The sequence below is a fragment of the Flavobacterium sp. 40-81 genome, assembly GCF_001898245.1.
In the GTDB taxonomy this organism is placed as follows: domain Bacteria; phylum Bacteroidota; class Bacteroidia; order Flavobacteriales; family Flavobacteriaceae; genus Flavobacterium; species Flavobacterium inviolabile.
In genome coordinates, this window is the sequence record NZ_MKTM01000032.1 from 1 (window position 1) to 50,870 (window position 50,870).

Annotated in this window: 49 protein-coding genes, 5 tRNA genes and 1 riboswitch; of the genes, 29 read left to right on the plus strand and 25 right to left on the minus strand. The window is 40.0% G+C overall.

Annotated elements, in window-relative coordinates:
• Positions 1-101 precede the first annotated feature (101 nt).
• From BGO42_RS12895 to BGO42_RS12910, 4 genes are read right to left on the minus strand one after another with little or no spacing between them, the layout of a single operon-like run.
• On the minus strand, positions 102-881 hold the full coding sequence (locus tag BGO42_RS12895) for a dienelactone hydrolase family protein (RefSeq protein ID WP_273247013.1): 780 nt from the start codon (positions 879-881) through the stop codon (positions 102-104).
• A gap of 44 nt (positions 882-925) precedes the next feature.
• Positions 926-1,711 (minus strand): ABC transporter ATP-binding protein, encoded by a 786-nt coding sequence (locus BGO42_RS12900; RefSeq protein WP_273247014.1) that lies wholly within the window; start codon positions 1,709-1,711, stop codon positions 926-928.
• A 17-nt stretch (positions 1,712-1,728) separates the two neighbouring features.
• Positions 1,729-2,760, minus strand: coding sequence for an iron chelate uptake ABC transporter family permease subunit (locus BGO42_RS12905; RefSeq protein WP_177733119.1), 1,032 nt, complete (start codon positions 2,758-2,760; stop codon positions 1,729-1,731).
• Position 2,761: 1 nt separating this feature from the next.
• Positions 2,762-3,907 (minus strand): ABC transporter substrate-binding protein, encoded by a 1,146-nt coding sequence (locus BGO42_RS12910; protein WP_353681433.1) that lies wholly within the window; start codon positions 3,905-3,907, stop codon positions 2,762-2,764.
• 103 nt (positions 3,908-4,010) lie between these two features.
• A riboswitch (cobalamin riboswitch) is annotated at positions 4,011-4,249 on the plus strand.
• Positions 4,250-4,281: 32 nt separating this feature from the next.
• On the opposite strand from BGO42_RS12910, the gene BGO42_RS12915 reads away from it, so the two are divergent.
• From BGO42_RS12915 to BGO42_RS12955, 9 genes are all read left to right on the plus strand, one after another.
• Positions 4,282-6,108: a TonB-dependent receptor plug domain-containing protein gene (locus BGO42_RS12915; RefSeq protein ID WP_273247016.1), complete on the plus strand. Its 1,827-nt coding sequence runs from the start codon at positions 4,282-4,284 to the stop codon at positions 6,106-6,108.
• A 5-nt stretch (positions 6,109-6,113) separates the two neighbouring features.
• Positions 6,114-7,196: a YncE family protein gene (locus BGO42_RS12920; protein ID WP_177733123.1), complete on the plus strand. Its 1,083-nt coding sequence runs from the start codon at positions 6,114-6,116 to the stop codon at positions 7,194-7,196.
• 12 nt (positions 7,197-7,208) lie between these two features.
• Positions 7,209-8,261 (plus strand): YncE family protein, encoded by a 1,053-nt coding sequence (locus tag BGO42_RS12925; RefSeq protein ID WP_177733125.1) that lies wholly within the window; start codon positions 7,209-7,211, stop codon positions 8,259-8,261.
• A 67-nt stretch (positions 8,262-8,328) separates the two neighbouring features.
• Complete coding sequence (locus BGO42_RS12930; protein ID WP_273247017.1) at positions 8,329-9,729, plus strand: RCC1 domain-containing protein; 1,401 nt, start codon at positions 8,329-8,331, stop codon at positions 9,727-9,729.
• 11 nt (positions 9,730-9,740) lie between these two features.
• The gene (locus BGO42_RS12935; RefSeq protein ID WP_273247018.1) at positions 9,741-10,706 is read left to right on the plus strand and encodes a T9SS type A sorting domain-containing protein; all 966 of its coding nucleotides are present in this window, start codon (positions 9,741-9,743) and stop codon (positions 10,704-10,706) included.
• A 150-nt stretch (positions 10,707-10,856) separates the two neighbouring features.
• Complete coding sequence (locus tag BGO42_RS12940; protein WP_177733131.1) at positions 10,857-11,372, plus strand: GFO_1088 family ECF-type sigma factor; 516 nt, start codon at positions 10,857-10,859, stop codon at positions 11,370-11,372.
• Positions 11,353-11,796 carry a PG0215 family putative anti-sigma factor gene (locus BGO42_RS12945; RefSeq protein ID WP_273247019.1) on the plus strand — a complete coding sequence of 148 codons (444 nt, stop codon included), beginning with the start codon at positions 11,353-11,355 and terminating at the stop codon, positions 11,794-11,796. Before BGO42_RS12940 ends, BGO42_RS12945 begins: the two co-directional genes overlap by 20 nt.
• 31 nt (positions 11,797-11,827) lie before the next feature.
• Positions 11,828-12,367: a GFO_1090 family protein gene (locus tag BGO42_RS12950; RefSeq protein WP_273247020.1), complete on the plus strand. Its 540-nt coding sequence runs from the start codon at positions 11,828-11,830 to the stop codon at positions 12,365-12,367.
• Positions 12,368-12,436: 69 nt separating this feature from the next.
• Complete coding sequence (locus BGO42_RS12955) at positions 12,437-12,982, plus strand: GFO_1091 family lipoprotein (RefSeq protein WP_177733137.1); 546 nt, start codon at positions 12,437-12,439, stop codon at positions 12,980-12,982.
• A 23-nt stretch (positions 12,983-13,005) separates the two neighbouring features.
• Here the strand turns inward: BGO42_RS12955 and BGO42_RS12960 are convergent, their stop codons facing one another.
• The 5 genes from BGO42_RS12960 to BGO42_RS12980 form a co-directional block, all read right to left on the minus strand.
• Complete coding sequence (locus BGO42_RS12960; RefSeq protein WP_273247021.1) at positions 13,006-14,166, minus strand: PepSY-associated TM helix domain-containing protein; 1,161 nt, start codon at positions 14,164-14,166, stop codon at positions 13,006-13,008.
• A gap of 56 nt (positions 14,167-14,222) precedes the next feature.
• Positions 14,223-14,954: a DUF4198 domain-containing protein gene (locus BGO42_RS12965; RefSeq protein WP_177733139.1), complete on the minus strand. Its 732-nt coding sequence runs from the start codon at positions 14,952-14,954 to the stop codon at positions 14,223-14,225.
• 72 nt (positions 14,955-15,026) lie between these two features.
• On the minus strand, positions 15,027-17,402 hold the full coding sequence (locus tag BGO42_RS12970) for a TonB-dependent receptor (RefSeq protein ID WP_273247022.1): 2,376 nt from the start codon (positions 17,400-17,402) through the stop codon (positions 15,027-15,029).
• A 362-nt stretch (positions 17,403-17,764) separates the two neighbouring features.
• Positions 17,765-18,664 (minus strand): MerR family transcriptional regulator, encoded by a 900-nt coding sequence (locus BGO42_RS12975; protein ID WP_177733143.1) that lies wholly within the window; start codon positions 18,662-18,664, stop codon positions 17,765-17,767.
• Between the two features lie 179 nt (positions 18,665-18,843).
• Complete coding sequence (locus BGO42_RS12980; protein ID WP_273247023.1) at positions 18,844-19,917, minus strand: serine hydrolase domain-containing protein; 1,074 nt, start codon at positions 19,915-19,917, stop codon at positions 18,844-18,846.
• Positions 19,918-20,368: 451 nt separating this feature from the next.
• On the opposite strand from BGO42_RS12980, the gene BGO42_RS12985 reads away from it, so the two are divergent.
• The 4 genes from BGO42_RS12985 (at position 20,369) to BGO42_RS13000 (ending at position 23,500) form a co-directional block, all read left to right on the plus strand.
• Positions 20,369-21,184 carry an oxidoreductase gene (locus BGO42_RS12985; RefSeq protein WP_273247024.1) on the plus strand — a complete coding sequence of 272 codons (816 nt, stop codon included), beginning with the start codon at positions 20,369-20,371 and terminating at the stop codon, positions 21,182-21,184.
• 40 nt (positions 21,185-21,224) lie between these two features.
• The gene (locus BGO42_RS12990; protein ID WP_273247025.1) at positions 21,225-21,662 is read left to right on the plus strand and encodes a DUF2147 domain-containing protein; all 438 of its coding nucleotides are present in this window, start codon (positions 21,225-21,227) and stop codon (positions 21,660-21,662) included.
• 134 nt (positions 21,663-21,796) lie between these two features.
• Positions 21,797-22,459, plus strand: coding sequence for an NAD(P)H-binding protein (locus BGO42_RS12995; protein ID WP_273247026.1), 663 nt, complete (start codon positions 21,797-21,799; stop codon positions 22,457-22,459).
• Positions 22,460-22,588: 129 nt separating this feature from the next.
• The gene (locus BGO42_RS13000) at positions 22,589-23,500 is read left to right on the plus strand and encodes a helix-turn-helix domain-containing protein (RefSeq protein ID WP_273247027.1); all 912 of its coding nucleotides are present in this window, start codon (positions 22,589-22,591) and stop codon (positions 23,498-23,500) included.
• Between the two features lie 55 nt (positions 23,501-23,555).
• Here the strand turns inward: BGO42_RS13000 and BGO42_RS13005 are convergent, their stop codons facing one another.
• Complete coding sequence (locus tag BGO42_RS13005; protein ID WP_273247028.1) at positions 23,556-24,845, minus strand: PAS domain-containing protein; 1,290 nt, start codon at positions 24,843-24,845, stop codon at positions 23,556-23,558.
• Positions 24,846-25,515: 670 nt separating this feature from the next.
• On the opposite strand from BGO42_RS13005, the gene BGO42_RS13010 reads away from it, so the two are divergent.
• Both BGO42_RS13010 and BGO42_RS13015 read left to right on the plus strand, forming a co-directional pair.
• Positions 25,516-27,396 (plus strand): PAS domain S-box protein, encoded by a 1,881-nt coding sequence (locus BGO42_RS13010; RefSeq protein WP_273247029.1) that lies wholly within the window; start codon positions 25,516-25,518, stop codon positions 27,394-27,396.
• Between the two features lie 23 nt (positions 27,397-27,419).
• Positions 27,420-27,851, plus strand: a complete 432-nt coding sequence (locus BGO42_RS13015) for a response regulator (RefSeq protein ID WP_177733160.1) — start codon at positions 27,420-27,422, stop codon at positions 27,849-27,851.
• 119 nt (positions 27,852-27,970) lie between these two features.
• Here the strand turns inward: BGO42_RS13015 and BGO42_RS13020 are convergent.
• From BGO42_RS13020 to BGO42_RS13040, 5 genes are all read right to left on the minus strand, one after another.
• A tRNA-Lys gene (locus BGO42_RS13020) sits at positions 27,971-28,043 on the minus strand.
• 33 nt (positions 28,044-28,076) lie between these two features.
• Positions 28,077-28,149 (minus strand) — tRNA-Lys (locus BGO42_RS13025).
• Positions 28,150-28,249: 100 nt separating this feature from the next.
• Positions 28,250-28,331, minus strand: a tRNA-Leu gene (locus tag BGO42_RS13030).
• Positions 28,332-28,368: 37 nt separating this feature from the next.
• Positions 28,369-28,441, minus strand: a tRNA-Lys gene (locus BGO42_RS13035).
• Between the two features lie 33 nt (positions 28,442-28,474).
• A tRNA-Lys gene (locus BGO42_RS13040) sits at positions 28,475-28,547 on the minus strand.
• Between the two features lie 128 nt (positions 28,548-28,675).
• On the opposite strand from BGO42_RS13040, the gene BGO42_RS13045 reads away from it, so the two are divergent.
• Positions 28,676-29,194: a shikimate kinase gene (locus BGO42_RS13045; RefSeq protein ID WP_273247030.1), complete on the plus strand. Its 519-nt coding sequence runs from the start codon at positions 28,676-28,678 to the stop codon at positions 29,192-29,194.
• On the opposite strand, the gene BGO42_RS13050 is transcribed toward BGO42_RS13045, so the two are convergent.
• The 3 genes from BGO42_RS13050 to BGO42_RS13060 are packed head-to-tail and all read right to left on the minus strand — an operon-like array spanning position 29,186 to position 30,657.
• Positions 29,186-29,680, minus strand: coding sequence for a phosphoribosyltransferase family protein (locus BGO42_RS13050; protein WP_177733164.1), 495 nt, complete (start codon positions 29,678-29,680; stop codon positions 29,186-29,188). The genes BGO42_RS13045 and BGO42_RS13050 overlap by 9 nt on opposite strands.
• 16 nt (positions 29,681-29,696) lie before the next feature.
• Positions 29,697-30,284 (minus strand): methyltransferase domain-containing protein, encoded by a 588-nt coding sequence (locus BGO42_RS13055; protein ID WP_273247031.1) that lies wholly within the window; start codon positions 30,282-30,284, stop codon positions 29,697-29,699.
• Positions 30,265-30,657, minus strand: coding sequence for an RNA-binding S4 domain-containing protein (locus BGO42_RS13060; protein WP_273247040.1), 393 nt, complete (start codon positions 30,655-30,657; stop codon positions 30,265-30,267). Before BGO42_RS13060 ends, BGO42_RS13055 begins: the two co-directional genes overlap by 20 nt.
• An 80-nt stretch (positions 30,658-30,737) precedes the next feature.
• Here BGO42_RS13060 and BGO42_RS13065 point away from each other — a divergent pair, with 80 nt between their 5' ends.
• Positions 30,738-31,661, plus strand: a complete 924-nt coding sequence (locus BGO42_RS13065; protein ID WP_177733167.1) for an FKBP-type peptidyl-prolyl cis-trans isomerase — start codon at positions 30,738-30,740, stop codon at positions 31,659-31,661.
• A 120-nt stretch (positions 31,662-31,781) separates the two neighbouring features.
• Here BGO42_RS13065 and BGO42_RS13070 read toward each other — a convergent pair whose 3' ends face one another.
• Together BGO42_RS13070 and BGO42_RS13075 are read right to left on the minus strand one after the other, a co-directional pair.
• Positions 31,782-32,735 (minus strand): transketolase family protein, encoded by a 954-nt coding sequence (locus tag BGO42_RS13070; RefSeq protein WP_177733169.1) that lies wholly within the window; start codon positions 32,733-32,735, stop codon positions 31,782-31,784.
• 42 nt (positions 32,736-32,777) lie between these two features.
• Positions 32,778-33,626 carry a transketolase gene (locus tag BGO42_RS13075; RefSeq protein WP_273247032.1) on the minus strand — a complete coding sequence of 283 codons (849 nt, stop codon included), beginning with the start codon at positions 33,624-33,626 and terminating at the stop codon, positions 32,778-32,780.
• 177 nt (positions 33,627-33,803) lie between these two features.
• Between BGO42_RS13075 and BGO42_RS13080 the strand changes: the two genes are divergently transcribed.
• The 12 genes from BGO42_RS13080 to BGO42_RS13135 all read left to right on the plus strand — a co-directional run bounded on the left by BGO42_RS13080 (position 33,804) and on the right by BGO42_RS13135 (position 46,012).
• Entirely contained in the window at positions 33,804-35,006 is a 1,203-nt protein-coding gene (locus BGO42_RS13080; protein WP_273247033.1) for an MFS transporter, read from the plus strand.
• Between the two features lie 139 nt (positions 35,007-35,145).
• Complete coding sequence (gene tgt, locus BGO42_RS13085) at positions 35,146-36,276, plus strand: tRNA guanosine(34) transglycosylase Tgt (protein ID WP_177733175.1); 1,131 nt, start codon at positions 35,146-35,148, stop codon at positions 36,274-36,276.
• Between the two features lie 33 nt (positions 36,277-36,309).
• On the plus strand, positions 36,310-37,386 hold the full coding sequence (locus BGO42_RS13090; protein WP_177733177.1) for an LptF/LptG family permease: 1,077 nt from the start codon (positions 36,310-36,312) through the stop codon (positions 37,384-37,386).
• The gene (locus tag BGO42_RS13095; protein ID WP_273247034.1) at positions 37,373-38,260 is read left to right on the plus strand and encodes a DMT family transporter; all 888 of its coding nucleotides are present in this window, start codon (positions 37,373-37,375) and stop codon (positions 38,258-38,260) included. Before BGO42_RS13090 ends, BGO42_RS13095 begins: the two co-directional genes overlap by 14 nt.
• A 72-nt stretch (positions 38,261-38,332) precedes the next feature.
• Complete coding sequence (locus BGO42_RS13100; RefSeq protein WP_177733181.1) at positions 38,333-39,286, plus strand: acetyl-CoA carboxylase carboxyltransferase subunit alpha; 954 nt, start codon at positions 38,333-38,335, stop codon at positions 39,284-39,286.
• 143 nt (positions 39,287-39,429) lie between these two features.
• On the plus strand, positions 39,430-40,977 hold the full coding sequence (gene dnaB / locus BGO42_RS13105) for a replicative DNA helicase (protein ID WP_177733183.1): 1,548 nt from the start codon (positions 39,430-39,432) through the stop codon (positions 40,975-40,977).
• Between the two features lie 86 nt (positions 40,978-41,063).
• On the plus strand, positions 41,064-42,329 hold the full coding sequence (locus BGO42_RS13110) for an asparagine synthetase B (protein WP_273247035.1): 1,266 nt from the start codon (positions 41,064-41,066) through the stop codon (positions 42,327-42,329).
• Between the two features lie 228 nt (positions 42,330-42,557).
• Positions 42,558-42,890 carry a hypothetical protein gene (locus tag BGO42_RS13115; protein ID WP_177733187.1) on the plus strand — a complete coding sequence of 111 codons (333 nt, stop codon included), beginning with the start codon at positions 42,558-42,560 and terminating at the stop codon, positions 42,888-42,890.
• 12 nt (positions 42,891-42,902) lie between these two features.
• Positions 42,903-43,538: a hypothetical protein gene (locus BGO42_RS13120; protein ID WP_273247036.1), complete on the plus strand. Its 636-nt coding sequence runs from the start codon at positions 42,903-42,905 to the stop codon at positions 43,536-43,538.
• Positions 43,531-44,328 carry a sensor histidine kinase gene (locus BGO42_RS13125; protein WP_177733191.1) on the plus strand — a complete coding sequence of 266 codons (798 nt, stop codon included), beginning with the start codon at positions 43,531-43,533 and terminating at the stop codon, positions 44,326-44,328. The genes BGO42_RS13120 and BGO42_RS13125 overlap by 8 nt, the downstream gene beginning before the upstream one ends.
• An 11-nt stretch (positions 44,329-44,339) precedes the next feature.
• Positions 44,340-45,023, plus strand: a complete 684-nt coding sequence (locus tag BGO42_RS13130) for a response regulator (RefSeq protein ID WP_177733193.1) — start codon at positions 44,340-44,342, stop codon at positions 45,021-45,023.
• A 77-nt stretch (positions 45,024-45,100) separates the two neighbouring features.
• Positions 45,101-46,012 carry a glutaminase gene (locus BGO42_RS13135; RefSeq protein ID WP_177733195.1) on the plus strand — a complete coding sequence of 304 codons (912 nt, stop codon included), beginning with the start codon at positions 45,101-45,103 and terminating at the stop codon, positions 46,010-46,012.
• Between the two features lie 11 nt (positions 46,013-46,023).
• Here the strand turns inward: BGO42_RS13135 and rlmF are convergent, their stop codons facing one another.
• The 5 genes from rlmF to thrS form a co-directional block, all read right to left on the minus strand.
• On the minus strand, positions 46,024-46,977 hold the full coding sequence (rlmF, locus tag BGO42_RS13140; RefSeq protein ID WP_273247037.1) for a 23S rRNA (adenine(1618)-N(6))-methyltransferase RlmF: 954 nt from the start codon (positions 46,975-46,977) through the stop codon (positions 46,024-46,026).
• A 149-nt stretch (positions 46,978-47,126) separates the two neighbouring features.
• Positions 47,127-47,471, minus strand: a complete 345-nt coding sequence (gene rplT, locus BGO42_RS13145; RefSeq protein ID WP_177733200.1) for a 50S ribosomal protein L20 — start codon at positions 47,469-47,471, stop codon at positions 47,127-47,129.
• 103 nt (positions 47,472-47,574) lie between these two features.
• A complete protein-coding gene (gene rpmI, locus BGO42_RS13150; protein WP_177733202.1) occupies positions 47,575-47,772 on the minus strand; it encodes a 50S ribosomal protein L35 in 198 nt (65 codons plus the stop codon).
• 165 nt (positions 47,773-47,937) lie between these two features.
• Positions 47,938-48,489, minus strand: coding sequence for a translation initiation factor IF-3 (infC, locus tag BGO42_RS13155; protein ID WP_177736271.1), 552 nt, complete (start codon positions 48,487-48,489; stop codon positions 47,938-47,940).
• Positions 48,490-48,518: 29 nt separating this feature from the next.
• A complete protein-coding gene (gene thrS / locus BGO42_RS13160) occupies positions 48,519-50,465 on the minus strand; it encodes a threonine--tRNA ligase (protein WP_273247038.1) in 1,947 nt (648 codons plus the stop codon).
• Positions 50,466-50,870: the final 405 nt, after the last annotated feature.

The window sequence follows — 50,870 nt, forward strand, 5'->3', positions numbered from 1 at the left end:
TTGAGTTTAATGATGAAAACACCTAATTTTATACATGAAAAAACCAGCCAGGTAAGCCTGACTGGTTAATATATTTTTATTCTAAAATCTGTCAACCTATTTTAGGACGACTCAAAGATCTCATCAAAAAAGTCCAGCATGGCTTTCCAGGAGCGTTGTGCCGCTTTTTCATTGTAGGCAACACCTTTGCTGTTATCGGTTCCGGCATCTTTATGGGTAAAGCCGTGAACGGAATTGGCATAATACACCATTTGCCAGTCGGCTTTGGCATCGCGCATTTCCTTTTGAAAAGCTTTGATCTCGTTCTCGGAAACATACGGATCGTCAGCACCGTGAAGTACCAGTACTTTAGGTGTAATCGGTTCAGTTTTTCGGGAAGCATCTTTGCCAAGACCGCCGTGAAAAGAAACAACGCCCTTTACCGGAAAATTGGCCCGTGCAGCTTCAAGTACTCCCGTACCGCCGAAGCAATAGCCGATTATCGCAATTTCATTCGGATTTGCTCCTTGTTTTACCAGTTGTTCCAAAGCCAGACGAATGCGCTTTTGGTATTCGGAATAATTATTTTTGTAAAATCCGGCACGTTCACCTGCCTGTTTTGCATTTTCAGGTTTATTCCCCACGCCGTAAATATCGGCAACAAAAGCATAATAACCCTGTTGTTCCAGTGTAACGGCACTTTCTTTGGCGTTGTTGTCTATGCCCATCCAGGCCGGTAAAATCAAGACACCGGCTTTGTTGGCTTTTGTCTTTTTAGGAGTGGCAGACAGCCCCTGTAGTTTTTGATTCCCATCTGAATAATCGACGGTTTTTAGCTGTGCTTGTGTTGCAATGGTTGTTAAGATAAGCACAACAGAAGCGGTTGAGGTTTTCCAGTTCATAGCATGTTTTTTAAACAAGCTTAAAATTACGAAACCTTTGGAATTTAACGGATAATAAATTTCCCTTTTTCTTTGTCAAAAAAGATATTTTCATCTTTAAACAAGGTGTCGAACAAACCGTTTGCAATGTGGTTGCAGGGTTGGTCCTGGATGATGTGTTCCGGTGTCATAATAATCATTTCATCACTCAGCTGTATGGCAAGATCGATATCATGTGTTGAAAAAAGAATACATTTCCCGGTTTCATGCGTGAGTTTTCGCAGCAGTTTGAATAAAGCCACTTTGTGCAGCAAATCCAGATGGGTTGTGGGTTCATCCAGAATGATCAGCGGCGTATCCTGGGCAAGAGCGCGGGCAACCAAAACTTTCTGCAATTGGCCGTCGCTGATTTCATAATGCCTTTTATTGGCCAGAGCGGTAATTTGCGTCAGCTCCAGAGCGGTATCCACTTTTGCAATATCTTCGTCAGACAATGTTCCGATCCAGTTGGTATAGGGCTGGCGGCCTAAAGCGACCAATTCGAAAACGGTAAGATTGCTTGGCGGCAGTTTTTCGGTAAGAACAATGCTCAGGTTTTGGGCAAGCTCCGTAGGCTGATAGGCCGTAACTTTTTTATTGTTCAGTAAAACCGCACCTTTCAGCGGTGCCTGTATGCCGGTAATGGTTCGTAACAGTGTCGATTTTCCAATACCGTTAGCACCGATAAGCGTGACTAATTTGCCGGCCTGCAAGTTCAGGTTTAAGCTTTCGGCAATGACCGTTACCGAAGTTTTGGTCTTATAACCAATACTCAGATCGGTAGTAACTAATATGTCGTTCGTTATACTCATGGCTATCTTTTACACCGTTAATTCATCATTTTTCGTTTCCGAAGCAGCAGCCATATTACTATCGGAGCTCCGATAATAGAAGTAATTGCATTTATCGGTAAGGTCATGTCGCTTCCCGGCAGCTGCGAAATACAATCGCACAACAGCATGATGGAAGCCCCTAAAAGCAGTGTTGCCCAAAACAAAACAGCATGATTACTGGTTTGGAACAACAGTTTTGCGATGTGCGGAACGGTCAGGCCGATAAAGGCAATTGGTCCGGCAAAGGCTGTAATACTTCCGGAGAGTAAACTGGTGGCAAGGATAATGATAAGCCGGGCTTTTTTAAAATTCAATCCCAGGCTCCGGGCATAATTTTCTCCCAGTAATAAGGCATTTAAAGCTTTAATGCTGCCAAGGCTGAGCAGTAAACCTATAAGAACCGTTATTAAAAGGATGATAATGGAAGTCCATGACAGGTTTCCTAAGCTTCCCAAAGACCAGAAAGTGAATTTCTGTAACTGTTCGGCCGTACTGAAATAGGTTAGTACACCCACAATGGCACCGGTAAAGCTGCTAAACATCAAACCAACGATTAAAATCCCCATGGTATCGCGCAAATAGCGGGATACTAAGAGTACAGCCAGAAGCACCGCCAGGCTGCCTAAAGTGGAAGCAAATACGATACTATAAGGCGATACGGCAATTTCCCTTAAAAAAGGCGGTAAAAAAGCAGCGCCTAATATCACCAGGGCTACACCCAGGCTGGCACCCGAACTGACGCCTAAAACATCCGGTCCGGCTAACGGGTTGCGGAACAAAGTTTGCATGAGCAAACCGCTGGCAGACAGTCCCATTCCGGCGAGTATAGCCGTAATGGCTTTGGGTAGCCGGTAACTGCTAATAATATAATCCCATGAGGTTTTGCTAACGGGATTCCCGGTAAGGCTATTGACAATTTCTTTTAAAGGAATCGCAATGGAACCGGTACTGATATTGATAAAAAACAGCAACACCAGGCTTATGCCCAGCAGGATAAAAAGAATACTGTTTCGGTTATTTGTTGTCAACTTATTCTAATTTTTGAAAAAAGTGTAATTGATAATCCGGTAAAGCTTCAGGATGGAGTATGCGGATCATGTCTTTAAGAACCAGATCCGGTCGGGTTGGTGCCAGTTCAAAATAAATAATACCGCCTTTTTTACCTTTCTTTACCGCAAATGAATATACGTTTTTATTCTTTACGGCATCAAATTGTCCGTAATGCGGATTTAACGCCAGCATTTCCTGTATGGAAGTAAACTGTCCGGGACCGATCCAGAAATCGGCTTTTTGGGCTTTATCGAAAACGGCTTCAAACGAAAGGGATATGCTGCCGGTTCCTTTGCTGTCTTTCCATAAATAATCGGCATTGGCGTCTTTTAAAAAGAGTGCAGCCCAACTGTCGCCTTGCGGCAGATACCAGGTGTCCTGATACATGGCACCGCTAAAAACGGTTGGCTTTTTTGTGGTGTTTTGGGCTATCGCCAGTGTTTTGGTATAATTCTGTTCAATGGAACTGAAAAGAGCATCGGCTTCTTTCTTTTTGCCGAATAAAGCCCCGAAAAATTTAATCCATTCGGCTTTTCCAAGCGGTGTCTGTTCTGTCCAGTCGCCGTTATACATTATTTTTAAACCTGCTTTTTCAAGAGTAGCGTAGGTTTTATTGTTGTTGTCAATGCTGAAACCTACGATCACTTCCGGAGCCAGATCGATCAGTACTTCGGTGTTGAGGTTTTCGTTTTTGCCAACTTCTTTTACTTTTTTAGCCTCTATCAGCGCTCTGGTTTTTTCGGAAGAGATATAATCGGTATTCGGGAAGCCTACTAATTTGCTTTCCACACCAAGCAATTCCAGTGAAGGAACGTGAGTGGTGGAAGTTACCACAACCGATTGAACGGGAACAGAAATGGTAGTATATTTTTGCAGGCTATCCGGAACCTTACCGTTTTTTTCCTGTAGAATATAGGTAAAACCTTCTTTGGCTTCCGGCCACGGATTCGTCACTTTTACAACACTGTAACCGTCGTAGTTGTAAATGGAAAGTCCTTTGGCATGTTTGATGGTATTCTCACCTGGGGTAGTATTTACGGCAGTTTTTTCCGTTTCTTTTTTACAGCTCACGGTTGTAAATACCATAGCCGAAAGCAGTAATAAAAGTGCTATTTTTCTCATCATTTGATAGTTGCGGTTTCTGCAAAATTAAATTTATTTTCATTGTATTTTTGTCATATATGTAAAAAAAATCGAATTCGGATTAGATAATTTCAATCTTACGAGTATCTTTGCGTTGTATTGTGGTTATACTTAAGTAGTTTACTGAGTATATTAAAAGGGAATCAAGTGCCCACGGGGAAATTTTCCGGTGTTTTAATCTTGAGCTGTACCCGCAACTGTGAGCTTTGTTTCTTTAATATAGAAATGCCTGTTATTATGCTTCAACCACTGCAATTGTAACGATTGCGGGAAGGTGAATAACAGGACGCAAGCCAGGAGACCTGCCATAGTAATTAATCATTAAAAGCTTTCGGGAAAAAAGGCTTATTAAGACTATGAAATTAAAATTACTTTTTGCTTTTCTTTTTTTGGGCCAGAGTTTGTTCGCCCAAAACGATACTATTAAATTAAATGAAGTAGTAGTATCCGATGTTCAACTGCGTGACAATACGGTTTCCCAAACGGTATTGCAGCTGAATGACTCCATTATTCACCAAAATCAGCCCGCACTGACGTCATTGTTAAATTACAATTCGGTGATCTATTTTAAGGAAAACGGATACGGTATGGTTTCTTCCGCTTCTTTCAGAGGTACTACAGCACAGCAAACCGCTGTTTTGTGGAACGGGATCAACATCAATTCACAATTGCTCGGGCAAACGGATTTCAATACGGTTACGACCCGTGATTTCAACTCCATTTCGGTAAAATCGGGTGGGGGAAGTGTGATTTACGGCAGCGGAGCGATTGGCGGAACCGTCCACCTGAACAATGAGTTTCAGTTTAAAGACCAGTTCAGAAATGAATTGTACCTGGGTTACGGAAGTTTTAATACGATCAACACACAATACCGCCTGAATGCCGGTTCTGAAAAATGGAATACCCAGATCAGTTTTAGCCGTAACAGTTCGGATAACGATTATCCGTTTGTAGGTACTGATGAAAAAAACACCAACGGGCAGTATTTCAATACCACCGTTAATGCGAATATCGGCTATAAAATAAATGCAAAGAACGTTCTTAAACTATACAGCCAGTTTTATGAAGACGAGCGTCATTTTGCGTTGACATCGGCGAATGCCATCAAAACAAAGTACCGCAACTACAATACCCGTAATTTATTGGTCTGGACCAATTATTCCGGGGCTTTTACCTCAAATGTTAAAGCGGCAATTTTAAAAGAGCGTTACCAGTATTATGACAATATTGAAAATGATAATTTTTCTTTTGGTGAGGTCAAGACATTTATCGGAAAGTATGATGTAGTGTATTCGATTTCCAAAAACATGAAACTGAATGCGATTTTCGATTATACGATAAACGAGGGTGAAGGCGAAGGAATCGGCGAAGCCACCCGGAAAATAGGTTCGGGAGTTTTGTTGTTCAAACACCAGGTATCCGATTCGTTCACGTATGAAATAAGCGGAAGAAAAGAAATCACGGATGCTTATCAGAGCCCGTTTTTATTCTCTGCCGGTGCCACTTATGCCGTCACAAAATGGTACAAGCTAAAATTAAACGGTTCCCACAATTTCCGGATACCTACTTTTAACGATTTGTACTGGAAACCGGGAGGAAACCTGAACCTGCGTCCGGAAAGTGCTTATCAGGCCGATTTTGGTCAGGAGTTTACCTTTAACGGTTTAAAACTAACGGCAACGGCTTATTATATGAAAATTAAGGACATGCTGCGCTGGCTGCCGACAAGTGAAGGATATTGGGCTCCGGTGAATACCGACAAAGTGCAATCCTACGGAGCGGAAGTTTTGCTGGATTATACCAAAAAAATGGGCGCTCATGAACTGGGATTAAAAGGTACCTATGCCTATACCGTTTCGGAAGACGAAACAACCAGAAAACAACTGATTTACGTACCGTATCACAAACTAACCGGTGCGGTTTCCTATAGCTATAAAAACATGGCAGCCTATTATCAGACGCTGTACAACGGTGAGGTGTTTACCTTATCGGACAATGATCCTAAATATATGGTAAAGGATTACCTGGTTTCCAATTTCGGAATCGATTACAGTATCGGTAAAAAAAGCCAATACCGTTTGGGAGCCCAGGTTCGTAACCTGACCAATGAAAAATATGAAAGCGTAGTCAGCCGATTAATGCCTGGCAGAAATTATAACATTACCCTAACTTTAATTTTTTAATAAAAATGAAAATCAACAAACTACTTGGACTAAGTCTTCTATCGGCAGTCTTTTTTGCCTCTTGTACAGATGAAGAGATTATTTATAAAGAAAATCCGGCACCGGTTTCTAAAGGAGCGTATGAGAACGGGATTTTAGTAATGAACGAAGGGAACTTCGGACAGCCGAATGCAGAGGTTTCTTTTATTTCCGCACAATACCCAACGTTATTCCAAAACAATATCTTCAATGTGGTGAACCCTACAAAAGTATTGGGGAATACTGGTCAGAGCATCGGATTCAATGGTGATAACGCCTATATCGTTTTAAACGGAGACAATAAAATTGAAGTAGTAAACCGTTATACTTTTGTAAGTGTAGCGACGATTCAGACCGGACTTCAGAATCCTCGTTATATTTCATTTGCTAACGGAAAAGGATATGTAACCAACTGGGGTGATGCTGGTGTGGCTACAGACGATTATGTAGCGGTACTTAACCTGACAACAAACCAGATTACCGGTAATATTGCTGTAGTGGAAGGACCGGAGCAAATTATTACGTACAACAATAATTTATATGTAGCACACAAAGGTGGTTACGGATTTAACGATAAAATATCGGTAATTAACAGTACTTCAAACACGGTACAAACAACAATCACTGTTGGCGATGTACCTTCTGTAATTGAAGTAAGCCAGGATAACCTGTATGTTTTATGTTCCGGAAAGCCAAGCTGGGCTGGAGCTGAAACCGGAGGAAAACTGGTAAAAGTGAACTTGGCAAACAATACCGTTGCACAAACACTTGATTTCGGCGCTACAGAACATCCTGGATTTATGGATATCGAAAACGGGACTATTTATTATATGAAAGGTAAAGGAGTGTATCAAAAAGATGTGGCCACAGCAACGTTGCCAACAACACCAACTTTTACTTCGACTGCTACAACCGTTTATGGTTTTGCAGCACATAACAATAAAATTTATGTAGGGGATGCCCTTAACTATGTTGATAATGGTAAAGTTTTCGTAACCACGATGACCGGAGCTGCATTAAACACTTATACAGTTGGTGTAATGCCAAACGGGTTTTATTTTAATAACTAAAAAAGAACAACCATGAAAACTAACATGATGAAATGGAGTAAGCTTTTTGCTTTAGCGGTTTTATATTTTTCTTTTGCTGCCTGTAATCAGAGCGATGATTCGGTAGTATATGAAAATCCGTTACAGGCTTATGATAATGGTGTTTTTATGCTGAATGAAGGAAATTTTGGAACGCCAAATGCTTCCGTATCGTTCATTTCAAATGACCTTTTGACCTTTCAGGACAATATCTTTTTTGTGGTTAACCCGACAAAAGTGCTTGGAGATGTAGCACAAAGCATGGGATTCTATAATGAGAAAGCCTATATTGTTGTGAATACTTCAAACAAAATAGAAATAGTAAACAGACACTCGTTTGCAACATTGGGAACAATTACAGACGGTTTGGCACTGCCTCGCTATGTGGTGGCACTAAACGGAAAAATATATGTAACCAATTCTTCAAACAATACGGTGACGGTTTATGATGCCGATACATTTGCCAAACTGGCAACTATCGCGATCAATAAAACCGTTGAAAAGATTGTTGCGGTAAACGGGAAAATATATGTGATGAATGCTTCTTTCGGTACAGGATCGGAAATTACTGTTATTAATCCTGCAACAAATACCGTAACGGCAACCCTTCAGGTGGGTGATGGATTAAATTCCATTGAAGCTAAAGGAAACACTTTATATGCGCTTAGCGGTGCAGACAGCGCCAGCAAGCTGGTTAAAATAAATACGCAGAACGACCAGATTACCGGTACAGTAACGTTCCCTGCAACATTGGTTAATGCCCGAAATATGGACATTGACGGGGAAGTGGTTTACTTTACAAAAGGTAACGGCGTGTACCGTATGGGAATTAACGATACAACGGTTAGTGATACTTCTATCTTTACAGTACCGGATAATGATTTTTCTACGTTCTATGGCTTTGCAGCTATAAACGGAAGAATATACGTGTCTGATGCAAAAGGATTTGTCAACAAAAGTGCTGTAACGATTTACTCCAGTGCCGGAACCGTTCTGAGTCAGAAAACAACAGGAATAGGAACCAACGGGTTCTATCCCAATAACTAAAACTTTTAGGCTATCTGATTCAGATAGCCTAATTTTTAAAACAGTATATTCAATACCTTAAGGATTAATGAAGAAGAAAATTACAATTTTAAGAATTTTATTTACACTGTGCCTTACAGCACTTTCAGGATTTACCCAGACACTTTCTGCACAATGCAAACAGCAAATCAGTGCCGGATCCAACCACTCTTTAGTAGTGGAAAGCGACGGCGGATTATGGCTGAGTGGTAAAAACACTTTCGGGCAGTTGGGCGACGGAACAAAGAATAACAAAAAGCAACTACAAAAAATAGGCAATCAGGTTTGGAACATTGTTTCCGGCGGGTTAAACCACACGTTAGCAATAAAGGCAGACGGTACTTTATGGGCGTGGGGAAACAACAGAAGAGGACAGCTTGGTGACGGAACGATACTGGACAGGGTAGATCCGGTTCAGGTGGGTACTGATACCGACTGGCAGGCGGTGAGTGCCGGCGGAAACCATACGTTAGCCTTAAAAACGAACGGTACCTTATGGGCATGGGGATACAATACTTCCGGCCAGTTAGGGAATGGAACAGAAACCGGAAATGCCAGTACGCCGGTTCAGGTAGGAACAGATTCGGACTGGAAGCTGATTGCTGCCGGCGGTAGTCACAACCTGGCACTGAAAACGGAAGGATCACTATGGGCATGGGGACTTAACCTAAGCGGACAATTGGGCGACGACACGGTAATCACTAAAAGTGTGCTTACAAGAATAGGAACGGCGAACGACTGGAAAACAATCAGTACCGGTTACAGCCATTCTTTAGCAATTAAAGAAAATGGTACGTTGTGGAGCTGGGGCAGAAATGCCGAAGGCGCTCTGGGCGACGGAACGACAATACAAAAAAACAGCCCGGTACAGGTGGGCAGCGAAAACAGCTGGTCGGCCATCAGCGGAGGCTGGGATTTCAGTTTAGCCTTAAAAAACGACAAGACATTATGGAGTTTCGGTTATAATTCCAGCGGACAGATTGGCGATGGAACAACGGTAAACAGAACACTGCCATTACAGGTTGGTACTGCTTCAAACTGGGAAAAGATCAGTGCCGGATCAAACCATGCAATGGCTTTAAACAATGACAATAAATTATTTACCTGGGGAAAAAACAATGAAGGACAGCTGGCCGACAATACTTTGGTTGACAAGCGCAATCCGATTGGTATCGGGGAGAACTGTTCGTTAACCGCTCTGGAATTTGACTGGAAAAACATCACATTATATCCCAATCCGACAACTTCGGAATTTACCATTCATTTTAGCGGAGTAATCCCGGAAGCTAAAATAACGGTCCTGAATACCTACGGACAGGTAATTGCCCGGAAAAATGCAGCTGCTGTTGAAACGGTAACCATGAACATTGCTGCTGCTGTCGGTATTTACCTGGTTACAATAGAATTGGAGAGCACTAAAACACTAACCTACAAGATTATAAAAAAATAACACAAACGAACATGAAAAGAATATTACTTATCGCTTCTTTAAGCCTTACGACTCTTCTTAACGCACAATCCTATGCACCGGCAGCGGGTGTAGCCGGAACGACTGCTATTCCGGGCAGCAGCTCCCAGTTTGTTGGCTGGGCTACCGGAGCTACAGTAGTTCGCGGACCGCAGAATATTACCAATCCTACCGGGCCTTTGGCCACTGTGGGAACTGCTGACGATGCTACCGGACCGGCTAACGGCAGTGCTATTGTCAGTCTGGGTGATGGCGGTAGTGCCGTGATGACTTTTGCTACGCCAATTGCAAACGGACCGGGATTTGATTTTGCTGTTTTTGAAAATAGTTTTTCCGATACCTTTTTAGAATTGGCTTTTGTTGAGGTAAGTTCAGACGGAATTAATTTTTTCAGATTCCCGTCGCATAGCGAAACGCAAACCACCACACAGATTGGCGGTTTCGGAAACCTGGATTGCCGTTACATAAACAACCTGGCAGGAAAGTACCGTGCAAACTTCGGGACACCTTTCGATTTATCCGATATTCCAAATGACCCGTTATTGAATAAAGACAGAATTACCCATGTAAAAGTAATCGATGTGATCGGTACGATCGATCCGGTATATGCAACACACGACAGCCATGGGAATATTATCAACGAACCGTATGCAACGCCGTTTGCATCCGGAGGATTTGACCTGGATGCTGTGGGGGTAATCAATCAGAGTACTTTAGGAATCCATGATTTCGATACCACGGCATTCCGTATGTATCCTAATCCGGCAAGTGATGTTGTCTATCTGGAATCGGATGAAGCAACTACGGTAGTGATTTACGATCTTTACGGACGTGTTGTTAAAAGCCTGAACAAAGGAAACCACAACCAGATACCGGTATCCGGTTTAGCTTCCGGAACATATATGATTGAAGTGGCAACAACCGGCAGAAAAGAAATAAAAAAGCTGATAATCAGATAAGCATTAGCAGCATTCCACAATTGAAGCGGTCAGGAGATACTATTCCTGACCGCTTTTTTTATTATTTTTAATAAAATTTACGAACGGATGTAACAAAAAGAAATACTGTTCGTCTTGCTATTATAAACCAAAACTAACCAACAGCGAATTATGAACCAACAGGAGTTTATAAAATTGATTTCTCCTTTTAAAGACAAATTGTTTCGGATGGCGAAACGTTTGCTTGTGAGTACTGAAGAAGCCGAAGATGCTACTCAGGAAGTTTTGGTGAAATTATGGAAAAATAACAATGTACTGTCGAGCTATTCCAGTGTTGAAGCTTTTGCAATGACGATGACCAAAAACTACTGTCTTGACCAGTTAAAGTCAAAAAGGGCCTCAAATTTGCAAATCGTACATAGCAATTACTCGGACGGAACGGCAAATGTTCAAAAACAACTTGAAGATAAAGACAGCTGGGACTGGGTGGAAAAAATAATGGAAACATTACCCGAGCAGCAGCGGCTTATTCTTCAAATGAGAGAAGTAGAGGAATATGAATTCTCGGAAATCGCCAAAATCATGGATATGAATGAAACAGCAGTGCGGGTGGCATTATCGAGAGCAAGGAAAATAATAAGAGAACAATTGGTTAAAAAACACAATTATGGAATTCAATTCAATTAATAAACTAGTCGAAAAATACTTTTCAGGAGAAACCAGTATTGCTGAAGAAAAGCAGTTGAAAGATTACTTTTCACAGCCGGATGTGGCGCCCCATCTGGAACAATACCGGGCAATGTTTGGTTACTTCACTCAGGCAAAACAAGAACAGTTTACCAAAACAGTTCCACTACAACCCAGAAAACGAAACTATGTAGCGTGGATATCTGTTGCGGCAAGTGTTGCCCTTTTGTTTGGACTGTTTACCTTTTTGAACCAGCATCCGCAAACACAGGAACACGATCTGGGAACTTTTGAAGATCCGGAAGTCGCTTACAGAGAAACTCAAAAAGCGCTGGAACTTGTTTCTGAAAATGTCAATGTAGGTGTGAAAGGTATGAGTTATATGAAAGAGTATGAAAAAACAACAAAAACAATTTTTAGATAGTAAACCACAACAATTTTAAAACCCCTTTATTATGAAAGCAATTATAAAGAAAATAGTATTCACTTTAGTTTTAGCAGTATTACCAAGCATGATTTTTGCCCAATCGACTTTTGAAAAATTTGCCGATCAGGACGATGTTACTTCGGTAGTTGTCAACAAAAAGATGTTTGAAATGATGAGTAAAGTGAAAGTAGATACTTCCGACAAGCAAACACAGGGATATATCAGTTTACTTAAAAAACTGGATAACCTGAAAGTGTACACAACAACAAGTGCAAAACCGGCTTCGGAAATGAGAGCCAGTGTAGCGTCCTATTTGAAATCCAATCCTCTTGAAGAATTAATGAGAGTGAATGATAATGGTAAAAATGTTAAGATCTACGTAAAATCAGGAGCAACCAGCAGCCAGATAAAAGAGCTTTTAATGTACATTGAAGGCGGAAACGGAAAAGGAAACGAAACTGTATTGATGTCACTGACCGGTAACTTTGATTTAGACGAAATATCAGCTTTAACAGAAAAGATGAAACTTCCCGGAGGAGAATCTTTAAAGAAAGCATCACAGAAATAAAACCATTCCAGATGCAAACGGATAATCATTTATCCGTTTGCATTTTACAACCCCATAACATTATAAAAGATGAAAAAATTAGGACTAATAGCAGGAATGCTTGCGCTTGTACTGACAAGTTGTGACAGTCATCCGTCTTTACAGAAGTATTTTGTAGAGAATTCCAACAATAAAGAGTTTATCGCTGTTGATATTGCTCCCAGTTTTATAAATGTTGATAAGGTTGCCTTGTCCGATGAGGAAAAAGCAGCTTTAAAGTCGTTTAAAAAAATGAATGTACTGGCTTTTAAAGCAGATGGCAAAAACCAGAAAGAATTTGAAACGGAGCGTGCTAAAGTGAATACCCTTTTAAAGGATGAAAGCTATCAGGAGCTGATTAAAATGGGTTCCGGAAAAGAAGGAGGCGCTATTTATTTCGTAGGGGATACAGACCACGTTAGTGAGTTTGTACTGTACGGAAATAAAAGCGATCAGGGATTTGCAGTGGTCCGTATTTTAGGTGACGATATGAATCCTAACCATGTTATGTCGCTGGTGGGTCTTCTTAAAAAAGGAAATTTAGATCTGGATCAGTTAGCGCCATTAAAAGAATTAATGCCCAAAGAGCAAAAATAAAAAAAGCCCTTTCGGGGCTTTTTTTATTTCTTTTTAAAATTCCTGCCGTACCAGATCAGGAATCCTGTTACGGGCAGCATGCCACAAATAAAACAGGCAATAAAGGCGATTATCTTTCCGGGTATTCCCAGTATAGCGCCCACATGAATGTCATAGTTGGCAGTAATGAGTTTCTCTCCGAAGTTTTTTTCATCGTGTTTTCTTTCCAGCAGCAGTTTACCGGTATATTGATCAAACTGCAAACTGTGGTTGATGTAATAAGCACCATCCACTACCTGAACATACACATTTACCGCACCGGTACTGTCGGCCGGTTTGCTGATGCTGTAGGCGCTTGCGGCCGGATATTTGCTTTTGGTCACCATGTAAACACTGTCTATAGCGGCATCGGTATTTCCTTTTACCACTTTTGAGGTGGCTGTTTTAACATCCGGTGGCGTTGTTGTGCCGGATCCGGCTACATAAACAATGGCCTGAAACCAGGTAAATGCCCAGACCATTCCGGTAAAAGCAATGATAATGGCTATTGAGGCAATGTAAAAACCGAGAATGTTGTGCAGGTCATAATTCTTGCGCTTCCATTGTGTTGTGGCTTTCCATTGGAACCAGACACGCTGCTTCCGGGCGGCTTTGTTTTTGGGCCACCACAAAATAATACCGGTTATCAGCATGATCACGAAAATAAAGGTTCCCCACCCGATAACGGGCTGACCGATTTCGGTTTCAAACAACAGGCTCCAGTGAAGAAACTTTACAATATTGAAAAAGTCGGTTGTTTCATCATAAACACCCAAAATCTTCCCGGTATAAGGGTTGACATAGATGGACTGATAATAATCGATATTCCCGAAATAAAAAACAGAATCCGGTTTGTCACTTCTTTTAAACGTACGGAAAACCCAGGCTTTGTCCGGATCGGTATAAGTAATTACTGAAGCCGACCGGATGCGTTCTCCCATTTGTTTTGCCGTTGATTCCCATAATTGACTAACGGGGATGGTTTTTTCCGCTTTGTCCGTTACATAAATAGCCTCTTTTCGGATAAGTGTGGTTATCTCATCATTAAAAACATAAATGCAGCCGGTAACGGAAAGTAAAAGAACGATAATGCCGGAAGCCAGTCCCAGCCATAAATGGACTTTTCCAATCCACTGTTTAAAAGTATTTTTCTTTTTTTTAGTCATCAGGGTATTTTCAAATAGGGCTTTTACCGTTTGGCAGTAAAATAAATTAAGGATTATTAAAACGGAATGGCGTAGGTAGCACTGTGCCAGATAAACTGATACTCTTTGTTGTTGTATGTACCCGGAGTTTCCTCTTTATGGGTCGCTTCAACAAGGTATTGGGTTTTGTAAGGCGCTTTAAAAGTGATGATCCCTTCTTTATTGGTCTTTACTTTTCTCGACCATTGGTTCGGAATAAACAAATCGATTTCCTTTTCTGCAAAAGGCTCATTTTTATAGGTTATTTTCAATGTGATCTCCCCGTTTAAACCTACCTGTTTTTTAGAAATATCACTGATGGATAATCCGTTTGGATTTGCCGAAGCCGAAGCGGTATAACCGGAACCAACTTCTGTTTTTGCCGTAGCATGGTAATGGGTTTTAAAAATCCCGAAGTTGTATTTCGTAAAGTCAATCACCTCAATTTTGTCGTTATCCAGTACAAAAGTGTAGGTACCGTTTGTTTTAGGGGTAAAAGCCGCTTTGTAATACAGATCGGCAGGTGTAACGGTCAGTTTTGTTTTTTCGCCATTCGGAGCGATTGCCCAAAGCGTGAAAGCCTGCATTTTGTTAAAAGTGTCGCTTCCTACTTTTTCACGGACATCATGGCCGTATTCGCCAAAGTAAACCCGTACTTCCTGGGAAGTATTGATTTTTCCGGTGGCATTGGTTTCAATCCACATAAAATGAGCAAAGCTTTTGCTAAGTCCCATCACTAACAGGGCGGTAATCAGGAATAAATTTTTCATATTGGTATGATTAAGTTTTTAAGACAAAAACTCCCCGTTTGACAGGGGAGTTTACTAACTAACTGGAATAAATTAAAATTTATAGGTTAATCCGGCTGTAATGGAACGCAATGCCTGCGGACTAACCGTTGACCATCCTGAATAATATTTTTCGTTGGTAATATTATTCATCTTTAAAATGATGTGGAATTTCTCAGTGCTGTATGATAAAGAGGAATTTACGATCGTGTAGCTTGGTAAGCTGAAAGTACCAATGTTGGATCTGTTCAGGGTTTTCTGCTCACTCGCATAGTTTCCTCCGAAACCGAAGCCAAAACCTTTGATGCTGCCTTCGTTAAACGTATAGTTTGCCCAGAAGTTAACCAGTGTTTCCGGACCGGCACTTTCCGGACGCATTCCGATATAACCTGCTGTATCCAAATCTTTGGTTACTTCCGAATCGTTTTTACTGAAACCGGCAATAAGGTTCAATCCTTCAACCGGGTTGGCTACAACACTCACTTCAACACCTTTGCTGGTTACCTCACCACCTTGTGTATAGGTAGCAGGACCGTTACCAACATTCATCACGATATTGCTTACTTTAATATCATAGTAACTTACGGTAGCGCTCAATTTGTTGTTGAAGAAACTTGATTTTACACCAAATTCCATCTGATTGGCTTTTTCCGGATCAAACGTTCTGTAACCTTCTCTTTCCTGAGTTGTCTGGTTGGTGATTGCCTGTGGCAAAATGTTTTTGAAACCATTCATATAGTTTGCGAAAACGGATAGTTTATCTTTTAACGGCTGGTATAATAAACCGAATTTAGGTGATAAAGCCGTTTGCCCTTTCTTTTCATTGTCTACCTGACCCACAAAATGATCCACACGTAAACTACCCATAGCCGATAGTGTAGGGGTAATGTTGATAACATCGGAAATATAGGCAGCATAGGTTTCTGTTTCTGCTGTCGATTTGGTAACCGGTGAGGCAGCCAAAGCATTGTCTACAGACGGACGGGTGGTGTTTCCGGTATCGCTGCCATCTGCTAACGATACAAAACCTAATCCTACCCAGCCGGTACTGTTGTCTTTCATAATGCTGTTGTAGTAATCCAGACCAACAACCATTCTGTTTCGTAAACCTGCAATTTTGAAGTCTCCGATAAAGTTTTGCTGAATATCCGTACCGAATGATTCTGCATTTAGCTTGGTAATATAACGATCGAATTCATTTCCGTTACCTCTGTCAAATAAATACGAGTAATATCCGTCCGATTTTGAAGTACTTCTGGATAAAGCAGTCTGTGAAGTCCATGAATCGGATATTTTGTACAGCATTTGTGCCTGTAAGCTAAAATTTGGATTCTTGATGGAAAGGTCATTTGACGTAAATGAATTTTTATAATTCTTGTCAAATAGATCGATACTGTTGAATGATAACGGTAAATTACGGTTTAAGAACAACATAGGCGCATAAGAACCTTCAGAACTGAAGAACTCTGTGTTGATCATAAACGTTAGTCTGTCTGACGCTTTATACGTTATTGAAGGGGCTACGAATAATGATTTCGAAAAACCGGCATCCTGAAAACTGTCGTTAGTCGTATAAGCGGCATTAACTCTGAAGAATACATCGTTGTTTTTGCCAAGCGGCGTATTAACATCGGCTGTAATTCTGTTTAATCCGTAAGTACCGGCATTGTAGGCCAATTCTCCGCCAAAAGTTTCATACGGTTTTTTGGTAACCACATTGATCAAACCGCCGTAAGAGATCAGGCTGCTTCCGTACAATGTTCCGGATGGGCCTTTGATTACTTCAATACTTTCGGTGTTTGCCAGATCCAGAGTACCGTTGTTAATATACGGCAAACCGTTTAACATGCTCGGCTGTACAGAGAAACCTCTCATTGAGAAGTATTGCGCTCCGTCACCGCCACGACCTGTAGATTCCCATAAACGGGTAACACCGGTTGCATTTTTTAAAGCATCGTTAAAGTTGGTAACCACCTGTTCTTTTAACAATTCTGCCGGAACCGATACATAAACCTGCGGGTTTTCAATATCTTTTAAAGGCATTTTTGAAACGGTCGCACTCACTCTTTTTGTGAACTTGTTCGTTTTCTTTTCATTAATAACCACATCATCCAGTTCATTAACAGTTTCTTTAATTACCCATACAGGTACTGTCGTTACTTCTGAATTGACCGTGATTTTTGTTTCTGATTTTTGGTAACCTACCATTGAGAATCGTAGTGTGTAGTTACCGTAGGGAAGATTGGGGATGGAGTATTCTCCGAGATTGTTGGTGGAAGTGCCGTTAGTGGTTTTTAAAACGGTTATACTTGCATTTGGAATGGGAACTCCGGATTCATTAACGATATTTCCTTTAACGGTTCCCCTGTTTTGAGCAAATGAAATCATTGAGAAGAAGCTCAACAAAAACACGACTAATTGTCTGTTCATTTTACTGTGATATTTAAGTTCATTTAGTTTGCTTCAAAATTAAATTCAACGGATTGAATAGACAAATTAATTTAGAATAAATATAAATAAATTATTTAACTATTTGTTTTTTAGTGATTTGTGTGTTTTTTTGACGGTCGGACGGAATGTTTTTATAAGAATTTTATTTCTGAAAATACTTCAACGGGACAATCGGCATTCCGGAAGATTTCCGTTTTTCCGCGAATAAATGCTTACAGGGCATTGCAATGAGATTATTTGTATTTTGAAAAAAGGAATGCCAACGGGAAAATCCGGACGCTGTTTTTTACGGTTTACTGTGGTCTTTTTTGCAGCATACGGAACAGGTATGCCAAAGAAAATTACAGGTAAAGTTCCAGTTTTTGCAGCGAATTGATTAAGACGACTTTTGAAGAGATATTTTTTGGGTTAATAAAGGCCGTAGCAGAACCCAATAGCCATAATTTGCTGTTTGCTTTCTGCAACAATTCATTTTCCAGTGAAGCTATATAATCGTTTAATTGTTCCTTTTTGGGTTCTACAGTGGAATAGCACACAAAGGTGACGTTTTCAAAGTGTTTGAATATTTCGGACAGGTTTTCTTTGGGAATGCTTTCGCCCAAATATAGGGTTTGGTATCCGTGTCGTAAAAGTTCATAATTCACATAGAGCAATCCCAATTCATGAATTTCATTCAATGGTAAAAAGAGGATAAAAACACGATCCTTTCGGGTTGGTTCATTGGCCTGTATCAGTTCGGTATTGCGAAGCAGTTTCAACCGGATCAAATGACTGATAAAATGTTCATGGGCCGGCGTGATGGTTTCGGTTTGCCATAGCAGACCCAGTTCACTCAATAACGGGAGGAAAGCTTCATAGAAGATTTCTTTAAAGGTTTTGTGCGTAATCAGGTTGTTGTAGGTTTCGATGAATAATTGCTGATTAAAGCTCATCATCGCCATTTTAAAGGCATTCACTGCATGGTTTTGAGCACTTTTATCCGATGCGGTTTCTTTAACCAGGGTGTTTAAGGCGTTGTCGGAAAGTACCGCTATTTCCGAAATTTTATAACCGTGATGGTGCAGTAAAGAAATGTTTAACAGTTTTTGAAGATGAACAGTGTCGTAATAGCGGATATTGGTATCGGTTCTCATGGGTTGTAAGATATCGTATCTTTTTTCCCATATTCTGATTGTGTGGGCTTTTACTCCTGAAAGGTTTTCAAGGTCTTTAATACTGAACAGGTTTTTAATAATGTTCATCTTTTAATCTGTTTTGTTAAACAAAGTTAGGAGATTAATCAATACCCGTTTGATAATTTCCTCTTAAATCCTTCATGCCCGCCGGTAATTAGAAGTGTTACCGGTTTGGAAGGATCCGTCCGTATTGAAGCTGCCGTAATTGCGCAACGGATTAAAAGGAAAAGACATAAGCAGCAGCCTTATTCTACATATTTTTTACCGCCCATTATTGCTAATACAGCATTGGTAACCGGCCACATTTGAAGGGCATCACCATTATTGGTCAGCAGGATGATCGTGATTTTTTTATCCAGATCTCTCCAGATCATTGTTCGGTAGCCGTTTAGTCCGCCGGTATGAAAAACCACTTTTTTAGTATCGTCTTCAATAATATTCCAGCCAAATCCGTAATCGGAATAAGTACCGTTGTTTAGTCTGGGTTTTGTAAACGCTTCTTCGAGTACCGTATCTTTTAGTAACCGATTGCTGGATAAGGCCTGATCCCAGATAAATAAATCGTGTGTGGTGGCGAAAATTCCGCCGTCGCCGGTAGTCAGGATGTTGTAATCGTCCGGTTTACTGTTTTTGTCAAAGCCGGCAACCCTGTTTTTAATTGCTGTGGTATTAGCTTCAAATACCTGTGTGTGTTCCATTTTTAGCGGATCGAAGATGGATTCTTTCATAAACAGGGCGAACGGTTTGGAGCTCACTTTTTCTATTATTAACGATAATAACAGGTAGCCGGTATTGCTGTATTCGTATTTTTCACCGGGAGCAAAATTCAGCTTTTTTTCATTTTGCAGCCAATGGAATACCTGCTGATTGGTCAGTCCCGGTTTGATTAAACCCGGGGATTCGAAATAGTCCTTTAATCCGGATGTGTGATTCAGCAGATTCCGGATGGTTATCGATTTTGCATACTCCGGCAGTTCCGGCAGGTATTTTGAAACGGGATCGTTATAGTTTAACAGTTGTTTTTGCGCTAACAGCATAATACCCATGGCAGTAAATTGTTTGGATAAGGATGCCAGGTAAAAAGGACTGTCCGGCTGTAAGTCTTTTTTGGTGGTAAAGTCGGCCAATCCGATAACGGTATCGTAAACAACCGTACCGTTCTGGGCAACCAGTATAGCACCGTTAAAAGCACCCTGAGTATGGAAATCTTTTATAACCGCATCAATCTGCCGGTGTTTGTCTTGCTGTTGGCAGGAAAAAAAGCACACGATTAACAGTAGGGATGGTAGTAAGGTGTATTTGGTTTGTTTGAAAATCATGGTTGGTGTTTTTTATTGTTATGGTTCCTGTGAATTGTTTAACAATGTGTCTGCTTATAAAGTAATCTGTTACAAAAGTGTTGGCTGTTTTAGGATTGTTTCCAAAGTTAAATTTATTAAAAAGTAATATATAAATATAATGTGGCGTCAGCAGATTCAAAATGGTGATTGATGGCTTTATTTATCAATATAGCGGAATTGTTGTTGCAGCGGATGCTGTCTGAAATCTTTTTTCTCTTTGCGTATTGCTATTTCATAAAAATATTTTCCTGATGCCGGTTCATAAACGGGATAGTTGATCTTCGCTTCAATGTAGTTTCTGTAATACTAAATTGATTTGCCAGCTGTTTTCGGTCCTAACGGTAAAAAGTATACAATAATCGTGGATTTGTCTTAAAGGAATGGCTCCTGGCCGTCAGATATTTGCAGTATAAAATAAAACATCAGGAAAATGGGAAAAGTAATCTTAATTACCGGAGCAAGTTCCGGAATGGGAAAAGAAACTGCAAAGAAACTTATCAGCGAAGGCCATACGGTTTATACAGTAGCCCGAAGAATCGACCAGATGCAAGACATCGGACAAATTGGAGGTCATCCGATAATGATGGATGTAACCGATGAAGCGGACATTGACAATGTGGTCAATACAATTATCCGAAAAGAAGGGAGAATAGATGTGCTTTGGAACAATGCGGGTTTTGGTTTGTATGGTTCGGTTGAAGATGTTTCCTTAGACGAAGCCCGAAAACAATTTGAGGTCAATGTTTTTGGTATGGCTGCAATGACACAGAAAGTGGTTCCTTATATGCGTAAAGCCGGGCAGGGGACCATTATCAACACGTCTTCAATGGGCGGGAAAATGTATTTCCCAATGGGGGCCTGGTACCATGCAAGCAAACATGCAGTAGAAGGTTTGAGCGATTGTTTGCGGTTAGAGCTGAAACAGTTCAATATTAACGTCGTGGTGCTGGAACCCGGTTTTATAGCGACGGAATTTGGATCGGTATTGCTGGATGGGTTTGCAAAGATTAGAAAGGACAGTGCTTACAGGCAGATGATGAACAAGATTGAAGACGGTACCCGTAAAGCGGCGGAAGGGAACGGTTCTTCCAAACCGGCAGTTATTGCTAATGCGGTAACCAAAATAATAAACAGTAAAAAGCCCAAAACAAGATACAGGGTTGGGAAATTTGCCAAACCTATGGTGTGGATGAGGACATATCTGGGAGATAAGCTGTTCGATAAAATCGTAATGAGTCAGTTATAACCGGATTGCAAACGTAATAAACAACCATTAAATTTTTAAAATGAAAACAATAAAGATCATATTTATACTAGTACTGGCATTTGCCGGGAAAACATTTGCACAGACCGGGGCGGACGCTATTTTGGGAAAATGGGAATCGGATAAGAAAGATGTAAAACTGGAAATCTTTAAACAGGGAGATCAATATTATGGAAAATACCTGTGGGGTAACCAGATTGTAGAAAATGATGGGGTTACCTCAAAGAAAGATAGCCGGAATCCTGATTCGAAACTTCGGACAAGGGATGTAATCGGGATTACCAGTCTGACGAATCTCAAATGGGATGGGGAAGCGTATGTGGACGGGAAAATATACAATGCACCAAGTGGCGATACCTATAGCTGTAAAGCCTGGATTAAAAATGAAAAAATGTACCTGCGTGGCTTTATGGGAGTTTCCTTTTTAGGGAAGACCGCTACATTTCACAGAATAAAATAACCTTTTTACCTCAAAACATACCGGCTAATGATTAGCTTAAAAAGTAGTGGAACAATTCGTAGCCAGAATAAAGCCCGGCATCAAAAAATATATCGTATTTTGTATGAGTAATATCCGGAAACAAATATTTTAATATGAAAGCTGTTATAATAGGCGCTACAGGCGCTACGGGAAAAGAGTTACTGGAACTGCTGATGGCAAGTCCGGAAGTGACAGAAATTGTGGCGCTGGTTCGGAAACCGCTCCCTGTAAAACATACAAAACTAAAAGAACAGGTAGTCGATTTTGACAGGATAGGCGAGTGGGACGAAGCCGTTACTGCCGATGTGGCTTTCTCCTGTATGGGAACAACATTGAAAGCGGCGGGAAGCAAGGAAGCCCAGTATAAAGTTGATTATAGCTATCAGTATGAATTTGCCAGAATAGCGAAATCGAAACAGATCCCCACTTTTATACTGGTATCTTCAACCTCGGCTAATCCGGAATCGTCATTATTCTATTCGAGAATGAAAGGAGAACTGGAGCAGGCTGTTGAAGCGCTAAACTTTAAGAACCTGATTGTTTTTCGTCCCGGACCGTTGTTAAGACCCGATTCCGACAGGTCCGGAGAAAAAATTAGTGTTGCCATTATTTCTTTTCTGAATAAACTCGGACTACTCCGGAAAATAGCACCATTACCGGTAAAAGCTCTTGCGGCATTACTGTTTCAGTATGCTGTGCGTTCACCTGCGGGACATACCATAGTAGAATCGGCACAGCTATTGAAAGAAGCAGGAGCATTAGCAAAAACAAAATAAGACCCTAAGGGGATAAAACACTGTTTTACAGTATGCGGTAAAGCATTAAAGAGAATTACGGATTAGCCAAAAATCAGGAATACCCGGTTACAGTAGTAACTGCAATAGGAAAACGAACACAGTATAGCAATGAAACAGATTATACATCTGGAGACCATCTCCGAGATCAACAGGTTTGTACAGCAGGGAGGCGCAAAGCATCCTCTGGTTGCTGTAATTGATTTTAGTAAAGTAGATGAATATATTGAGGCGGGTACGCGGATATCCTGCGGTTTTTATTCGGTTATGTTTAAGAACTACTGCATCAATAATATGAAATACGGCAGACAGCAATATGATTTTCAGGAAGGAAGTCTGATCTGTATCGCTCCCAAACAGGTTGTGGAACTGGACAGTGAGATTGAAAAACGGGAAGACATGATGGGATGGGGACTGTTTTTTCATCCGGATCTGGTACGGGGAACGGCATTGGGTTCCAGGATGAAAGACTATTCCTTTTTTTCTTATGAGGCATCTGAAGCCCTGCATTTATCAGAAAAAGAGAAACAGGTTTTACATGATTGTATTGTGAATATTGAGAATGAATTAAATGAGAATATTGATAGTCACAGTCAGAACCTGATAGTTTCCAATATAGAGCTGTTTTTAAACTATTGTGCAAGATATTATGGCAGGCAGTTCATTACAAGAAAACATACAAACAGGGATGTCGTAGGACAGGTTGAAAAAGCCCTGAAAGACTATTTCTATTCGGACAAACTGGAAAAGAAAGGACTGCCTACGGTTAGCTATCTGGCAGCGATTGTCAATTTTTCACCCAACTATTTAAGCGACCTGTTAAAAAAAGAAACAGGCATGAATGCAAAGGATCATATCCATCATTTTGTTATTGAGGAAGCGAAAAACATATTATTGGGCAGCAGCAAAAGCATAAGTGAAATAGCATATCAGTTAGGCTTTGAATATCCGCAGTACTTCAGCAGATTATTCAAACAGAAAACAGGCAATACACCTCAGGAATTCAGGAATTTGACAGCATAAAAGCTGTGTTATATAAGGAGCCAAAATTATCTGAAAAGGGTCGTTTTATTAGGCTTTAATCCTCTTTCATCTCTTCTTCTGTCCGTTTTACAATGCTTGCGACTACTGTATCCAGCTCTTGTGCGGACTGCATCAGGTAAGAAAGCAGCTGATCCAGTTCTTCTGCTGCAACAGGATCCGACTGCAACAACTCGATGATTCCCATTATCCTGGATAAGGGATTTCGTATAACATGTGATTGCAGATGGGCTATTTCCTTCATCTTTTTATTCTTTTTCTCAATAGCAGCAATATAGGCTGCTTCTGACGTAATGTCCCTGATGATGGCTAACCGTACCCATGATCCGTTTAACCGTATATTACTGGCATTAATATCCACCAGTATGGGATTTCCGTTTTTACAATAATGCCGGTCTCTTTGATGAACATAATCTCTGCGTACCTTGTTCCTGAATGTTTCTTCATCACACTGCAGAAGCCGGTTTACTTTCATATCCAGAAACTCTTTCTTGTTGTATCCGTAGCAGTGTATGGCACTTTTGTTTACATATAATAAACGTAAAGTAGTGGGATGATAAATGATCATCGGCAGCGGATTAAAAAAAAACAAACTTTTATAATGGGTCACAGCTTCCTGTAGCAGATTTTCCTTGACAACCTTTTCCTGTACTTCCTGGCGGAGTTTGATATAAAGATTCTCAGATTTTAGAATGGTCTTTTCAAAACCGCTGATAACATATATAATAATGGAGACCATTACCAGATTTGAAAATATAAAGTTGAACGAGTAGAGTATCCATCTGTAGGGTATGTTATCATGTGCCAGTTCCAGTTCGTGTATCGGAAAACCCTCAAATAAAGCGATGCCAAACAAAATACAGATCATCGCATTGACAGCAACCGACAGGTAAGCCAATTTTTTAGAAAACAGAAGCGTAACAAACACACTGAGCAGCAGCAGAAAAACCGTTCCGCACATCAGGGAATGTAAGGTTACTATTTTGATAATGGAGAAGAGCATCATTACGGTCACTCCAAAAAACTTCTTAAATCGGATCGTAAGCTTTTTATGCAGCACTACGATAATAATCGATACGAATGCAAGTAAATCGGTTATGGCTGTTATATAACTACTGTGTGAACATTCTATTACAATATTAACGATAAGAGAGACTATTCCTGTTGGTATTGCAAATTTTATGATTTGTGTGAAAAACCGGTCCTTCCACATTTCGTTCCTGTTCAGGTACTTTTTTCCCGTTCGCGTTCTCTTGTTGATAAAGAGGGAGTATCTTCTCCATATATACTTAAAATCATCAATTGATGGACAAGAGCTTGTTTTCATATAGGGGCTTACTTAAAGAACTCAATTTTACGAATAAATTCTGTATTTGTTAAGGATTAAAAGCCTTTTTAACGGCTATTGCCGGTTTGGAAAATAACAGCTAATTCCGGTCAGATCGAAAAAGGTGAAATTTCGGGCAGGCAGCTAAAAAACAAATCCTGTAACCTGATTAGAGAATCCCTTTCTTATGTATTCTCGCAGGATATCCCATAGCACTATAAAAATGACAGAAGCGATAACTGTAGTCTGCTTTACAGGGAAAAACAGGGTCGGCGGGGACAAAAGTGATTGGAATGATACTGAAAGTTTCCTAAATAGTTAGCAGGAGCGAACATTTTTAGCAATTAAAACGTATCTTTCGCCAATTAAGGAATTGCTTAGACGGGAGTTAGGAGTTTGAAACAGGAAGGTCATTTCGGCCGGTTTGGCTGAATCTGACAAAAGTCAATGGTTTTTTCTGAAAGAATAATTTGCTAAACGGTCCCCCCACTAAGTATATAGAACTATATATTTAAGCATGTTAAAAAAGCGACAGTGCTTTAAACGATTATTTTTGATTGTCTTCTTTTCTTGTCTTCAAGAGCATTAATAGAAGATAATCCTTGTTTTCTAGTGATACCAATCTCTATTTAGAATTTTATTATTTTAGTTTATCAATAAAAAAAAAGATATGCATTCAGCGGAACTTCAGAACATGTTGAGCGATGAAATATTTGGCATTACGCAAAATATTAGTAAAGAATGTTTGATTCTTGCAGACTTTGAAGGAAACATCGTTCTGGCTAACAAAAAAGCCAAAGTCGTTTTATGTCTGGACGAGCAGAATTATCAGGGCAGCAGCTGCTTTGAATTGTTTAGTTTTTCCTATGCGGAAGACCTGACCCCGCTGGATCGGAACGGATTGCCGTTTATTGCAACACTGGAAACGGACAAAATGGTAGAGGACAGTGTGATTGGGATAGAAATCGGTGAAAAGCCGCTGATCTGGATATCCGTTAGTTCCAGGATGATCGAGATCTCGGGAACAAAATATGCAATTATCGGTTTTTTTGATGTTACAGAAACGATCCGGAAAAGCCAAAAACTACAAACCAGAAAAAACCAGCTGGACCAGCTTTTGGCCTCAATAGACGATATGGTATTTGAGGTCAGTGTTACCGGTGAGATCCTTAATTGCTGGACGAATGACGAAGACCAGCTTTTTTATGATCCGACAATGTTTCTGGGAAAGAATCTGGAAGTTATTTTTCCAAACAAGCTTGGGAGATCTTTTGTTTCCCTTATCAGGGATTCCTTAAGAGAGAACAAATCCCTAAGTATGGAATACCAATCTCCTTTGGAGGATAACAGTGAACGATGGTACAGGATGCAGGTGAGACCTGTTTATTATTCAAAACAAAAAGCGGCCGTTATTATTACGGATATCAGTAACAGGATGAAAATTGAGGATGAGGTCAGGGTTAACGAACAAAAGTTCAACCAGGCTTTTCTGCATTCAGGATTGGGAATGGCTTTAGTGGGTACCGACGGGCGCTGTATTGAAGTAAACAATACCCTTACAAAAATACTGGGTTATGATGTGTCGGAAATGTCCAGGATGAAATGTAGTGACTATACGCATCCGGACGACCTGCCGTATATTGAGGAAAATATGAATAAGCTTAAGACGCTTGAAACCGAAAGTTACACTATAAAAAAGCGGTATATCCATAAAGACGGACGTTTTATCTGGTGCCTTCAAACCATGTCGGCCGTCTTTGATCAGCATGGAACGCCCATTTTCTATATTGCGCAGATACAGGATATTACACAGTATAGAAAGTATGTGGAGGAACTGCAGCGGAATAACCGACAGCTGGAGATTGCAACGATCGACCTGGAAACCAAGGTGCGGCAACTGGAAGAATTTAACCAGATCGTTGCACACAATCTGAGAGGGCCGGCCGGAAATATCCAGATGCTGGTTGCCGAGATTGAGCATGCAGATAATGAAACGGACAGAAAAGAATATCTGGAGCTCCTGCAGTGTTCAAGTGACGGACTTATCGAGATTATGCAGGAACTTATCGAGATACTGGAAGTCAGAGGCAGTAAATCGCTGCCAATGGAAAGATGTGGTTTCGAACAGATATACAGGAAGACCATCCAGCAATTCTCGGCAGAGATCCATACTAAGGGTGCTGTAATAGAAGCTGATTTTGAAGTTCCGGCTATTTCCTATTCAAGAATCTATCTGGAGAGCATCATGTATAACCTGATAGGGAATGCTTTAAAGTACACAGTACCGGGCAGGAAACCGCAGATTACGATCAGATCCTATGCTTCAGAAGGAAAATGCGGCTTTAGCGTTAAGGATAATGGAATAGGGATTGATCTGGACAGGTATGGGATGCATGTGTTCAAATTCAGGAAGACCTTTCATAGCGGATATGACAGCAAGGGGATTGGACTTTTTATGACCAGACATCAGATAGAATCATTGGGAGGGAGGATTTATGTAGTTAGTGAGCCTGATAAAGGAAGTACTTTTTATGTCCAGTTTGATAAATAAGTAAGCCCTAAATACCCAATTATATGACAAAACTACGTATTGCTATTATCGACGACGATTCGATATTCCGGTTCATATTCGGAAAGATGGTGATGAAGTTTCCCGAGGCAGCTACCGAGGTAATCGGTTTTGAGGATGCCGTTTCGGCTATAAAACATTTCCAGTCTGTTAAGGACAGGAGAGAAGACTGGCCGGACATGTTATTTGTGGATATTAATATGCCGCAGATGACCGGATGGGAATTCATGGATGAGGTTTGCAGGATGGAAATGGATTTTGTAAGTAACATTCCCGTTTTTATCTTAAGCTCCTCTACTAGCCTTGCTGATATGGAAAAAATAAACGAATATGAGTTTATTGACGATTATCTGATTAAACCGTTGAAAAAGATAGAATTTATGGAGTTGCTGCGTGAATATTATCATAAAACCGTCGGCTCCGATGGAGAAGGCTGATTCAAACCTGTTGCGTAAGCCGCAGTAACGAATTTTAGCCTTGTGCTTATGAAAGTATTTAAAACAAAAAAAGACGCAGCAATTGCGTCTTTTTTTATGACTCCGGTGGAACCATTTTGTGACCCGGCTGGGATTCGAACCCAGGACCCCATCATTAAAAGTGATGTGCTCTACCAGCTGAGCTACCGAGTCGGTATTTTTTAAGAAATAATTCAGGTTAATTAGTGACCCGGCTGGGATTCGAACCCAGGACCCCATCATTAAAAGTGATGTGCTCTACCAGCTGAGCTACCGAGTCTGTAATTATTTCTTAATCTCTTTATCAATATTTCCTGAAACAGTTTTCGGGAACCTCCCGTACTATTTCTGATCATTCAGATTACTTTAGGCAATCCTCGTGACCACGATGGGATTCGAACCCATACGTCTTTCAACACCACCCCCTCAAGATGGCGAGTCTACCAATTTCTCCACGTGGCCTTAAAAAAAAAAGTCAAACATCGCTGTTCGACTTTCGTGACCCGGCTGGGATTCGAACCCAGGACCCCATCATTAAAAGTGATGTGCTCTACCAGCTGAGCTACCGAGTCTTGCTTTCAGAAAATAAATTCAGGTCATTTTTGTGACCCGGCTGGGATTCGAACCCAGGACCCCATCATTAAAAGTGATGTGCTCTACCAGCTGAGCTACCGAGTCTGTAATCATTTCCTGATTGCGGGTGCAAATATAAGACGTATTTTTTATTATCCAAGGGAATTTTGGTTTAAATTTGCCTTTTTTTTACAGGGATTATTTAAGTTTCTGTTTATTAGATATTTATTATTATGAAAAAAATAGTCCTCATTGGCTATATGGGTTCCGGTAAGTCAACAATAGGTAAAATATTATCAGAAAAAATAGCAATACCGGCTTTTGATCTGGATAAAATTATTGAAGAAAAGACAAAAAAGACCATTCCGGAATTGTTTTCGGAGATTGGAGAAGTCAGATTTCGCAAGATCGAGCACGAAACGCTCCGGGAATTTATAGCAGAAAAGGAGGATTATATATTAAGTCTGGGTGGTGGTGCTCCCTGTTATGCCAATAACCATGAATTTTTACAGCTGGAAGGTATCGTATCGGTATACTTAAAAGCATCCGTTAAGGAGTTAATGCAACGACTGGAAAATGAAAAGGCGGGCAGACCTTTGCTGGCTTCGTTAAAAGAAACCGAAATAGAAGAATTTATAGCCAAACATTTGTTTGACCGAAGCTATTTTTACCACCAGGCCAAACATGTGATTGCCGTTGATGGTAAAAAGCCGGATCATATTGTTTCGGAAATTGAAAGCCTGTTAACTTAAATAGGCGTATTCCTCTGTTTCTTCAAAAACAACCTGGATGTGCTCTAATAGTGAAGTCGACAAGGAGAGGCCTTTAAAATCGGCTTTAACGGGATATTTTTTATGGTTCCGGTCTACCAGTACCGCGGTTTTGAATTTTTTCAGCGGAACGTCAAGAAAATGCTTTACACCATAAATCAAAGTGGTGCCGGAACTAAGCACGTCATCAATCAGTACCAAACCTTTATTTTCGTACTGCTCCGGGCTTAGTGAGGTAGTGATTTTTTCCTGAGGTTTGGTTTTGTTGATTTTTACTTCGCATAAAATAACCTTCAAATCGGAAATCTGTTCCAGTTCTTTCGCAATTTTCTGAGCGAAAATATACCCGTTGGAAGCGATCCCCGCTAAAACAACTTCGTTTTCATCTACAAAAGTTTCGTAGATCTGAAAAGCAATTCGTTTGGTTTTATGGTTGATTTCCTGTTGGGTTAAGATAATATTTTTCATTGTTTTTGTGTCGTTGTTATTTTTTTTCAAAGATAAAGAAGAACTCTTTTTCTTGTCTTGGTTTTATGGAATTATAAGCTCTTTCAAGCGTTTTTATCGAAAATATGTCTGAAAAAAGGCTTAAATACGCTTCTTTGCTGCCGCCAAACGGAGGTCCGGCTTCGGTGAGCGGGAAATCAAACAGCAGTCCGGCGATTTTTCCGTTAGGGTTTAGTAATTGTGCCATTTTGGAAACATAATTTTTGCGAAGCTCCGGTGACAGCGCGCAGAAAAAAGTCTGCTCCAGGATCAGATCGAAGTGCTCCTCCAACTCAAAAAAATCGCCCTGAATCAACTGGGATCCGGGAAACAGCGGATTTCTTTTTTTGATGTTCTGTAACGGCGAAGCGGCCAGATCTATGACAAATACATTCTGGAATCCTTTTGAAAACAGGTAATCCAGCTCGTGTGCATTTCCGGCACCGGGTATTAAGATCTTCAGCGTCTTATCGTCAATCTGGTCAATATAATCCTTCAGCGGTGTGGTAATTGAACCGGCATCCCATCCGGTCTCATTGTTCAGATAGCGGTCTTCCCAGTAACTTTTATTCAGTTTCAGTGTCATCTTCGTCGGCATCTAAGGTATAATCGTCAATGTCCCGTCTGTCTTTTTTAGTAGGACGGCCTGTTCCTCTGGCGCGGTAATGCTCCTTGGAAAGTCTTAGTAATTCCAGATGTTCAAAAGACTCTAAAGGCGTTTCGTCTTTTCGGTATATGTCAACCAGTTTGGCGCCCACTCTGCTTTCGGGAATATCCAGAACGGTCAGTATGTAGTTAATCTGATCTTTTCGTAATGTAATTTTATCTGTAGCAAAAACTTCCCTGGAAGGCTTTGCTGTTTGCCCATTTACAGTGATGTGCCCCTTTTTACAAGCTTCTGTTGCAATGTTTCTTGTTTTATAGTAGCGTACACACCATAAATATTTATCCACTCTCATATGAAAATTCAAAATTCAATGTTAATATTAAAACAAAAATAAATGAAAATTGTATCTTGCACCGTTAAATTTTATTAATAATGAATAGATTATTTAAGATAGTAGGGAGCTTAGTCCTTATGTTTTCTCTTTTTGCATGTGATGATAAAGGTAGCGGTGGTGCTGAAATCCGGGATTATTCTGAGCAGTTTGCCGCTGATAATACAGCCATTGAAAATTATTTGAAAACACATTACCTGGAAGTTACTCATAATGCACATGGAGATGTTGAGGATATGACAATCACAGCGATTCCTGCCGGAGGAAGTCAGGTTTCTATCTGGGATCAGACAACCTATCCGTTATTGAATAAAACAGTGAAACTTCACAATATCTTATATAAAGTTTATTATTTAAAAACTGCTGCCGGTACAGGTGATGCCCCTTGTGGTGTAGATAAACTGTACACTTCCTACAGAGGAACGCTGTTAACGGGGTACCAGTTTGATTATGCTCCGAATGCTACCGAAATCAGCCTTGTGGGAGCGATAAAAGGATGGGAGTTTATTTTCCCGGAATTCAGAAGAGGAGTTACAGTAGAAAATGTAAACGAAGCGGGAGTACCGGACGGAACATTGCGTCATGAAGATTACGGAGCAGGAGTAATGTTCCTGCCTTCAGGATTAGGCTATTATAGCCAATATGTTGGAAGTATTCCGGAATATTCACCGTTGGTGTTTACGTTTAAATTATACGATATACAATTTTTAGATCAGGATGCCGATGGTGTATTGTCAAGATATGAATATGGTTTTGATGCAAATTACAACCTGATTGATACAGATGGTGACGGTATCGCCGATATTTTTGATGTGGATGATGATAATGATGGCGTACCTACAAAAGAAGAGATCCGCATTCCGGGTACTATTAACCAGTATACCTATGATTTGATCCCGGATTGTAGCGGAAACAACACGAATCCGGCACGATTAAGAAAACATCTGGACGCTACTTGTCACTAAGAGTAAGCCAGTAAAATAAAAAAAAGCCCTTTTCAAGAAGAGGGCTTTTTTTATGGTAAATACTGCTGTAAAAATAAAGCCTGTCCAGTCGGACAGGCTTTGTTGTATAAAACATATTGATTATTTTCGTGTGATAACCTTTTCGGCAGCTGCAAAAATAGCCTGATTGTTCAACTGGTATTTCTCCATTAACTGATCCGGTGTTCCGCTTTCGCCAAAACTGTCCTTAACGGCTACATATTCCTGTGGTGCAGGATTGTTTAACGATAATGTTCTGGAAACACTTTCGCCTAAACCGCCAAGCATATTGTGCTCTTCAGCAGTAACAACACAACCTGTTTTAGCAACCGATTTAAGAATCGCTTCTTCATCCAGTGGTTTTATCGTGTGGATGTTGATTACCTCGGCAGAAATACCTTTTGCTTCCAAAGCTTCCGCAGCAACCAAAGCTTCCCAAACCAAATGTCCGGTAGCGATAATTGTAACATCAGTACCTTCGTTTAATACAACAGCCTTACCAATTTCGAATGTTCCGTTTTCCGGAGTGAAGTTAGGTACAGACGGTCGGCCGAAACGCAGGTAAACCGGTCCGTGGTGCTCAGCAATAGCTAATGTAGCTGCTTTTGTCTGATTGTAATCACAAGTGTTGATTACCGTCATTCCAGGCAGCATTTTCATCAAACCGATATCTTCAAGGATCTGGTGTGTAGCACCGTCTTCTCCTAATGTTAATCCGGCATGTGAAGCGCAGATTTTAACGTTTTTATCGGAGTAGGCTACCGACTGACGAATCTGGTCGTAAACCCTTCCGGTAGAAAAGTTGGCAAATGTTCCGGTAAAAGGAATTTTACCGCCAATAGTCATTCCCGCTGCAATTCCAATCATGTTAGCTTCTGCAATCCCGATCTGGAAAAAACGTTCCGGATGATTTTTCTTGAAATCATCCATTTTTAATGAACCGATCAGGTCTGCACAAAGTGCTACTACATTTTCATTTTTTTGACCAAGTTCTGTAAGTCCGGCTCCAAAACCAGAGCGCGTATCTTTATTTCCTGTGTTTGTATATTTTTTCATTTGTTGACGTAATTAAAAGAATTTAAAAATTAGAAAGATTGATTAATAATCTCCTAAAGTTTCCGGATTTTGAGCTAAAGCACTTTCCAATTGTGCATCGTTTGGTGCTTTCCCGTGCCATGCGTGTGTGTGCATCATGAAATCAACACCGTTACCCATTTCGGTATATAGCAATACACAAACTGGTTTTCCTTTTCCGGTTCTTGATTTGGCATCTGTCATACCATTGATGATAGCCTCAAGGTTGTTTCCTTCTTTTATCTCTAGAACATCCCATCCGAAAGCCTCAAATTTGGCTCTTAAATCGCCTAAGGATAAAACTTCTTCTGTTGTTCCGTCAATTTGTTTTCCGTTTAAATCTACGGTAGCAATATAGTTGTCTACTTTTTTAGCAGAAGCATACATCGCCGCTTCCCAGATTTGCCCTTCCTGTAACTCACCGTCACCATGTAAACTGTAAACAATATGGTTGTCACCGTTTAATTTTTTGGTTAGCGCAGCTCCGATGGCAACAGACATTCCTTGTCCTAATGAACCTGAAGCAACACGAATTCCAGGTAACCCTTCATGCGTAGTCGGGTGCCCTTGTAAACGGGAATTGATAAGGCGGAAAGTAGCTAATTCAGCAACAGGGAAATACCCGCTTCTTGCTAATACGCTGTAAAAAACCGGCGAAATGTGACCATTGGACAGGAAGAAAAGATCTTCACCGCTACCATTCATGTCAAAACCTTCTTTGCGGTCCATTAAATGTTGGTAAAGGGCTACTAAAAATTCGGTACAGCCAAGTGAACCTCCAGGGTGTCCTGAATTTACAGCATGAACCATACGAAGAATATCTCTTCTAACCTGAATTGTTAAGTCGTTTAATTGTTGAGTGTTAGGCTTCATTTTTTATGTAAAAGTTAAACTATGGCAAAAATAGTTTTATTTTAAAGATGTACCAACTCTTTTTGTTTTTTAGTTTCAGATTTAGCACGTAATAATTTCGCTTTATGATAGGAGGAAACGCTTTAAATGTAGTACTTTTAGTAACTTTTTAATTGTATCCCCTTTTTGGTTTAACAGATGAAACGTTTTTTAGATATTTATTTGGATTCGTATCGCGGTTTGTCAAAACCCGCATGGATGCTTGCGCTGGTTATTTTTATCAACAGAAGCGGAGCTATGGTGCTTCCTTTCTTAGGGATTTATATGACGGAAGCCCTGCACTTTTCGCTAAAGGAAGCCGGTACGGTACTAAGCTGTTTTGGTCTGGGAGCGGTAACCGGTTCCTGGTTAGGCGGCTGGCTGACCGATAAAGTAGGACATTTTAAAGTGCAGACGGTAAGCTTATTGCTGTCGGTTCCGATGTTCTGCCTGCTGCCGCTATTTAAAACGGTGGAAACACTGGCGGTAGGAATATTTATATTGAGCGTGATTACCGATTCGTTCCGGCCGGCCAATTCCGTTTCGGTGGCATACTATGCCAAACCGGAAAATATTACCCGTGCTTTTTCGCTCAATCGTATGGCTATTAACCTTGGATTTTCCATAGGTCCTGCTTTGGGCGGCTTGCTGGCAATTATATCCTACAGCTGGCTTTTTTACGGCAATGCGATCGGTGCTGTTTTGGCCGGGCTGTTATTCTTCTTTTATTTCAGAAACAGAAAAGGGAACGAAAACGTATTGAAAAAAGAAGCGGATGCGGCGGCAGAAGCCAAAGAAGTTTCTCCATACAGGGACAAACAGTTTATCTGGTTCAACATACTAACGGCTCTATATGCTATCTGTTTCTTTCAGTTGCTGAGTACATTACCTTTGTTTTATAAAGAGATCCATAAATTAACCGAAGCAGACATCGGGATATTGCTGGCCTATAGCGGTTTTGTGGTCTTTGCGCTGGAAATGCTGCTGGTGCATATTGCCGAACGTAAAATGACATCGGCACAGGTAATCATTTTAGGAACGATTTTATGCGGCTTGTCGTTTATAATGCTGGTACTGCCGGGTAAATACCTGGTATTGTATGTGTCCATGTTTGTTCTGTGTATTTCGGAAATCCTGGTAATGCCGTTTGTGGCTACCGTGACGGTTCAGCGTTCCGGAGCAACAAACAGAGGCGCTTATATGGGATTTGGCGCCCTGGCCTATTCTGCGGCCCATATCGTATCGCCTTATTTGGGAACCCGTGTAGCCGATTTTTACGGATTTGATACGCTGTGGATCGGAACCGGAGTACTGACTGTTTTTATTGCCTTTGGATTTTACGTTATAATGAAGAAAATGTAAGCAAAACAATTGCTTATTATCATTTCGGCGGATTTGTTTAAAAAGAATATTAAATAAAGACGCAATCGTTAATATTTTCTAAGGAACTCCCAATCGAATAGTTGAATTCGATTATCTTTGCCGATTGTAAAAAGTAAGTATGAAGTTCGATTTATTACACAAAGACCCGTTGTCAAAAGCCAGAGCGGGAAGTATAACTACAGATCACGGTGTTATTGAAACACCAATATTTATGCCTGTCGGAACAGTTGCTTCCGTTAAAGGAGTGCATCAGCGAGAATTAAAAAACGATATTAATCCCGATATTATTTTAGGAAATACCTATCATTTATATCTGCGCCCACAAACCGAAATATTGGAAAAAGCGGGTGGATTGCACAAATTCATGAACTGGGACCGGAATATATTAACGGATAGCGGCGGTTATCAGGTATATTCCCTTTCTTCCAATAGAAAAATTAAAGAAGAAGGCGTAAAATTCAAATCGCACATTGACGGATCCTATCATTTTTTCTCACCGGAAAATGTGATGGAAATCCAGCGTACCATCGGAGCCGATATTATCATGGCATTCGATGAATGTACACCATACCCTTGTGATTACCGGTATGCAAAACGTTCGATGCACATGACCCACCGTTGGTTGGACAGATGTATTGCACATTTGGATAAATTACCGTTTAAATACGGATACGAACAAACATTTTTCCCGATTGTACAGGGAAGTACCTATAAAGACCTGCGTCAGCAGTCGGCAGAATACATTGCCGGTGTAGGAGCGCAGGGTAATGCCATCGGAGGACTTTCTGTGGGAGAGCCGGCAGAAGAAATGTATGCGATGACAGAAGTGGTTACGGCCATTTTACCGGAAGACAAACCGCGTTATTTAATGGGAGTGGGAACACCGGTTAACATCCTTGAAAATATCGCATTGGGAATTGACATGTTCGATTGTGTGATGCCAACGCGTAATGCCCGTAACGGAATGTTATTTACAGCTAACGGTACAATTAACATTAAAAATAAAAAATGGGAAGACGATTTTTCCCCAATTGACGAAATGGGAATTACTTTTGTAGATACCGAATACTCAAAAGCCTATTTACGCCATTTATTTGCTGCTAACGAATACTTAGGGAAGCAAATCGCAACCATTCATAACTTAGGATTTTATATGTGGCTGGTTCGCGAAGCCAGACAGCATATTTTAGCAGGTGATTTTTATGCATGGAAGGAAAAAATGGTAAAACAGATGAGCCAACGTTTATAATGCTAACAATTAATTTTCTATTCTAACTTGCGAATGAACATAATCGATAAATATATCCTAAAACGGTATTTAGCAACCTTCTCGGTCATGTTATTAATGTTTATTCCTATAGGAATCGTTATTGACGTCTCGGAAAAGATCAATAAAATGCTTGCTAATAAAGTACCTTTAGTAGCCATTTTAAAGTACTATTACGATTTTACAATATATTTTGCCAATTTACTTTTCCCGATATTCCTGTTCCTTTCCGTAATATGGTTTACCTCGAAACTGGCAAATAACACCGAGATCATTGCGATTTTAAGCTCCGGAATTTCGTTTAGCCGTTTTTTACGGCCGTACATTATCGGGGCAACGTTAGTATCGCTGTTTTCATTGGTTATGGGATTCTTTCTGGTGCCCAAAGCAAGTCAGGGATTCAACGATTTCCGTTACAATTACCTGTCCAGTAATCCAACAGTCAGGGAAAACCAGGATGTTTACCGGCAGATTAGTAAAGACGAATTTATCTATGTGAGTAATTTTAACTACGAATCCAAGATAGCGTTCAACTTTACCCTTGAAAAATTTAAAGGCGATCAGTTAGAATATAAAATCAATGCCAGCCGTATAAAATGGAATCCTGCCGACAGTACGTATACCTTATTCAATTACAGCAAGCGTACCATTGGAGAACTGGATGATAAAATTGAAAAACAGGAACAAAAGGACATGATTCTGGATTTTGACCTGGAAGATTTAACACCGGTTGTTTATGTTGCAGAAACCATGACCTTAGGAGAACTGAACCGGTTTATCGAAAAGGAAAAACAACGTGGTTCCCCCAATATCAACACCTATCTGGTTGTAAAATATAAAAAATACAGTATCCCTGTTTCGGCATTTATCCTGACCATTATTGCCGTTTCGGTTTCTTCCATGAAGCGAAGAGGAGGAATGGGAGTAAACTTAGCCCTGGGAATTGCGATAGCCTTTACCTTTATTTTCTTTGACAAGATTTTTGGAACACTGGCCGAAAAATCCAGCGTACCGCCTTTAGTGGCCGTATGGTTCTCTAATTTTGTTTTTGGAATTTTAGCGATTTACCTACTTAGAAATGCCAAACGATAATATTAAAAGTTACTTAAACCTCCATCTAATTGTTTTTATATGGGGGTTTACCGCTATTTTAGGCGGATTGATTTCCCTGGAAGCCCTGCCTTTGGTGTGGTATCGCATGATGGTGGCGGTATTTCTGGTATTGCTTTACCTGTTATACCGAAAAAGACCGATAGCCGTTTCCGGGACTACGCTCGTGAAATTCCTTTTAGGCGGATTGGTCATTGCGCTGCACTGGCTGACCTTCTTTATGGGGATTAAAGTTTCCAACATTTCCGTAACATTAGCCTGTCTGTCTACCGGCGCTTTCTTTGCCTCATTTCTGGAACCCATTTTCTATGGAAGAAAAATGATCTGGTATGAAGTGCTTTTCGGCCTGATAGTCGTGTTGGGATTGGGAATCATCTTTAATGTGGAAGGCGACCATGTTAACGGAATAATCTTAGCGCTGACCTCGGCATTTTTATCGGCACTTTTTTCAGTGATCAACGGGAAGTTTGCTCAAAAACATGACGCAGGAGTCATCACTTTTTATGAACTGCTGGGCGGTGTCGGATTTCTGACGGTTTATATGCTGGTATCCGGATATTTTACCCGGGAATTCTTTGTACTGAGCTTATCCGATTGTATCTGGCTGCTGGTTTTAGGATCTGTTTGTACGGCCTATGCCTTTTTAGCCTCAGTGAAAGTCATGAAATATTTAAGCCCGTATACCGTAATGCTGACGATTAATCTGGAGCCTATTTACGGAATTATATTAGCCGTTTTGGTTTTCCGGGAAAAAGAAAAAATGAGCCCTTCTTTTTATGTGGGAGCGGCCATAATACTGCTTACGGTTCTGCTAAACGGAATCGCCAAGAACTATAAAAAAATAAAAACAAATTAATAAATTGTTACTACAATATAAAATGATAATTTATCTTTGTAGCTCAAACTAAACCCAAAAAGGTACTAAAAAATGGAATATTTAGATTTTGAACTTCCTATTAAAGAACTTGAAGATCAGTTAGATAAATGTCAGATAATCGGACTGGAATCGGATGTTGATGTTTCTAATACGTGCAAACAAATTGAGAAAAAATTAGAAGAAACCAAGAGAAATATATATAAAAATCTAACGGCATGGCAACGTGTTCAGCTTTCGAGACATCCAAGCAGACCGTACACGATGGACCATGTCAGAGCCCTTTGCGGGGATACTTTCCTGGAACTTTTTGGAGACAGAGGTGTTAAGGACGACAAAGCAATGATTGGCGGACTTGGTAAAATTGGCGGACAGTCGTTCATGATTGTCGGACAACAAAAAGGATACAATACGAAAACCAGACAATTCCGTAACTTCGGAATGGCAAATCCGGAAGGATATAGAAAAGCACTTCGTTTAATGAAAATGGCCGAAAAATTCGGAATCCCTGTAGTTACATTAGTAGATACTCCGGGAGCATATCCGGGATTGGAAGCAGAAGAAAGAGGACAGGGGGAAGCTATTGCCAGAAACATCTTCGAAATGATTCGTCTGAAAGTGCCTATCATCACGGTTATCGTTGGTGAAGGAGCTTCAGGTGGAGCTTTGGGAATTGGTGTTGGTGATAAAGTTTACATGTTGGAAAATACCTGGTATTCTGTAATTTCTCCGGAATCGTGTTCTTCTATTTTATGGAGAAGCTGGGAATACAAAGAGCAGGCTGCCGAAGCGTTGAAATTAACTTCTTTCGATATGAAAAAACAAAAGTTAATTGACGATATTATCCCGGAACCGCTTGGTGGTGCTCATTACGACAGAGAAACGACTTTCAGAACCGTTGAACAATATATCACCAAAGGATATAACGAGTTGAAAGACTTATCAACAGAAGAATTAGTGGCTCAGCGTATGGAAAAATACAGTAGAATGGGTGAGTATAAAGAATAATCGAAATTACCTTACAAATCATAACATCCGGAGCCTTACAGCTTCGGATTTTTTTTAACTATTAACATTTTTTGAGAGGTTATGAACAGCATAAGACTAACAACTCAAAATATATTCACCTAAAAATTGGCTACCTTAGCAATATGGAAAACCTCAAAAATGTAAACCCAAACAGAGTAGATAAAACTACTATTATTAATCTGGAAAAAGGCAAATTACCACCTCAGGCATTAGACCTTGAAGAGGCGGTTCTGGGGGCCATGATGATTGATAAAAAAGGTGTGGATGAGGTTATCGATATTTTACAACCCGATGCTTTTTACAAAGATGCCCACAAGCATATCTTTGAAGCCATTGTAGAACTTTTTAACGATACACAGCCGATTGACCTTCTGACCGTTTCCGCACAGCTGCGAAAAAACGGGAAGTTAGAATTAGCCGGAGGCGATTTTTACCTGATTCAGCTGACTCAGAAAATATCATCTTCCGCACACATTGAGTTTCACTCAAGAATTATATTGCAGAAATACATTCAGCGAAGCCTTATCAAAATTTCAAATGAAATTATTGAAGAATCGTATGATGAAACGACCGATGTATTCGACTTGTTGGACAAGGCCGAATCCAAACTGTATGAAGTAACGCAGGGAAACATTAAAAGAAGTTCCGAAACGGCACAAAGTTTAGTGATCCAGGCAAAAAAACGTATTGAAGAAATTGCCAATAAAGAAGGATTGAGCGGAATCCCTACCGGTTTCCACGATCTGGATAAACTTACTTCCGGTTGGCAGCCTTCCGATTTAATTATTATCGCAGCACGTCCGGGTATGGGTAAAACCGCATTCGTACTTTCAATGGCAAGAAATATGGCTATCGATGCCGGAGCACCGGTTGCTTTGTTCTCGCTGGAGATGTCATCCGTACAGCTGATCACCCGTTTGATCTCTTCCGAAACCGGTTTGTCTTCTGAAAAACTGCGTACCGGAAAACTGGAAAAACACGAATGGGAACAACTTTCCATTAAAGTAAAAGACCTCGAAAAAGCACCTTTATATATTGACGATACCCCGTCACTGTCCATTTTCGATTTACGTGCAAAAGCCCGTCGTCTGGCTTCCCAATACGGAATCCGTATGATTGTGATCGATTACCTTCAGTTAATGACGGCCGGCGGTAACGGAAAAGGCGGCGGCGGAAACCGTGAGCAGGAGATTTCCACTATTTCCCGAAACTTAAAAGCCCTGGCAAAAGAGTTAAATGTTCCGGTAATTGCACTGTCACAGCTATCACGTGCGGTGGAAACCCGTGGAGCCAGTAAGCGACCGTTGCTTTCCGACTTACGTGAATCCGGAGCGATTGAGCAGGATGCCGATATCGTATCCTTTATTTACCGCCCGGAATATTATAAAATTGATGAATGGGATGACGAAGAGCGTTCGCCAACACAAGGTCAGGCAGAATTTATCGTAGCCAAACACCGTAACGGTGGATTGGATAACATTCGTCTGAAATTTATCGGAAATCTGGGTAAATTTGACAATCTGGACGATTTCGGTTCTCCTTTTGATGAATTGCCATCCCGAATGAATATGGACGATAATCCTTTCATCACGAAAAACCTGCCATCGGCTAACGAAGCTTTCGGAAGCAACATGAACAGTTTTGACGACGACAGCGATGTTCCGTTCTAAAAAATAAAATTAAGCCTGCATCTGTAGGCTTTTTTTATGAGTTTTTATTTTTGAAATCACTTATCTTTGAAAATAAATCAATTGTAATGCATCTCAAAAAGTCCGTTTATATATTCTTGGTATTCCTGTTTTCAATTTCGGCAAAAGCAGCATTTATACTGCTGCCGATGGAAGCCGAAGTGCAGCAAAACCATTTAAAAGCCTATGGAATTACCTATTGGGCACTGGATAAGCAGTATAAAGTGAGCTGGCTGCTAAATTACAGAGGTGGTTCTTTTCTGTTGCCGGATGCGGCCGAGATCCGTAAAGAATGCCAGATCCGCGGGGTAACTTTTGAAGTGCTGTCCGACAATCAGGCAAACGGAATCCTGAATGAAATTAGTTCCCCTTCACAAAATATGGAAACGGTTGTGCTGGAAAAAGCACCAAAAATTGCTGTATATACACCCAAAGGGAAAAAACCATGGGACGATGCGGTGACACTGGTTTTAACCTATGCCGAAATTCCGTTTACGGCGATCTATGATGAAGAAGTACTAAGCGATGCCCTTTTACTATACGATTGGCTGCATTTGCACCACGAAGATTTCACCGGGCAATATGGGAAATTCTTCGGAGCCTACCGGAATGCACCCTGGTATATTGAACAAAAAAGAGAAGCGGAAGCTTTGGCAACCAAGTTGGGATTTAGCAAAGTATCACAGGAAAAACTGGCTGTAGCCGCTAAGATCCGAAACTTTGTAATTGGCGGCGGTTTTATGTTTGCCATGTGTTCTGCAACAGACAGCTTTGATATTGCCCTTGCTGCCGAAGGAGTGGACATCTGTGAACCGATGTTTGACGGCGATGACAGTGAGGCAAACTATCAGGCGCGGATTGACTACAATAAAAGCTTTGCATTCAAGGACTTTATCCTGGAAAGAAACCCGCTTGTTTATGAATTTTCAGATATTGATATGTCGCGCAAGCGAAAAGTATTGCCCGATAATGATTATTTCACGCTGATGGAATATTCGGCAAAATGGGATCCCATCCCGAGTATGCTTTGCCAGAACCATACCCAGCTGGTGAAAGGTTTTATGGGACAGACCACCGCTTTCGACAGTGAGCGGATCAAATCGAATATCCTGGTTATGGGAGAGAACAAGTTTAATGGTGAAGCCCGTTATATACACGGTACCAAAGGCAAAGGAATGTTCACGTTTTACGGCGGGCATGATCCGGAAGATTATGAGCATCGGGTAGGCGACGCACCAACGGTTTTGGACCTGCATCCCAATTCTCCCGGTTACCGTTTAATCTTAAACAATGTATTATTTCCGGCAGCCAGAAAGAAAAAACTCAAAACATAAAATTCTGATCACAATTTCAAAAAAGCATAATAGTAACTATTATGCTTTTTTTTATGAAATGCATATTTTTTATATTCGTATTTTTTTAAAAGTTACATTTTGTTCATTTTAGCACAACAAAAGCATAACATAATGTGATAAAATGCGATTTTTTTTAAGGAAAAATGCCAAAATAAAAATTAATAGTATTATTTTTACATAAGATATGTAACTTATAATTTATTACTTATGGCAGAAAATACGATTAGTTTAGCAACGGCTCAGGACTGGGCTGCAAGATGGAAAAACAAAGAAGGAAGCTACAACAGGCACCATGAATTAAAAGCTTTCTGGGTTCCCGGAGTAGATTTTACTCAGGTAATGAAAGAAGCTGGTGCGCAAAATGTCAGAGCTTATCTGGGAGTTGATGAAAGCAATGTGGAAAAATTAATGATTGTAGGTGTTGATGCTGATGGAAATGATATGATTGACGAAAGCAAAGGACAATATATCTATGATTTTTCAGAACCGTGTCCGAGTACTTGTAATAAAAAAGCACCTTTTATTAGTGGTGGTGAATAAAAAATTATCCTTTTGATTAATTATATTATCTATTTAGGGTATGTATTTTCAGGGATCAATTTGATTCTGTATTTAAAGAGATGCAGAAAAGAAGACAAGGCCTTCAGAATATTTACCCTTTATTTATTTGTTATCGCATTAATACAGTTTTTTACAAGCCTTTTAAAGAATAAAGGAATCAATAACCTGTTCCTTTCCCATTTTTACTTTGTATTGCAGCTGATCTTGTTAAGCTTTTTTTACCTGACAATTTTAGAAATGAAAATACAGCGAAGGATTGTGCGAACCTGTTTAATGGGATGCCTGTTTGTTTTAGGAGTCCAGTACTTATCGGATAAACAACTGTTTTTAAAATTCAACCTGTTTGAAATTTTTATAACATCCTATCTGTTAATACTGTATTCAATGTTTCACTTTTACAATCTTTTAAACAAGGAAAAAAATTACTATTATATCAACACAGGGATATTGATTTATCTTTTCGGAAGTACGGTTTTGTTTATTTCAGGAAACCTGATCAACACGCTGAAACTCGAATCCCGGAATATTGTCTGGTTGTTAAATGCCTTCCTGATAGTGGTATACCAGTTGTTTATTTTCATAGAATGGCGAATAAGAGCCCGTCGTAATACTGAAGACTATGAATGATTTGAACGCACATGATTTAGAAATAATATCGGCTGTAATCTACACTTTTATAGCCTTTGTTTTAATGATTGTTGCCGTACTGATTTTTGTCTATTATTCCCGGAAGAAAATTGTTCAGAAGGAATTGGAAAAAAAAGACCTTGAAATTGACTATCAGAAGAAACTCCTGCAGGCTACCATCCTCACACAGGAAAAAGAAAGAGAAAGAATAGCGCAGGATTTGCATGACGATATCAGTTCAAAATTAAATATCATTTCCTTGAACAGCCATTTACTAACGGCTTCCGATCTTTCCGGTGAAGAAGTCAAAGAAATAACAACCGGTATCATTACAATTACCGCTAAGGTTCTGGAAAGTTCCCGGACAATAGCACACAATTTATTGCCGCCAATACTGGACAAGTTCGGACTGCATGCCGCTATTGAAGAATTGTGCCAGCAGTACAATAACTGTGAAGTACACATTAACTATCACAACGTACACAGGCAGCAAATTTTCGAAGAAATTAAGCATGAAAACCAACTGCACATCTTCAGGATTTTGCAGGAATTGATTAATAACTCATTACGGCATGGAAAAGCAACCGTTATCGACATCCGTTTTGACAAAGATTTTGGCGGGCGGTATTGTATTTATACCGACAATGGAAATGGTTTTGATACTAAAGTTATAAAGAAACAACCCGGACTTGGTATGAAAAATATTGAAAGCAGAGTTACGATGTTGAATGGACAACTCAATATTGAGAGTGAGATTAATAAGGGAATAAATGTGACTTTTAATTTTTAAAAATTAATCTGATGTCAGATACAATTAAAATTGTTTTAGCCGATGACGAAGCGCTTTTCAGAAAAGGAGTGGCTTTTATTTTACAGCGGGAAAGAAACTTTGAAATACTTTTTGAAGCCTCTAACGGAAGTGAATTGATCGATTATCTGGATGAGAATAAAGGCAATCTTCCGGATGTTATTTTAATGGACCTGAAAATGCCGCTGATAAGCGGAGTGGAAGCAACGAAAATAATCCATAAAGTTTTCCCCGACATTAAAATTATTGCCTTAACAAGCTACAATACCAAACCTTTTATTGCGAATATGATTCAGGTGGGTGCCTCTTCTTATTTAGTGAAGAATGCAACACCAAAAGAAATGCTCTTTACCATCAACGAGGTAATCAGCAAAGGATTTTATTATAATGATTTTGTAATGCAGGTAGTAAACGAAAGCATGATTGAATCTCAGAAAAAAGCAAAAAGTAACTTCGACGATGATTATTTGACCAATCGGGAGAAAGAAGTATTACAGTTAATCTGTGGACAGTTGAGTACCAATGAAATTGCGGAAAAACTGTTTATCAGTCCACGAACTGTGGAAGGACACCGGAACAACCTGTTGTTAAAAACAGACTCCAAAAACGTGGCTGGTCTGGTGGTTTATGCGATCCAGAACAGAATTATCAGCCTGGACAGTCTTTCCTTACAATAGAAACAGATAATTTCTGTTCTTGAAGACCAAAAAAGTATAATTTTGTGGCTTAATAATACCTCATTCGATCCGAATATATGAATTATACAGCCATCTTACAGGAAATATACCAACAAATCAGCAGATTACCGGTTACCGGAACGGTCGCAGCCACTATTCCCGAACTGGCAAAAGTAGATCCCGGTAAATTTGGCATTCACCTGACAACAATTGATGGCGAGGATTACGGCATTGGCGATAGCGAAGAAAAATTTTCGATACAGAGTGTTTCCAAAGCACTCACTGTGGCCTTGGCTTTTGCCTCATTGGGCGAGCGAATGTGGGAGCGCGTTGGTGTGGAACCTTCCGGAAATCCGTTTAATTCCTTAGTACAGCTGGAATATGAAAAAGGAATACCCAGAAACCCTTTTATCAATGCCGGAGCGATTGTTATTGCCGATATGCTGGTTTCCCAATTAAAAAATCCGAAACAGGACTTCCTGGAATTCGTCCGGACCATATCCGGAAGCCCCAATATAAATTATAACAGCAAAGTAGCCGAATCGGAAAAACAAACCGGTTTTCGGAATGCCGCTTTGGCAAACTTTATCAAATCATTCGGAAACATTGAAAATGATGTGGAAGAAGTTTTGGATTTTTACTTTTTTCAATGCGCCATTGAAATGACCTGTAAAGAACTGGCGCACTCTTTTTTCTTTTTTGCCAATGAAGGAATGACCCGATCCGGCAGGCAGATCTTAACCCAGAGTCAGGTAAAAAGACTAAATGCACTAATGCAGATGTGTGGTTTTTATGACGAATCCGGTGAGTTTACCTATAAAGTAGGTTTGCCCGGAAAAAGCGGTATTGGCGGTGGTATAGCAGCCTTATATCCCAAAAACTTTACCGTGACCACCTGGAGTCCGGGATTAAACGAAAAAGGAAATTCCGAATTGGGAATGAATGCGCTGGAACTACTGACAACCAAAACCGGGATGTCTATATTTTAGCATTAAAACCCTTATCTTTTTGCCGACCAGCTTTCCTGTTGTCGTTCTTCTAAGAATGTCCAGAGTAATATACGGCTCACCTTATTGCCTTGTTCCATAGTAACGGTTTTAACCTGTACTGCTTTTACCTTTTTAAGAATAGTGTAAAAGTTTTTTAAATGGTCATTTTTGGAAACCAGTGTCGAGAACCACAGGCATTGGGACTTAAAGTGAACACTTTCATAGATCATATTGGTAATAAAAGCCAGTTCGCCGCCTTCGCACCACAACTCGTTATTCTGACCGCTGAAATTCAATACCGGTTTCCCTTCGGCAGCTTTGCCCAGGTTTTTTAGTTTGCGTTGTGAGCCTTGTGTTGCCGCTTCCCTGGAAGTGTGAAACGGAGGGTTGCAAATAGTAATATCGAACGTTTCGCCCGGTTGTATGATATTCTTAAAAATATTGCGCTTGTTTTCCTGTAAGCGAATACTAACCGTATCCTGCAGATCTGGATTGTTGCTGATAATTTTTTCTGCAGTAGCTTTAGCCGGTTTGTCCAGTTCTGTCCCCACAAACGTCCAGCCATATTCCTGATGCCCGATAATCGGATAAATACAATTGGCACCTACGCCAATATCCAGGACACGAACGTTTTTACCGGTTGGTATTTTGTGATGATTGCTTTCGGTTAATACATCGGCTATATAATGAATATAATCTGCCCGTCCCGGAATGGGCGGACACAGATTGGTCTTGGGAATATCCCAGTAGTCAATGCCGTAAAACTGTTTTAATAAAGCCACATTAAGCGCTTTTACAGCTTCGGGATTGGCAAAATCAATACTTACACTGCCAAATTTATTTAAGGCAACAAAAGCCTTCAGCTCCGGATATACCGTTATGAGCTGGTTAAAATCATAGCGGTCATTATGTTTGTTTCGCGGATGCAGGCTTTTTGTCGTAGTATTGGTTGTTGCTTTTTTCATTAAAATGGAATTGACTTCAAAAGTAGTATAAAATTAAAAATAAACCTTTGAAAAAAGGAAGGAGTTAAGAACACTAACGATATAAAACAAAAAACCCACTCTTTCGAATGGGTTTTATAATAAGTAAGATAAATATGTTTAACAAACGTTTATTTAACTCTATTTACAATAGCTGCAAAAGCTTCTGGATGATTCATTGCTAAATCGGCAAGAACTTTACGGTTCAATTCGATGTTGTTAGCTTTTACTTTACCCATGAATTGAGAATAACTCATTCCGTGTAAACGTGCACCAGCGTTAATACGCATAATCCATAATGCACGGAAATTTCTCTTTTTTTGCTTTCTGCCACGGTAAGCATATTGCATTGCTTTTTCTACCGCGTTTTTCGCTACTGTCCAAACGTTTTTACGTCTTCCAAAGAATCCTTTGGCTTGCTTCAATACTCTTTTTCTTCTAGCTCTTGAAGCAACTGAATTTACTGATCTTGGCATAATTTTAAATTGTTTTTGTAGCAGGCGACCTTTTCAGGTTCTTGTCGAAATAAATTTCGGGCACTACTCCAGGGTTATTAAATTGTTGTAACCGAAAGAACGATTAGATAATTCTTAATTGTTCTTTTACACTCTTAATATCTGATTGGTGAACCAATGCAGAGTGCGTTAAAGCTAATTTACGCTTTTTCGATTTTTTAGTCAAAATGTGACTTTTAAAAGCGTGCTTTCTTTTGATTTTTCCAGAGCCAGTAACTTTAAAACGTTTCTTAGCACTAGATTTAGTTTTCATTTTAGGCATTTTCTTCCTAGGTATTAGATTTATCTTACTTACTATTTTTGTTTGTCTTTACTTGTAAAAGTAAAAATCAATATCATATCAGGAGCATAATGCTCTTTGATTAATTGTCGGTTGTTCTGCTGCTTTACCCGAAGCTAAAGTTTTGGAACGGTTGCTCTAAAAAGATTATTGTTTTTTCTTCTTAGGAGCGATAAACATAATCATACGTTTACCTTCAAGAACCGGAAGTGCTTCTACTTTTCCATACTCTTCAAGATCCTGAGCTAATCTTAACAATAAGATTTGTCCTTGTTCTTTATAGATAATCGAACGACCTTTAAAGAATACGAAAGCTTTTAATTTAGAACCTTCTTTTAGGAACTTTTCAGCATTCTTCTTCTTGAATTCATAATCATGTTCATCAGTTTGAGGACCAAAGCGAATTTCTTTTACAACAATTTGCGTTGACTTAGCTTTAAGCATTTTGTCACGTTTCTTTTGCTCGTAAAGAAACTTTTTGTAATCCATTATTTTACAAACAGGAGGAGCGGCATTGGGAGAGATTTCTACCAAATCCAATTCTTGCTCTTCAGCCATTTGTAAAGCCTGAGAAGTTTTGTAAACTCCAGGCTCAATGTTTTCTCCTACAAGACGAACTTCAGGAACTCGAATGGCATTGTTTGTTCTATGCGCATCCTTTTTTTCTACTCTGGGTTGGTAACCCCTGTTGTTTTTAATTGCTATGGCTCTAAAAATTTAAGTTAAACTTAGAATGATTTTAATGTCTTATTGATTTCTTCCTGTATTAAAGAAGCAAATTGATCGATAGTCATTGTTTGATTTGATTTTCCGGAATCACCGTGACGACGAACAGAAATCGTGCCGTTCTTTTCTTCTTCCTCACCAACAATCAACATAAACGGTAATTTCTGAACTTCAGCTTCTCTAATTTTCTTACCGATAGTTTCATTACGGTTATCAATTAGGGCGCGAATTTCGTGATTTTCTAGCAAATCTAAAACTTTTTTGGCATAATTTTCATATTTCTCGCTCAAAGACAGTATGATAGCTTGCTCCGGCATCAACCAAAGTGGGAAATTTCCTCCAGTATGTTCCAGTAATATGGCAATAAAACGTTCCATGGATCCGAAAGGAGCACGGTGAATCATTACCGGTCTATGTAATTCATTGTCAGAACCTTTATAAGTCAATTCAAAACGCTCCGGTAAATTGTAATCTACCTGAATTGTTCCCAATTGCCAGCTTCTTCCTAAGGCATCCTTCACCATGAAGTCTAATTTAGGACCGTAAAAAGCCGCTTCACCATACTCAACAACAGTGTTTAAACCTTTTTCGGCTGCTGCATTGATAATAGCGCTTTCCGCTTTTTCCCAGTTTTCATCCGATCCGATGTATTTCTCCGGTTTTTCCGGGTCACGTAACGAAATCTGAGCGGTGAAATTTTCAAAACCTAACGATCCGAATACATATAATACAAGGTCAATTACGTTTTTAAATTCGGCATCCAGCTGATCCGGCGTACAGAAAATGTGTGCATCATCCTGAGTAAACCCTCTCACACGGGTTAAACCGTGTAATTCACCACTTTGTTCGTAACGGTACACTGTTCCGAATTCGGCATAACGTTTCGGAAGATCTTTGTAACTCCAGGGTTTTGCATTGTATATTTCGCAGTGGTGCGGGCAGTTCATTGGTTTCAATAAAAATTCCTCACCTTCTGCCGGTGTGTGAATCGGCTGGAAGCTGTCTGCTCCGTATTTTGCATAGTGGCCGGAAGTAACATAAAGTTCTTTCTGTCCGATATGCGGTGTTACTACCTGCTCGTATCCGGCTTTTTTCTGAGCCTTTTTAAGGAATTGCTCCAAACGATCTCTTAAAGCAGCTCCTTTTGGTAACCATAAAGGCAAACCTTGTCCTACTTTTTGAGAGAAATGGAACAAATCAAGTTCTTTTCCTAATTTTCTATGGTCACGACGCTTGGCTTCTTCCAGTAATTCCAGGTAATCCGTCAGATCTTTCTGTTTCGGGAATGAAATTCCGTAAACACGGGTTAACTGCTTGTTTTTCTCATCACCTCTCCAGTAAGCTCCGGCTACAGATAAAATTTTCATGGCTTTGATGATTCCGGTATTCGGAATATGGCCACCACGGCATAAATCGGTAAAAGTAGCGTGATCACAGAAAGTTATCGTACCGTCCTCTAAATTTTCAATTAATTCTGTTTTGTAAGGATTGTTTTCTTTTGCATAGAAAGCCAATGCCTCTGCTTTTGAAGCCGAACGCATTTTAAATTCGTGCTTTTCTTTTGCGATCGCCAGTACTTTATCTTCGATAGCTTTGAAATCGCTGTCGGTTACTTTGTGATCACCAAAATCAACATCATAATAAAATCCGTTATCAATAGCAGGACCAATTGTTAGTTTAATGCCCGGATACATTTCCTGTAAAGCCTGCGCCATTACGTGGGAAGTAGAATGCCAGAAAGCTTTTTTGCCTTCTTTGTCGTTCCATGTATATAAGATAAGAGAACCATCCGTGGTTAACTCGGTGGTGGTTTCAACTGTTGTACCATTAAAAGAAGCAGAAATAACATTTCTGGCTAATCCTTCACTAATGCTTTTGGCAACATCCATCGGAGTTGCACCTTGTGCAAACTCTTTAACCGAACCATCGGGTAATGTAATCTTTATCATATGTTAAATTTATAAAGCGCAAATATAACGGTTTAAAGAAATACATACAATATATATATAAGGTATAATTGTAAAAGAATTTAATAAATGTTTGTTTTACTATATATAGGTGTATTGTGGTGTGGTGATAAAGCCGGATTTGTGTTTTTCAATTGAATTTACTGAGATTGCAGTGTTTTTTAATGGTGTGGGTGATGCGGATGAAAACCCTCTAAAAATAATTTGTTATATTAAGGATTAGTAATCAGTTTGTTAAGTTATTGTTTTGTAGAAAGGCAAAAAATAGTTTGGAAATAGTTTGGAGAAGAGTAAAAAGGTGCTACTTTTGCACCCGCAATCAAGGCGAAGTTCATTAGATATTGAGGTTGAATCAGGGAGAAAAAGGGATTAAATTTTTTTTCAAAA

Excerpts from the sequence above, each read along its gene's own strand:
- BGO42_RS12965 (WP_177733139.1), bottom strand. The coding sequence starts at position 14,954 with ATGAAAAATTTATTCCTGATTACCGCCCTGTTAGTGATGGGACTTAGC.
- BGO42_RS12925 (WP_177733125.1), top strand. The coding sequence starts at position 7,209 with ATGAAAACTAACATGATGAAATGGAGTAAGCTTTTTGCTTTAGCGGTT.
- tgt (WP_177733175.1), top strand. The coding sequence starts at position 35,146 with ATGAAGTTCGATTTATTACACAAAGACCCGTTGTCAAAAGCCAGAGCG.
- BGO42_RS13055 (WP_273247031.1), bottom strand. The coding sequence starts at position 30,284 with ATGACACTGAAACTGAATAAAAGTTACTGGGAAGACCGCTATCTGAAC.
- BGO42_RS12960 (WP_273247021.1), bottom strand. The coding sequence starts at position 14,166 with ATGACTAAAAAAAAGAAAAATACTTTTAAACAGTGGATTGGAAAAGTC.
- BGO42_RS13095 (WP_273247034.1), top strand. The coding sequence starts at position 37,373 with ATGCCAAACGATAATATTAAAAGTTACTTAAACCTCCATCTAATTGTT.
- BGO42_RS12920 (WP_177733123.1), top strand. The coding sequence starts at position 6,114 with ATGAAAATCAACAAACTACTTGGACTAAGTCTTCTATCGGCAGTCTTT.
- BGO42_RS13080 (WP_273247033.1), top strand. The coding sequence starts at position 33,804 with ATGAAACGTTTTTTAGATATTTATTTGGATTCGTATCGCGGTTTGTCA.
- BGO42_RS12910 (WP_353681433.1), bottom strand. The coding sequence starts at position 3,907 with ATGATGAGAAAAATAGCACTTTTATTACTGCTTTCGGCTATGGTATTT.
- rlmF (WP_273247037.1), bottom strand. The coding sequence starts at position 46,977 with ATGAAAAAAGCAACAACCAATACTACGACAAAAAGCCTGCATCCGCGA.
- BGO42_RS13090 (WP_177733177.1), top strand. The coding sequence starts at position 36,310 with ATGAACATAATCGATAAATATATCCTAAAACGGTATTTAGCAACCTTC.
- BGO42_RS12985 (WP_273247024.1), top strand. The coding sequence starts at position 20,369 with ATGGGAAAAGTAATCTTAATTACCGGAGCAAGTTCCGGAATGGGAAAA.
- BGO42_RS12995 (WP_273247026.1), top strand. The coding sequence starts at position 21,797 with ATGAAAGCTGTTATAATAGGCGCTACAGGCGCTACGGGAAAAGAGTTA.
- BGO42_RS12940 (WP_177733131.1), top strand. The coding sequence starts at position 10,857 with ATGAACCAACAGGAGTTTATAAAATTGATTTCTCCTTTTAAAGACAAA.
- BGO42_RS13010 (WP_273247029.1), top strand. The coding sequence starts at position 25,516 with ATGCATTCAGCGGAACTTCAGAACATGTTGAGCGATGAAATATTTGGC.
- BGO42_RS13005 (WP_273247028.1), bottom strand. The coding sequence starts at position 24,845 with ATGAAAACAAGCTCTTGTCCATCAATTGATGATTTTAAGTATATATGG.
- BGO42_RS12895 (WP_273247013.1), bottom strand. The coding sequence starts at position 881 with ATGAACTGGAAAACCTCAACCGCTTCTGTTGTGCTTATCTTAACAACC.
- BGO42_RS12930 (WP_273247017.1), top strand. The coding sequence starts at position 8,329 with ATGAAGAAGAAAATTACAATTTTAAGAATTTTATTTACACTGTGCCTT.
- BGO42_RS13065 (WP_177733167.1), top strand. The coding sequence starts at position 30,738 with ATGAATAGATTATTTAAGATAGTAGGGAGCTTAGTCCTTATGTTTTCT.
- BGO42_RS13050 (WP_177733164.1), bottom strand. The coding sequence starts at position 29,680 with ATGAAAAATATTATCTTAACCCAACAGGAAATCAACCATAAAACCAAA.
- BGO42_RS12975 (WP_177733143.1), bottom strand. The coding sequence starts at position 18,664 with ATGAACATTATTAAAAACCTGTTCAGTATTAAAGACCTTGAAAACCTT.
- BGO42_RS12945 (WP_273247019.1), top strand. The coding sequence starts at position 11,353 with ATGGAATTCAATTCAATTAATAAACTAGTCGAAAAATACTTTTCAGGA.
- thrS (WP_273247038.1), bottom strand. The coding sequence starts at position 50,465 with ATGATAAAGATTACATTACCCGATGGTTCGGTTAAAGAGTTTGCACAA.
- BGO42_RS13045 (WP_273247030.1), top strand. The coding sequence starts at position 28,676 with ATGAAAAAAATAGTCCTCATTGGCTATATGGGTTCCGGTAAGTCAACA.
- BGO42_RS12900 (WP_273247014.1), bottom strand. The coding sequence starts at position 1,711 with ATGAGTATAACGAACGACATATTAGTTACTACCGATCTGAGTATTGGT.
- rplT (WP_177733200.1), bottom strand. The coding sequence starts at position 47,471 with ATGCCAAGATCAGTAAATTCAGTTGCTTCAAGAGCTAGAAGAAAAAGA.
- BGO42_RS12915 (WP_273247016.1), top strand. The coding sequence starts at position 4,282 with ATGAAATTAAAATTACTTTTTGCTTTTCTTTTTTTGGGCCAGAGTTTG.
- BGO42_RS12935 (WP_273247018.1), top strand. The coding sequence starts at position 9,741 with ATGAAAAGAATATTACTTATCGCTTCTTTAAGCCTTACGACTCTTCTT.
- BGO42_RS13110 (WP_273247035.1), top strand. The coding sequence starts at position 41,064 with ATGCATCTCAAAAAGTCCGTTTATATATTCTTGGTATTCCTGTTTTCA.
- BGO42_RS13115 (WP_177733187.1), top strand. The coding sequence starts at position 42,558 with ATGGCAGAAAATACGATTAGTTTAGCAACGGCTCAGGACTGGGCTGCA.
- BGO42_RS12980 (WP_273247023.1), bottom strand. The coding sequence starts at position 19,917 with ATGATTTTCAAACAAACCAAATACACCTTACTACCATCCCTACTGTTA.
- BGO42_RS12970 (WP_273247022.1), bottom strand. The coding sequence starts at position 17,402 with ATGAACAGACAATTAGTCGTGTTTTTGTTGAGCTTCTTCTCAATGATT.
- BGO42_RS12950 (WP_273247020.1), top strand. The coding sequence starts at position 11,828 with ATGAAAGCAATTATAAAGAAAATAGTATTCACTTTAGTTTTAGCAGTA.
- BGO42_RS13070 (WP_177733169.1), bottom strand. The coding sequence starts at position 32,735 with ATGAAAAAATATACAAACACAGGAAATAAAGATACGCGCTCTGGTTTT.
- dnaB (WP_177733183.1), top strand. The coding sequence starts at position 39,430 with ATGGAAAACCTCAAAAATGTAAACCCAAACAGAGTAGATAAAACTACT.
- BGO42_RS13000 (WP_273247027.1), top strand. The coding sequence starts at position 22,589 with ATGAAACAGATTATACATCTGGAGACCATCTCCGAGATCAACAGGTTT.
- BGO42_RS13130 (WP_177733193.1), top strand. The coding sequence starts at position 44,340 with ATGTCAGATACAATTAAAATTGTTTTAGCCGATGACGAAGCGCTTTTC.
- BGO42_RS13135 (WP_177733195.1), top strand. The coding sequence starts at position 45,101 with ATGAATTATACAGCCATCTTACAGGAAATATACCAACAAATCAGCAGA.
- BGO42_RS13015 (WP_177733160.1), top strand. The coding sequence starts at position 27,420 with ATGACAAAACTACGTATTGCTATTATCGACGACGATTCGATATTCCGG.
- BGO42_RS13100 (WP_177733181.1), top strand. The coding sequence starts at position 38,333 with ATGGAATATTTAGATTTTGAACTTCCTATTAAAGAACTTGAAGATCAG.
- BGO42_RS13075 (WP_273247032.1), bottom strand. The coding sequence starts at position 33,626 with ATGAAGCCTAACACTCAACAATTAAACGACTTAACAATTCAGGTTAGA.
- rpmI (WP_177733202.1), bottom strand. The coding sequence starts at position 47,772 with ATGCCTAAAATGAAAACTAAATCTAGTGCTAAGAAACGTTTTAAAGTT.
- BGO42_RS12955 (WP_177733137.1), top strand. The coding sequence starts at position 12,437 with ATGAAAAAATTAGGACTAATAGCAGGAATGCTTGCGCTTGTACTGACA.
- BGO42_RS12990 (WP_273247025.1), top strand. The coding sequence starts at position 21,225 with ATGAAAACAATAAAGATCATATTTATACTAGTACTGGCATTTGCCGGG.
- BGO42_RS13060 (WP_273247040.1), bottom strand. The coding sequence starts at position 30,657 with ATGAGAGTGGATAAATATTTATGGTGTGTACGCTACTATAAAACAAGA.
- BGO42_RS13125 (WP_177733191.1), top strand. The coding sequence starts at position 43,531 with ATGAATGATTTGAACGCACATGATTTAGAAATAATATCGGCTGTAATC.